Genomic DNA, 55,643 nt, shown 5'->3' with positions numbered 1-55,643 from the left:
CTGGCACCTCCAGCGGCGCCTCGACCACCTGTAGCGCGCTGCTGCCGCGCACCAGCCGTTCGGGAAGCATGGCCACCAGATCGGTGCTCTCCAGCACCGATCGCAAGAACAGAAAATGCGGTACCGACAATACGACCCGCCGCTGCATGCCTCGCTGCGCGAGGGCCTCGTCGGTTGCACCCTGAAACCCACCGCCGTCCGGCGAGACAATGACCTGCTCGAGCGTGCAGAACCGTTCGAGCGTCGGCCGCCGCTTCAGCTGGGGATGGCCGACGCGACCGGCGAGTACGTAGCGCTCGGTGAACAGCGTACGCCGGCGAAGGCCGGGCGGCGAACCCTCTGCGGTATGAAAGGCGAGGTCGATATCGCCCTGTTCCGCCTGACGAGCGATGCGTGCCGGCACCATTTCGACCACTGCCAGGCGAGTGCCGGGCGCCATACTGCGTAGCCGGCTCAGCACCGGCAACACGATGGCCGATTCACCGTAATCGGTCGCAGCGACCCGCCAGACATCCTGCGCCGCGGCCGGGTCGAACGGGCTGGCCGGCGCGACCGCGCGTTCCAGCGCCTGCAAGGCCTGGCGCAGCGGCTCGCGCAACTCCTCGGCACGTGCCGTCGGGCGCATGCCGCGGGGACCGGGTAGCAGCAGGGGGTCGCCGAATATCTCGCGCAGTTTGGCCAGGTGGACGCTCACCGAAGGCTGGGAGAAGTTCAGCCGCTCGGCAGCGCGGGTAACGTTGTGCTCGGCCAGCAGCACATCGAGGGTCACCAGCAGGTTCAGGTCCAGACGTCTGAGATTATTCATGCACATACCAGGAATCTTGGTTATTCATTTCCAATATACCTGGTGCGCTCGGCATCCTGCGCGTGTCCTGCAACCGGAGACCTGCCATGAATGTTCTGATCGTCTATGCCCATCCCGAACCGCGTTCCCTGAACGGCGCCCTGAAGGATTTCACTGTCCAGCGGCTACGCACTGCTGGCCACGCCGTGCAGCTGTCCGATCTGTACGCCATGGGCTGGAAAGCCCCCGTCGACGCCCGAGACAGCCTGGATCACGACCTGGAAAGCCGCTTCGACCCCTCGCAGGATTCGCGCCGTGCGTTCGCCAGCGGCCGGCAGAGCCCGGACATCGCCGCCGAACAGGACAAACTGCGCTGGGCCGATGCGCTGATCCTGCAGTTCCCGCTCTGGTGGTTCTCGATGCCGGCCATCCTCAAGGGCTGGGTCGATCGGGTGTATGCCTACGGCTTCGCCTACGGTGTAGGCGAGCACTCGGATGCGCGCTGGGGTGATCGTTACGGCGAAGGCACGATGGTCGGCAAGCGGGCCATGCTTATCGTTACCACCGGTGGTTGGGCATCGCACTACAGCCCGCGCGGTATCAACGGGCCGATTGACGATCTGCTGTTTCCGATCCAGCACGGCATCCTGCATTACCCCGGCTTCGATGTACTGCCGCCGTTCGTGGTGTACCGTACCAGCCGCATCGATGAGGCGCGCTTTGCCGACATCCGCGAACAACTGGGTGAGCGCCTCGACAACCTGTGGCGCACTGAGCCGATTGGGTACCGCAAGCAGAACGGTGGGGATTACGAGATTCCGGCGCTGACGCTGCGGCCCGAAGTGGCGCCGGGCGCTGAGGGGCTCTGCATTCACGTGATCGGCTCCGATGGTTGAGGGTGGTCGAACCCTGTTCCCATCGGAGCGCGGAGCTGCGCGCAGAGCAGACGGTTGGCCCCGCGCGTCGCCGGCGGGGCCAACCGGTCAGATCAGGTTCTTCTGCGCCGCTGCTTCAAGGTTGCTCTTGGCCAATTCACCGAGGATCTCCTCGCCCGAACCGTTGAAGGGCAGAGCGAAGACGAGGAACAGGTGCATCCAGGTTGTCAGGGTCTCCTGCTTTTGTACCTGGCCGACTTTCCTGCCTTCGCCGTCGCGGAATGTCATGTCCATGATCAGCGTGTTGTCGAAGGTGCCCGGGATCAGAAAGAACGTCGCGCCGGTGATCACCGCCAGACCGAGATTGCCGGTTTCCTGGTTGCGCAAGGTTACGGTCACGTAGACATCCGAGGCTTCTTGTTCGGTGCTCACACGGGAGAAGCGACCACTGTCGACGAACTCCTTTCTGATCAGCTCTTCAAGCCGGGCGATGTTGGGATTGCTCGCCTTCGGTGTGCCGTTAAACGAATACTCGGTTTGTACTTTGATGTAGGCGCTCGGTTTCTTCTGTACCGATTCGAGTGGCCATTGACTCACTTCGGGCAGTGACTTGTGGGAGTAGGTCATGCATCCCGTGAGCGTCAGGCACGCCAGGGCGGCAACGATGGTCATCAGTTTTTTCATGTTTGGCATCCCTGTCAGTGAGCGAGCTGCTGCGTGCCGTCTTTAAGCAACTGCTCAACCAGCTGAGTCAGTTGCTGCGAGCCGGACGCATTGAAGTAATCGGCATCCCATAGTCCCGTGTTCTGATTCAGCACCAGGACCTTCTCTACATGTGCCACTTGCTTACCGGCGGCATCGTCGATCGTCAGCTCGCCGCGAAGATCGTACTTGTCGACGTAGATGGGGCCGTTCACCCAGATCCACATGGTCAGCGTCAGCAGCGCACCCGGGAAATATCCCGGGTGCGGTGTGCGCTTGCCCTTGAGGGAGGTGAAGTTGAAGCGCAGCTCAACGTCTCGCTCGTCCAGCTTGGCGGGGAAGCTGATCATGCGTTCGAAGTACTCGCCACGATCGATATGTTGCGCAATCTGGGTGGTCAGCACATTGCTGATGTTGCGGCGTTGGGTCTCGTTCAGCTGCGGGTCGCTAACCTCGACGTCCTTTAGCAAAGCGCCAACCGGGACGGATTGCGCCATCGCCTGGGAGGGCAGCCCAATGGGGCCAGTGGGGGTGAACGAGACGCAACCGGTCAGCGCCAGGCTCAACAGGCCGGCGACCAGATATTTGAAGGGGGTCATGGTACTTCCTTGATGTTCTACGGGTTGGCAGGCCGCGAACGACGTGCAGCTACTCTCTGAAGTTGGAGTCTTTCCGCCGTCCTTGGCAGCCGAGATGATACGGGCTAAATGCCATTACGCTGGCGATATTTTTGTGAGCTGTTTCGTACGGATCGGTATTCGCGTGTCGCTACGACCGCTCGGATCAGGATGAAGATGCCGAGAACCCTGAACCGGTTCTGTTGAAGGCGAGCTGGACCGTACGCGGCGCGGGTTCTTCCAGCCGGGGCTGGTCAGTGCACCGGCGCCGGCCGGGAGTTTCGGTCGTGTAGCCGTCTCGTTGGTGCCCGTCTGTTATCGCAAGGCCGCGTGGAAGCGCGACTAGTAACGCATCTTCAGCTCGATCCGCGCGGGCTCGTCGGCGGTCACCTCGAAGGCGCTGTCCTCGTAGGACGGTGGGCCCATCACCTTGGGGTTGTTCGATAGCCCGTAGCCTTCGACCGGAATCATGCCGAAGCGCAGGTCCAGTCGGCCGTTATCGTTCTCGTCGTGGTAGGCCAGCACCGCGTAGCGGCCGGGCGGCACATCGTCGAACGTCACGGTTACCGTACCGGCTTCGGCTTTGGCCTTCTGCGCGGCGAAGGCCTGGTCATCCTTGCGGAAGCTCTTGGCATCGGCAAACACCGCCACGGCCACCTGGCCGCGGTCATGCTGCAGCCCGCTGAGCGTGACCTGCAGCTCCTGAGCCTGGGCTGCGGGAATCAGAAGGGCGAGGGCCAGGCCCGTAATCGAAAGTGCTTTCATGCTGTGCTCTTGATAACGAGGGTGCGCGCACTACCGGCGGTTCGACGACGGACGCGCCAGTGCCGTGCGACATCTTCGGCGAACAAGCGAAGCGTTGTCCACGCTCAGCTGTGGGCGCGTTTACACGCGGAAAAACTTCTATCGGAGCGATAGGGATTATTCATGGCCGCTCGCAAGCGCTGCTTCGCCTCAAGGCAGCCGCTCTAGCCAGGGTCTTTCAGCGTCTTTAGCGATTGTCGGCACGGCAGATCGGCCCCGCTGGCAGCGTGCGGTGCCCTACGCCGAGCGGACCGGGTGCTAGGGTTTCCTGAGCGGTGCCTGGCCGCTAACGACAACCACGTGAGGAATGCAACATGAACGCCGAATCTGGAGAAAATGCCGGGGGCGGCTGCCCACTCGGTCATGGCGCCGGCGCACCGCGCAAACGCCCTAGCAATCGCGATTGGTGGCCTGAAGCACTGAGCCTGACATCGCTCAACCAGCACTCGCCACGCTCCAATCCCTACGGTGGCGATTTCGACTACGCCGCCGAATTCAACTCCCTCGATCTCGATGCGGTGATCGCCGACCTGCACAAGGTGATGACCGATTCGCAGGACTGGTGGCCGGCCGATTTCGGCCATTACGGCGGCCTCTTCATCCGCATGGCCTGGCACAGCGCCGGGACCTACCGCATCACCGACGGCCGCGGCGGCGCGGGCGGCGGGCAGCAACGCTTCGCTCCGCTCAACAGCTGGCCGGACAACGCCTCGCTGGACAAGGCGCGACGCCTGCTCTGGCCGATCAAGCAGAAATACGGACGCAAGTTGTCCTGGGCAGACCTGTTCGTGCTCACCGGCAACGTCGCGCTCGAATCCATGGGCTTCAAGACCTTCGGCTTCGGCGGCGGCCGTGCCGACACCTGGGAGCCGGAAGAACTCTTCTGGGGGCCTGAGGGCACCTGGCTGGGTGACGAGCGCTACAGCGGCGAACGCCAGCTGCACCCGGGCCTGGGTGCGGTGCAGATGGGCCTGATCTATGTGAACCCGGAAGGTCCAAACGGCAACCCGGACCCGAAGGCCGCGGCCGTCGACATCCGCGAAACCTTCGCCCGCATGGCCATGAACGACTACGAGACCGTGGCGCTGATCGCCGGCGGCCACACCTTTGGCAAGACCCACGGTGCGGGCGATCCCTCATTCATCGGGCCGGAGCCGGAAGGCGCGCTGATCGAAGACCAGGGCCTGGGCTGGCGCAGCAAGTTCCAGACCGGCATCGGGCCGGACGCCATCACATCGGGGCTGGAAGTCATCTGGAGCCAGACGCCGGTCAAATGGTCGAACTACTTCTTCGAGAACCTGTTCAATTTCGAATGGGAACTGACCAAGAGCCCGGCCGGTGCGCACCAGTGGGTGGCCAAGGATGCCCCGGAAATCATCCCCGATCCCTTCGACCCGAACAAGAAACGCAAGCCGACGATGCTGACGACCGATCTGTCGTTGCGTTTCGACCCGATCTACGAGCCGATCTCACGCCACTTCCTCGAGAACCCGGACGAATTCGCGGACGCGTTCGCCCGCGCCTGGTTCAAACTGACCCACCGCGACATGGGCCCCATCGCGCGCTATCTCGGCCCGCTAGTGCCGAAGGAGCAGCTGATCTGGCAGGACCCGATTCCCGAGCGCGACCACCCGGTGATCGACGACGCCGACATCGCGTCGCTCAAGCAGAAGATCCTCGGCCTGGGCTTTTCCGTATCGGACCTGGTGTCGGTGGCCTGGGCCTCGGCGGCGACCTACCGCGGTTCGGACAAGCGCGGCGGAGCCAATGGCGCGCGCATTCGCTTCGCTCCGCAGAAAGACTGGGAGATCAACAACCCGCCGCTGCTGGCGCAGGTGCTGCAGAAGCTCGGCGAGATACAGAGTGACTTCAACGGCTCGGCGACCGGTGGCAAGAAGGTTTCCATGGCCGACCTGATCGTGCTGGCCGGCTGTGCGGCCATCGAGAAGGCCGCGCAGGATGGCGGCGTGAATGTCGCCGTACCTTTCACCCCGGGGCGGATGGATGCGCTGGAGGAGTGGACCGACGCGCAGTCGTTCGAGGCGCTGCGCCCGGTGGCCGACGGCTTCCGCAACTACTACCACGAGTCCCACTTCATGGCGCCCGAGGAAGCGCTGGTGGACAAGGCGCACCTGTTGCGCCTGAGCGCACCGGAGATGACCGTGCTGGTCGGTGGCATGCGCGTGCTGGGCGCCAATGCCGGCGGCAGTCAGGACGGTGTGTTCACCCACCGCGTCGGCGTGTTGTCCAACGACTTCTTCGTCAACCTGCTGGACATGAAGAACGAGTGGACGGCCACCGAGCACAAGAACCGCTTCCAGGGCCTGGACCGCAAGACCCGCCAGCCCACCTGGACGGCGACCCGTGTGGACCTCATCTTCGGCTCGCAATCGGAGCTGCGCGCCCAGGCCGAGGTGTACGGCATGGCCGATGGCAACGAGAAGTTCGTGCGCGACTTCGCCAAGGCGTGGGACAAGGTGATGAACGCCGACCGGATGGACATCGGCAAACCCGCCGATCAGTTCAGCCAGAAACTGTCGGCCTAGGTGCCGCGGCGGCGTCCTGCGGGGCGCCGCCGTTGCTTTCAAGCCTGACCGGCAAGTACCTGCGCCACAGGTTTGCCGCGCGATTTTCCTGCGGCCCGGCTATGATGCGCGCCCCCAGCGCCTCGCTCAGCAGAGACCAGCATGCCCGGCACCGCCATCTATACCGACCTGTCGGGTTACTACGACCTCATGTGCGCCGATATCGACTACGACGCCCAGAGCAGTGCCGTCCAGCGGCTGCAGCACTTGTTCGGCAATGGTGGAAGACGGCACCTGGATCTCGCCTGCGGAACCGGGCCGCACGTGCGCCATTTCATCGATGCGGGCTACGACAGCAGCGGGCTGGACATCAATCAGCCGATGCTGGACCGGGCCACGCTGCGTTGCCCGGAGGCGCGCTTCTCGCTGCAGGACATGTGCAGCTTCAGCCTGGATCGGCCGGTCGACCTGATCACCTGCTTCCTGTACTCGATCCATTACAGCGCCGGGCTCGAGCGGCTCGCCGCCTGTATCGCCCATGTGCACGCCGCGCTGGCCGACCAGGGGCTGTTCTGCTTCAACGCCGTGGACAAGCAGCGGATCGACAACCGCTCATACGTGTCTCACACCGCTCACCATGCCGATGGCCTGTTCGGCTTCAGTTCCGGCTGGTACTACAGCGGTCAGGGCGAGCGGCAATTGCTGCGGTTGCGCATCGAAAAGACGCTGGCCGGAGCCAGTCAGGTCTGGCAGGACGAGCATCCGATGGTGGCGGTGAGCTTCGCTGAACTGATCGCGCTGCTGGAGCCGTATTTCGAGGTGCATGTGCTCGAGCACGACTACCAGAAGATCGCTCCGTGGGACACGGCGTCCGGCAACGCCATCTTCGCCTGCGTGAAGCGCTGATCGGCGTGCACGCAGCTAGCGCGATCAGTGCAACCGCTTGGCCGAGGTGCGCAGGCCGATCAGCTGATCGGCCTGTCGGGCCAGCTCGTCGAGCAGCAGGTCGCGCTGTTTCTCGGCTGCCTTCATGGCGCTCTGGCCGTGCTGCTTGACCAGGTAGCTGTAGATTTGCCGGACCTCCTTGGACTGGAAGATGGGCTGCAGATCCTGCACCGCCACCGCACCGTCTGAAGCCTGGCTCCGCGTGTTCATCAGCACCTGCGGGCCGCGCGCTACCAGCGGCATGAAGCCCTGCGCCTCGAAGTACCCGGCCTTGCCCGCCACGCACGCCACCTCCGCGTGGGGATAGCGCGACAGCATCTGTTCGACCATCGCCCGGCCGATGCCCTGCCGGCGCTGCTCCGCGGTCACGGCCAGGTAGACCAGGGCACAGGCTTCGGGGTCGTCCACATACGGCAGGTAAAGCGCGAAGCCGAGCAGCGTCGCCGGATCTTCCGCATCCAGCGCCATGATCAACTCCGGTTTGCCGGGCTGCGCACCGTCCATGCTGTCGAGATAGCGATGCACCTCGAGCCCCACCACGTACTGATACAGCGGGTACAGCAGGTTGCTCGGCGTGAGCGAGACGGCGCTGATGTCGCCGAGGTAGTCCACCACCATCTGCAGCAGCTGGCCTTTCAGCGCTTCCGGCGGCGGGGTTTCCAGATGGGCGAGGGTGAACATGGGGGCTCCGGGCTGTGCGGCAAAGGCGGCATTGTAAGGCCCAGGGGCAGGCAGGGGAGAGGGAAGTCGGTTCCGTATCGCCCCAATGAGCGGGATGCTCCGCCCAGTCGCGGCGACCGAACGCCGCTTCGCTCGCGTCGTCCGGCCGCCATACAGGCTCGCTAGCTCGCTTCTGCCTGGCGCTGGCTGACGCGGGGGCTTGGCGCGGCGACGGTGCTCTGCAGCTGCGCCACCAGCGCATCCACCTGACGCAGCGCCTCAGCCACCGAATTGGCCAGCAGCTCGCCCCCCACCTCCTGGCCCTCGATGGCGATCTGGTGGATGCGGGTGATGCCGATGAACCCCAGCGCGGTCGCCAGGTTCGGCTCCAGATGGTTCATATGCGCCATCGCCCCTCCGGGGCCGAAGCCTACGCCGCCCCGGGCGGTGAGGATGACCGCGTGCCGCTCCCGATCCGCCAACATGGGCACGTAGGGATCAAGCGGGTTGCTCTCGTCCAGCCCGACCGTGCGGTTCAGGCGCACCACCTGATCGATCCAGGCCTTGAGCGCCGCCGGCATGCCGAAGTTGTAAAGCGGCGTGCCGATGACCAGCACATCGGCGGCCAGCAGTTCGTCCACCAGCCTGTCGCTTTCGGCCAGGGCATCCTTCATCCAGGGTTGTTGACGCTCCTCTGGCGTGAAGGCCGACGCGATCCAGTCGTGGCTGACGAAAGAGGGCGGGTTCTGGCCGATGTCCCGGTAGCTCACGCCATCCTGCGGACGACGCGCCAACCATTGACTGATGAAGCGCTGGCTGAGGTTGCGGCTGTGGGAACCGTGTTCGTCCTTGCCGGCAAGGCCGGGGCGGGCGCTGGCGTCGAGGTGCAGAAGATGTGTCATGGCGATTCTCCTCTGTGATTGAATTCATCTGTCGTTCGCGGTAGATCCAGCCTAGGGCTAGGCTGTACGAGCGACAAACGACCATTTCTTCCAACTACAGATGAGTGAAACTCAGCCATGGCGCACCGCCGCTTACCTTCGCTTTCTGCGCTGCGAGCCTTCGAAGCCGCCGCTCGCCACGAGAGCGCCAAACAGGCTGCGGAGGAGCTGTCCGTCACGGCCACGGCGATCAGCCACCAGATTCGCTCGCTGGAGGAGTCGCTCGGCGTGGCGCTGTTCCTGCGTAAACCGCGAAAGCTGAGATTGACCGATCCGGGGCGCGAGCTGCAACAGACGCTGGAAACGGCCTTCGACAGCATCAGCGCCACGGTCGAACGCCTGAGCGCGAAGCCCTGCCGCCAGGCAATCACCCTCAGCACCACACCGGCCATCGCGGTGCGCTGGCTAGTGCCCTGGGTCTGCCTGCTGCGCGATTCCCATCCTGATATCGACCTGCGTTTCCACACCTCCCATGAACCGGTTGCGCTGGATGGCGTCACGGCGGATATCGCCATTCGCTACGGCGATGGCCGCTGGCCGGGACTGGTGGCGGAGAAGCTGTTCGACAACACCTTCGTCCCGGTCTGCAGCCCGCACCTCGGCTTGCGGGGTGTAGCCGAGCTGCCCAAACACCCGTTGATCCACTTCCGTGCGCAAGCCGCCTTGTCCGCGCCGATTCATTGGGCGTCGTGGCAGAAGCTCGCCAACGTGCCGGGGCTGGATGTGAGTGCCGGGCTGGTGTTCTCCGACGAGACCCACGCCATCTCCGCCGCCATCGGCGCGCAGGGTGTGGCGCTGATGAGTCGGCAGCTGATCGAAGATGAACTGAGGGAAGGGCGGCTGGTGCAGCCGTTCGGGCCGGAGATGGAGGGCAAGCCGTTTCACCTCGTGTATCCCGAGAGCCGTCGGGATGACCCGACGGTTCGGGCGGTGAGGGAGTGGGTGATGGCTGTGCCGGGTGGGTTGTGTGAGCTGATGGGCTAGTTCGCCGCAGCGTAGCGTGGAAAATGGCGAAGCCTTTTCCACGCTACCTCGCTAGGGAAAGTGATGGATCAAGCGAGCTTTTCATGGATTTTTCGTGCCGCTGATAATTTTGCGGAGCGCTTTATTGCTGCGAAGAAGAAATATAGCAGCATGACAGCAAAAAGGCTCATTGCAATTCGCTGCTTAGATATTTCATTGTGTAAGTGTTCCTGATCTTTTTCGTTGGAAAAGGCTAGGCAAATAATCTCAATCTGTTCATCAGTAATATTGTATGTGTTTTCAACTGTTTCTCTGATTTTGAGGTCTAGGCAATTTTCTATATTTAGTGTTGGCGAGCCTATGAAGAAACCGAATCTGGCTTCTTTGGTAGACATGTAAAAAGTATCTGATCTTGCCGGGTCGCCGAAGTGTAAGAAAAGGTATGGACTAAGAATGAGAGAAACAAGTAATGCAAATGTTGCGTAAAGTGTTATAGCCCAGGTAAGGGTTATTTTTGATCTGATATTGTAATTAAAGTCCTTGGTTTTTAAGTCGGAAAAGTCGCTCCAGTCAATATATTCTCTAGCCTTCTTTATGCTGGTAAGAGATATCTCTTTTTCTGAAACCCATCTTTCGAATAGTCGCGCATCTTTTATGGATTGAGCTGGAGCGTTGAATTCAAATCGAAAATGTTCCAGTTCGCGAGCGTCTTTTCTCAATTGTTCTAGCTCAGAAGTATAGAAGCTTTCTTTTCCGCCCAGGTAGTGCCAGAGCTTATCTCTGATGAATAATAGAGATCCTGCGCGGAAGTAGAAGTGAATAAATAGCGCTGAGATGAATAGCGCATTTAATATGGGCACGATTAAAGTTAACTTGTTGTTTGTCCATTGAAAAAGATCAGTCATTTTCGTTTGCCTTATTTTCCCTGAGGGCTTTCGAGGTTCGCCCCGTTGTTTGGCCTACTGCCGCGGAGGACGAGCCGCATGGATACAGCGAGATAGGCGCCCCCTTGTAAGCCCCGGTTCCGGATCCAGACTACCTCGCTGTCCCTTTCTGTCTGGCTATTCGTCATCTGAGTCTTTTTTTGTTTATCCAGAAATAGTTGTTATCAAGCTCGGTTTGAAACACTTTTGCGTGTGGGATGAGCATGGAAGCTGCTTGGATTAATGATTCTTTATTTTTCGGTGTTGTCCGGGCTCCAAGAAATATGCTTCGGATTGCGCTTTTGTCGAAGCTGTAGGTGCCAGGTCCTCCGTTTTGCTCAATAGTTTCTGCTATCTCGTCTAGTCGATCTGGATTGGTTTTGAACGTTTCATGATAAAAATTCAATTCGTCGGGTTCTATTGTTCTTTTTAGAATTCTCCATTCTTTTTCGTATTGCCAGTGCTGTGATTTTGTAAGTAGTACTCTGTCAATTAGCATTTCTGGCTCCGAGTTGAACTCTGCTTTTGGTCTTTCCCCGTTGTAGGTGACTTTTTTGGTGCTGTTGAATGGCGAAACCTCTGTGTCGAAGCCGATGCATATTCCAGTGTGGTTATTGGCATAGTGTGACCACATAAGTATGTTTAGCGGGTCTTCTGTTAAACAGAGAATGCCGATTTTTTCTCGCCATTCGGCGGATACGGCCTCAGGGGGCCTGAGGCGAAATATTCGCTCCACTGCTTCTTTTTCCTTCAGGCTGAGGGATTTTACGAGCGGTGATGTGGATATATTTACTTTTGCGGATAGCTCGAAGGGGTCGTTGAATTTTGATGGTGCGGAAAAATATATTCTTCCGCTAAGTGTCTCTATAGCTCTGGAGAGTTGGGTTGCTGTCGCTGTTGAGTAGTATTTGTATAGTGTCTGTTTCAAGGCGTAACCCTAGCCCAATAAAAAAGCCCCGCACAAGGCGGGGCTTCTGTTCTTACTCGCCACCCCAAAATCCAGTTCAGGTAAAGCGCTCTTAATCTCTTCAGTGAGTGCTTGGAATCAATCCCAGCTCAACGCCCCACCAGTCTGATATTCGATAACACGAGTCTCAAAGAAGTTCTTCTCCTTCTTCAGGTCCATGATCTCGCTCATCCACGGGAACGGGTTGGTGGTACCCGGATACTCTTCCTTCAACCCAATCTGCGTCAGACGGCGGTTGGCGATGAACTTGAGGTAGTCCTCCATCATCGCGGCGTTCATGCCCAGCACGCCACGGGGCATGGTGTCGCGGGCGTATTCGATTTCCAGTTGGGTGCCCTGGAGGATCATCTGGGTCGCTTCGTCCTTCATCTCGGCGTCCCACAGGTGTGGGTTCTCGATCTTGATCTGGTTGATCATGTCGATGCCGAAGTTCAGGTGCATGGACTCGTCACGCAGGATGTACTGGAACTGCTCGGCGGTGCCGGTCATCTTGTTGCGGCGGCCCATGGAGAGGATCTGGGTGAAACCGCAGTAGAAGAAGATGCCTTCGAGTACGCAGTAGTAGGCGATGAGGTTCTTCAGGAACTGCTTGTCGGTCTCCGGGGTGCCGGTCTGGAAGGTCGGGTCGGAGATGGAGCGGGTGTACTTGAGGCCCCAGCTGGCCTTTTTCGCGACGCTCGGGATCTCGTGGTACATGTTGAAGATCTCGCCTTCATCCATGCCCAGCGATTCGATGCAGTACTGGTAGGCGTGAGTGTGGATCGCCTCTTCGAAGGCCTGGCGCAGGATGTACTGGCGGCACTCGGGGTTGGTGATCAGGCGGTAGGTGGCCAGCACGAGGTTGTTGGCGACCAGGCTGTCGGCGGTGGAGAAGAAGCCGAGGTTGCGCTTGACGATGCGGCGCTCGTCTTCGCTGAGGCCGTCCTTGCTCTTCCACAGGGCAATGTCGGCGTTCATGTTCACTTCCTGCGGCATCCAGTGGTTGGCGCAACCATCCAGATACTTCTGCCAGGCCCAGTCGTACTTGAAGGGTACGAGCTGGTTGAGGTCGGCGCGGGCGTTGATCATGCGCTTCTCGTCGACGCGCACGCGGGCGGCTTCGCCTTCCAGTTCGTTGAGGCCTTCGCGCACGTCCAGTTCGTCCAGCGCGCGCTTGGCGCGGGCGATGGCGTCGGAGTCGTCAGCGGCAACGGCGCGGGCTTCTTCCACGGAGCCTGCGGCTTCGTTGTCCAGCTTGGCGGCGGTCTGGCTTGCCGGCTGCGCGGCAGCGGTGGCCGGCGCGGCGGTGGTGGTTTCTTCTTCGTCGAATTCGTCCCAGCTCAGCATGTGCGATTGCTCCTGATCGGGGACCGGGGCTTGGCCGGTCGGATGTATTTGGGTGGCTTTTGGTTTGCACGCAAAAGCGCGGAATTGTTGGTCATTCCTGACCGTCGGAGTGGGCGACGAATCAGCACCACTCGGTGCGAGGGCGGAGCTGGGCGAGTGAGCGCAAGGCGCCTGTCGAGTCGGAACCCCTGAGCGTACAGTTGTACGTGATGGGGTCCGGCTCGGCAGGCAACGCGGCGATCGCCGTCCAGATGCGTCCGCCTCCCTTTGTTACTGGCAGGCTTCGCAGTCGGGGTTATCGATACTGCAAGCCAGCGGCACCGGAGCCGGCTTCGGCTCTGCAGCAGCCGGCGCGGCGCTGGCGGAGTTCGCCGCCTCGCTGCCACCACTGGACACGGCATTCAGCTTGCCGGTGTTGATGGTGGACTTCTCGGTGCTGGTCGCGGCCAGGGCACGGAGGTAGTAGGTGGTCTTCAGGCCACGGTACCAGGCCATGCGGTAGGTCACGTCGAGCTTCTTGCCCGAGGCGCCGGCGATGTACAGGTTCAGCGACTGCGCCTGGTCGATCCACTTCTGGCGGCGGCTGGCGGCGTCGACGATCCACTTGGTCTCGACTTCGAAGGCGGTGGCGTACAGGTCCTTCAGATCCTGCGGGATGCGCTCGATCTGCTGTACGGAGCCGTCGTAGTACTTGAGGTCGTTGACCATCACCGGGTCCCACAGGCCGCGGGCCTTGAGGTCGTGGACCAGGTACGGGTTGATCACGGTGAACTCGCCGGACAGGTTCGATTTGACGTACAGGTTCTGGTACGTCGGCTCGATGGACTGCGACACGCCAACGATGTTGGAGATGGTCGCGGTCGGGGCGATGGCCATGATGTTGGAGTTGCGGATGCCTTTCTTGACGCGCTCGCGGATCGGCGCCCAGTCCAGGGATTCGCTCAGGTCGACGTCGATGTACTTCTGGCCACGGGCCTCGATGAGGATCTGCTGGGAATCCAGCGGCAGGATGCCCTTGGACCACAGCGAGCCTTCGAAGCTGGAGTAGGCGCCACGCTCGTCGGCCAGGTCACAGGAGGCCTGGATGGCGAAGTAGCTGATGGCTTCCATGGACTTGTCGGCGAAGTCGATGGCGGCATCGGAGCCGTAGGCGATGTGCTGCAGGTACAGGGCGTCCTGGAAGCCCATGATGCCCAGGCCCACCGGACGGTGCTTGAAGTTGGCGTTCTGCGCCTGCGGCACGCTGTAGTAGTTGATGTCGATGACGTTGTCGAGCATGCGCACGGCGGTGCGCACGGTGCGCTCCAGCTTGGCCGCGTCCAGCTTGCCGTCGACGATGTGGTTGACCAGGTTGATCGAGCCCAGGTTGCAGACGGCGATCTCGTCCTTGTTGGTGTTCAGGGTGATCTCGGTGCACAGGTTGGAGCTGTGCACTACGCCCACGTGCTGCTGCGGGCTGCGCAGGTTGCACGGGTCCTTGAAGGTCAGCCACGGGTGGCCGGTCTCGAACAGCATCGAGAGCATCTTGCGCCACAGGTCCTTGGCCGGCAGGGTCTTGAACAGCTTGATCTTGCCGTACTTGGTCAGTTCCTCGTAGTACTCGTAACGCTCCTCGAAGGCGCGGCCGGTGAGGTCGTGCAGGTCGGGTACGTCGGACGGGGAGAACAGGGTCCAGGGGCCGTCATCGAACACGCGCTTCATGAACAGGTCCGGAATCCAGTTAGCGGTGTTCATGTCGTGGGTACGGCGACGGTCGTCACCGGTGTTCTTGCGCAGCTCGAGGAATTCCTCGATGTCCAGGTGCCAGGTTTCCAGGTAGGCGCAGACTGCGCCCTTGCGCTTGCCGCCCTGGTTGACCGCCACGGCGGTGTCGTTGACCACTTTAAGGAACGGCACGACGCCCTGGCTCTTGCCGTTGGTGCCCTTGATATAGGCGCCCAGTGCGCGTACCGGGGTCCAGTCGTTGCCCAGGCCGCCGGCGAATTTGGACAGTAGGGCGTTGTCGCGGATGGAGTCGTAGATGCCGCCCAGGTCGTCCGGCACGGTGGTCAGGTAGCACGAGGACAGCTGCGGACGCAGGGTGCCGGCGTTGAACAGGGTCGGCGTCGAGGCCATGTAGTCGAAGGACGACAACAGGTTGTAGAACTCGATGGCGCGGGCTTCTTTCTGCTCTTCCTCGATGGCCAGGCCCATGGCGACGCGCATGAAGAAGATCTGCGGCAGCTCGAAGCGGACGTTGTCCTTGTGGATGAAGTAGCGGTCGTACAGGGTCTGCAGGCCGAGGTAAGTGAACTGCTGGTCACGCTCATGGTTGAGCGCGGCGCCCAGCTTGGCCAGGTCGTAGCTCTTGAGCTTGGAATCGAGCAGTTCGAACTCGACGCCTTTCTCGATGTAGGCCGGCAGGGCCTTGGCGTAGAGATCGGCCATCTCGTGGTGAGTGGCGGACTCGGCTACGCCGAGGAAGCCCAGGGCTTCGGCACGCAGGGTGTCCATCAGCAGACGCGCGGTGACCTGGCTGTAGTTCGGCTCACGCTCGACCAGGGTGCGGGCGGTCATCACCAGCGCGGTGTTGACGTCCTTCTCGGCCACGCCGTCGTAGAGGTTCTTCAGGGTCTCGCGCTCGATCAGCGCACCGTCGACTTCGGCCAGGCCTTCACAGGCCTCGGTGATGATGGTCTGCAGGCGGCCCATGTCCAGCGGCTGCTGGCTGCCATCGGCGCGGGTTACGCGGATGCTCGGGTGCGGCTGGGCGATGTCGCTGCTGCCGCTGGCGCTCTTGCGCTTGACGGCCTGGGCTTCGCGGTAGATCACGTAGTCACGGGCAACCTTCTGCTCGCCGGCACGCATCAGGGCCAGTTCGACCTGGTCCTGGATTTCCTCGATATGGATGGTTCCACCGGAGGGCATGCGACGGCGGAAGGTGGCGGTGACCTGCTCGGTCAGACGCGCGACGGTGTCATGGATGCGCGAGGAAGCGGCAGCGTTACCGCCTTCCACTGCGAGAAAGGCCTTGGTGATGGCGACGGTGATCTTGTCGTCGGTGTAGGGGACGACGGTACCGTTGCGCTTGATCACGCGCAGCTGGCCCGGGGCGGTAGCCGCCAGATCCGGTGCATCGGCTGATAGCGGGTTCTCGCGAGTGGATTGGTTTTGCATGGGGGCTCCGGATTCTCTTCTGGTCGCGGTTCTATCTGTCTGCGGGCTCGATTGAGCACGGCGTTGTCTGTTGCATAAGCCATGCCCCGCATGGCGGGCGCATGTGTGTCGCAAGGAAAACGTGACCCTGGCCATTCGCTGGCGGAGTCGGTGTCCGGAAGGATAGTCAGGCTGGAGGAACTGTCAACACAATATGTTGTGTTTTGTCGTGGCTCCGAGCACAGCTGCTAGATCCGGGCTTGAAGTCGTCATGGCGGCCTTGCGGTCTTGCTGTTGCGCTTGACCTGAGGCGCCGAACAATGTTGCAGAACTGATCGGGAGGAGGGCTGCGCGCCCGGCTCGATATTTCTTCACTTGTGTCCTTTCGCGTGCCAGAACCCAACATCTAGGGGCTGGGACGCGCAGAGGCGACAAGATAATGCTGGCTCGGGGCCAATGCAAGACCGCCTCCGGGGATAAGCTGTGGATAAGGTGTGAGCCCTTTGTGGGTTAAAGCACAGCGCCCGGCCACAGCCCGCATGGCTTCGGCGCCTGCGCGAAAGCCGACGAAATACGCACCGCCGGGCGTATTTCCACGGATTGGGCCGACACTAGATGTTGTGTTTGCCCCTGCACGTTTTTTGTGCATCGTGCGCGGGCAGGCGTTGGGTACAATGCGCGCTGTTCGGTTTGTGGCCTGACGCGTAGACAGGGGGCGGGGATGGAACAAGAGACGTGGCGTATTCTCATCGTCGAGGACGATCGGCGACTGGCCGAGCTGACGCAGGAGTATCTGCACGGCAATGGCGGCTTCGAGGTGTCGATCGAGTCGGACGGCGCCTGTGCGGTCGAGCGCATCATCGAGGAGCGTCCGGACCTGGTGGTGCTCGATCTGATGCTGCCCGGCGAAGACGGCCTGTCTATCTGCCGACGGGTGCGCGACCGCTACGATGGGCCGATCCTCATGCTCACCGCGCGGGCCGATGATCTCGATCAGGTGCTGGGGCTGGAAACCGGCGCCGACGATTACGTCTGCAAGCCGGTGCGGCCGCGGCTGCTGCTGGCGCGCATCCGCGCCCTGTTGCGGCGCCGAGAGGCGGAAGTGCCGGCCAGCGCCAAGCGCCTGCAGTTCGGCCCGCTGGTGATCGACAGCGCCCTGCGCGAGGCCTGGTTGCGCGAACACCAGATCGAGCTGACCGGCGCCGAGTTCGATCTGCTCTGGCTGCTCACGTCCAACCCGGGGCGCATCCTCTCCCGTGAAGAAATCTTCGCCCAGTTGCGTGGCATCGAATACGACGGCCAGGACCGCTCCATCGATGTGCGCATTTCGCGTATCCGCCCGAAGATCGGCGATGACCCGGATCACCCCAGGCTGATCAAGACGGTGCGCGGCAAGGGCTATCTGTTCGTTTCCGAAGCGGCTGCGGCGCTGGTGTAGCGCCGTTCTCCATGAATTCGATCTTCCTGCGCATCTACGGCGGCATGCTCGGCGTGCTGGTGCTGGTCGCGCTGCTCGGCGCCGGCGGGCTGCATCTGCTCAACCAGTTTCGCGCCGACGATCACCGCGAGCGCCTGGCCAGCGGCACCTTCCGCCTGATGGCGCACAACATGAGCAGCATGACGCCCGTCGAGCGGCGCCAGGCCGCCAATCTCTGGGGGCGGCTGCTGGGCATTCCGCTGCGGGTGCGGACGCTGGACGATGTCAGCCTGGATAGCCGGCTGGAGGCGCGCCTTCTACGCGGGCAGGTGCTGGTCGAGCAGATCCGGCCGCGCAGCACCACGGTATTCAGCCTGGTCAGCGCCCGCGATCGGCTGGTGCTCACCGGCGAGGTCGAGCAGCTGAGCGAGCAGCTGGCGCGCGCCACCATCTATCTGCTGATCGACGAGCTGATCCGCTATCCCGAAGCGGAGCAGCCCAGGCGGCTCGCCGAGCTGAAGCAGGCGCGCGGCTTCGGCTTCGATCTGGAGCTGCTGACCCGCGACAATGCCAACCTCGACGACGATCAGCGCAGACGCCTGGACGAAGGCGACACCGTCATGGCCCTGGCCCGCGGCGGTGATGCCGTGCGCGTGTTCGCCGCCATCGCCGGTACGCGCTGGATCATGCAGCTCGGCCCGCTGCATCAGATGAATCCCTATCCGCCGCAGCTGCTGGTACTGATCGGTGTGCTCGGGCTGTCGCTGATTGGCCTGACGGTCTACCTGCTGGTGCGCCAGCTCGAGCAGCGCCTGAGCGTGCTGGAAAGCGCAGCCACGCGCATCGCCGCGGGCAATCTGGAAACCCGCGTGCCGGATGTCGGCACCGACTCGGTGGGCCGACTGGCGGCGGCCTTCAATGGCATGGCCAAGCATCTGCAGCGCTTGCTGGCAGTACAGCGGGAGATGGTCAGCGCCGTCGCCCACGAGCTGCGCACTCCTGTCGCGCGCCTGCGCTTCGGCTTGGAGATGACCGCCGAGGCCCAGACCGACGAGGCGCGGCAGAAATACCTGGCCGGCATGGATGGCGACATCGACGACCTCGACGCACTAGTGGACGAGATGCTGGTGTATTCACGGCTGGAGCGCGGTTCGCCGAACCTGAGTTTCCAGCGGGTGGAACTGGGGGCGCTGGTCGATCAGGTGATCGGCGAACTGGCGCCCTTGCGCCCTGATGTCAGCGTCGATCGCGGCGAGTGCGTGGTCGCTGAAGACGGCAGCGGTTGGGCCGATGCCGAGCCGCAGTACCTGCGCCGCGCGCTGAGCAACCTGATCACCAATGCCATGCGCCATGCCGAGCGACAGGTACGGGTCAGCTTCGTCATCAACGGGCAAACGGCGCGGCTGGATGTGGACGACGACGGCCCCGGTGTGCCGGAAGCGGACTGGGAAAAGGTCTTCACGCCATTCCTGCGTCTGGACGACAGCCGCACCCGTGCGTCGGGCGGGCATGGGCTGGGCCTGTCCATCGTGCGACGCATCATCTACTGGCATGGCGGCCGTTCCCAGGTCGGGCACAGCGAGCTCGGTGGCGCGCGTTTCAGTCTGGTCTGGCCGCGACAGCACGTGGATTGAGCTGACGTTCCCACAGCTGCGGTAGGGCGGGCTTCAGCCCGCTGGAAGCTGTGGCGAGGGCGAGGGCTGGTGGGCTGAGCCCACCCTACGCGAATGCTACGTAGTGCCCGCGCCCCAATCTCCATCAACGAATCCGGCCTTCATCCAGCGTCAGCTCTTCCTTGGCGAAGTCATCCACGTCGATCACCTTGCGGCGCGCCAGCTCGGCCATGCGCAGCTGTTCGGCTTCGGCCGGATCGAGCGCGCCGGCGGTCAGCGCTGCATCGATCGGATGTTCGCCGGGCAACGGCCGCAGCGTGCCGCCTTTCATCGCCCTGGCCAGCTTCTTCGCCGCACCCTGGCTGGCGGCCAGGGCATCGAAGGCATGCTTCAGCGCGCCCAGAGGCTGCTCGGGGTCCTGCGGGCGATACATGCCGTCGAGGATGCGTTCCAGCGCCGGATCGCCCTCGGGGCGGCCGAGCAGAGCGGCGACTTCGGCATCCAGCGCGTCGGACGGCCCCTTGTGCCGTGCCCCGAAGGGGAACACCAGGGCATGCAGCAGGTGCCCGAGAATGCGGTTGGGGAAGTTGGCCAGCACTTCCTGCAGCGCGTTTTCGGCTTTCTCCAGGCTGTCCTCCAGCGCCCAGCGCAGCAGCGGCTCCTGTTCGGCCGGGTGGCCGAGGTCGTGGAACTGCTTGAGCGCAGCCGAGGCGAGGTAGAGATGACTGAGCACGTCGCCCAGGCGCGCTGACAGCCGTTCGCGACGCTTGAGCTCGCCACCCAGCAGCATCATCGACAGATCGGCCAGCATGGCGAAGGCTGCGGCGATGCGGTTGAGCGCGCGGAAGTAGGGCTGCGTCACGGCGGTGCCGGGCACTCGCCCCATCAGGCCGAAGCTCAGACCCAGCAGCAGGGTGCTGGCCGTGTTGCTGACGGCGAAGCCGATGTGCTGCATCAGCAGGTCGTCGAACTTGTTCACCGCGGCGTCGCGGTCCGGCTCATGGACCAGCTCCATTTCCCGCAGCACGAACGGATGGCAGCGGATCGCGCCCTGGCCGAAGATCATCAGGTTGCGCGAGAGGATATTGGCACCTTCCACGGTGATGGAGATCGGCGCCGACAGCCACATCCGGCCGAGGTAGTTGTTCGGGCCGAGGATGATGCCCTTGCCGCCGTGGATATCCATGGCGTCGGTGATGCAGGCGCGGCCGCGTTCGGTGAGGTGGTACTTGAGAATGGCCGACAGCACCGAGGGCTTTTCGCCCAGGTCGACGGCGTTGGCGGTGAGGATACGTGCCGCGTCCATCAGCCAGGCGTTGCCGCCGATGCGCGCCAGCGGTTCCTGGATGCCTTCGAAGGCGGCGAGCGGAACGTTGAACTGCTCGCGGACCTGCGCATAGCGACCGCTCACGTAGCTGCAGACCTTGGCGGCGCTGGTGCCGGTCGCCGGCAGGGAGATCGAGCGGCCGACCGACAGGCAGTTCATCAGCATCATCCAGCCTTTGCCGATCATGTCGCGGCCGCCGATGATGGCTTCCAGTGGCACGAAGACGTCCTTGCCCCAGTTCGGCCCATTCATGAAGGCTGCGCCCAGTGGCAGATGGCGACGGCCGATCTCAACGCCGGGCGTGTCGGTGGGGATCAGTGCCAGGCTGATGCCGAGCTCTTCTTCATCGCCCAGCAGGTGGTCCGGGTCGTAGGTCTTGAAGGCCACGCCGAGCAGCGTCGCCACCGGGCCGAGGGTGATGTAGCGCTTCTCCCAGTTCAGGCGCAGGCCGAGCACTTCCTCGCCTTGCCATTGGCCGCGGCAGATCACGCCGCTGTCGTTCATGGCGCCCGCATCGCTCCCGGCGTAGGGGCCGGTGAGGGCGAAGCAGGGGATGTCGGTGCCGTTGGCCAGGCGCGGCAGATAGTGATTGCGTTGCTCCTCGGTGCCGTAGTGCATCAGCAGCTCGGCCGGGCCGAGGGAGTTGGGCACCATCACGGTGCTGGCAAGGTCGCCGCTGCGGGTGGCGAGCTTCATCACGATCTGCGAATGGGCATAGGCGGAGAAGCCCTTGCCGCCATATTCCTTGGGGATGATCAGGGCAAAGAAGCCTTCGGCCTTGATGTAGTCCCAGGCGGCGGGCGGCAGGTCCATCCGTTGGGCGATGTCCCATTCGCTGGCCAGCGCACAGAGGGTTTCGGTTGGGCCGTCGAGGAAGGCCTGTTCTTCATTCGTGAGACGCGCCTTCGGATAGCCGAGCAGGGTGTCCCAATCCGGGCGGCCGCTGAACAGCTCGCCATCCCACCAGACGGTGCCGGCGTCGATGGCGTCGCGCTCGGTGGCGGAAATCGGCGGTAGGACTTTCTTGAACCAGTCGAACATAGGGCCGCTGAAATAGCGCAGGCGCACATCGGCGACGAGCAGTGGCACGGCCACGGCGATCAGCACCAGCCAGAGCAGGAACACCACCACCCCGGAGGTTTCCGCCGCGGTCATGAAGATCAGGTAGGTGGCGACGATCGCCAGTGCCAGCCGGGGCGCTACGCGCAGGTGGGCGAGCACGGCGATGCCGAGCAGGAGTACCAACAGCCAGAGCAGCGTCATGAGTCTTGTCCTTTATGGGTGAAATGCTTCCGTCTTCAGCATAGGCGCTCGCGGCCGAGCGGGCGTGGGACGCGGTGTCGCCGCAGGCCGTCGGCCTGCGGCGGGTGATTCATCAGGTGCTGGGCTGGATCCCGCGCGGTTGGCTTTCGGCATCGCCGGCGGGCTGGTTGGCCGCTTTCTCCTGCGGCACGCCGGCCACGCTGACCTCGGGCAGTCGCCCGCCAATGAACTCGACGCTGCGGGTCGGGAAGGCAAACTGTACGTCCATTTCGCGCAGGCCTTCGAGCAGAGCCAGGTTGATCGCCTGCTGGGTGTCCATGTACCGGTTGTAGTCCGATACCTGCATGATGTAGACGACTTCGAAGGTCAGCTGGCTGTCGTCGAACCCCAGGAAATGCGCGCGATCGAACTTGGCCACCTCGATGCCCTCGATGATGCGTTTCACCAGGGCAGCGACTTCCTTCACCTTCTCGGTCGGCGTGTTGTAGGTGATGCCGAACTTGAAGACGATCCGCCGCGTGTTCATGCGCTTGTAGTTGTGCACGATCTGGCGCAGCAGGTCGGCGTTGGCGATCACCACCTGCTCGCCGCTCAGGGCGCGGATGCGGGTGGTCTTCAGGCCGATATGCTCGATGTTGCCGGCCACCGCGCCGAACACCACGAAGTCGCCGATCTCGAAGGGCTTGTCCACGCCGATGGACAGCGAGGCGAAGATGTCGCTGAGCAGCGTCTGCACGGCCAGCGCGATGGCGATACCGCCGACGCCGAGGCTGGCGATCATGGCGGTGATGTCGACGCCCAGGTTGGCCAGGATCGACAGCAGCATCATGGTCCAGACCACGATGCGGATCATGATGCCGATGATGGTCGTGGTCACCGGATTACGCGCCTTGCCGTCGCGGGTCAGGCTCTCCATCCACAGGCGCACGCCGGTATCCATCCACAGGGCGATCTGGAACGCCAGGGCGATGAACCAGCCATGGGACATGGTCGATTCCCAGCGTGGCGACAATTCGACCGTCTTCAGGGCGATGAGCAGTGAGAAAGCCAGGATCAGCAGGTTGCTGGTGCGCGAAAGCAGTTCAGCTGCGATGCCGAGAAACTTGGTCTTCGCTCCGGTCGCCAGCTTGCTCAGGCGTCGGGTCACGATGCCTAGAATGGTGCGCAGGACCAGAAAGCTGACGATGGTGATGCCCAGCACGATGGCCAGGTTGATCCAGAAAGTCTCGTTTAGCAGGGCGTCCCAGTTCATCCAATCCTCCGGTAAGGGTGCGCATGAATGCGGCGAAGACCACGTTTTTCAGTGGTCCTCGCTGCGCAGAAGTTCCCTTGTCGGTGGTCTGCCGAAGGTGGGGCGCCTAGTGCGGCGTGAGGGCAGGATCAGTCGGGACTGAACGCCGGGGCGAGCGTTTCGTAAGCGCCGGCGTTGACGACGCGGCTGTAGCCGAGCCCCTCGAGAACGTCCTGGGCGGCCGAAGAGCGTCGGCCGCTACGGCAATAGACGACGATGGGCGTGTCTTTGGCGGGCGCCAGGGCGCCGATGTGTCGGGCCAGGTCCGGCGTCTCGATGCGAACCGCGCCGGGCAGGGCGCCTTCGGCGAACTCGTCCGCGGTTCGAACATCGATCAGCACGGTTTCCGGTTGCTGCAGGAGCTTGAGGGCGGCGGCCTGGTCAATCTCGCCGGCGTTGGCGCCGAAGCCGAGAGCGCCGAGCAGCAGTAGGGTGAGAGCGCGCATTTTCGGACTCCTCGCGGCGCGCTGTGGGGCGCGCTCAGCTGAATATGCGGGACAGGTTTGGCAGGATCAGGATCACTGCCGTGGCGATCACGATCAGTGTCGCCTGACGAAATTTCTTCTGCTTGAGCATGACATGGCCTTTTATTCTTTTGTGTAGCGGATTGTCGCCTTGTCGCGATGGCTGAGACGGCACGCGGCCCGCGGTTTCCAGAAAGCTCTCTGCGAAAACGAGACGCGCTGATCATTCGGCCCTGGCGGAAAGATGCAAGCAAGTTCCACACCAGCAATCGGGCTGAAGAAGGGAGCCAAGCGCATCTTCAGGTTGTCTTCCATGAGTAGACAGAACTGGAGGGCTACCGATGAACAAGCCAATGCTATCGCTGTTGGTGCTGCTCAGTGCCGCATCCACCGCCGCCTTCGCCCAGCAGCAGGACATGACGCTGCAGCAGGAGCGTGATCAGATGGGCGCCGATTTGGAGGACAATCGCCAGCAGATCGGCCGGGATATCAACCGAATCCGCGAGTCGGATGCCTCGCAGAATCAGACGCAGGGTATCAATCGCGGCGGCGTGCAGAGCGATGCGGTCAATCCGCAGCCGAACGTTCCAGGTACCGCCAACCCCCCGGCCGGAGCCGGCTTGCCCAGCACCCAGGACAATATGCAGCAGCCCAGTGGTGGTGCCGGGACTGCCCCTGCACCCGGCGCAACCCAGACTCCGGGCACGCCAGGTGGTGCCAATGGAAACGCCAGCCCGGGCGGCGTCACCCCGCCGGGTGGATTGGGAACAGATGACGGTAACGGTGCCGCCGGATCCAGCAGTGGCGGTGCGGCGACCGGTGGCCCGACTGGCGGTGCGGCCGGGCAGCCTTGATCGGCGCTGACGCTTTCCTGATCAGCAGCCGTCCAGGCGTTCCAGCGTCGCCCTGTCCGGCTGACCGTCGAAAAAGGCCTGCAGGGCGTCTTCGAACAAGGCTGGCTGCTGCGCGGTACGGGCGAACAAGGTCATGCAGGAGTGGAACTTGAGATCGTCCGGGCTGCCCAGAATCCGGTGCGCGCTGGTGGCCCGGTGTTCGAGCATTGCCTGGGTGCAGGCCTGCAGGCGGGGCCCGAGCAAAGGGTGTTGCAGATAGGCGAGGGCTTCGTCCCGCCCGGAAATGGCGTAGCGCTGCGCCATGGCGCTACGGCCCAGCCCATGCAGTTGCGGGAATACGTACCACATCCAGTGCGTCCGTTTTCGCCCGGCGCGCAGCTCCTGCAGCGCCTGTTCGTAGTGGTCGCGCTGGGCATCGATAAAGCGCTGCAGGTCGAATGGGTCGTTCATGGGCAAGGCATCCCGTCGTGAAGCAACGCCTTGAACATGCTACAGGTGGCGGGGACTGGCAACGGCTCCTGGACATGCGGCGTGGTGGTCGCCAGTCATCGGGGTGCGAGGCAGCCATGACATATAGGCACCCGAAACGAAAAAGCCCCTGACTTCTTGGAAGTCAGGGGCTTTTCTTCGATCTGGCGGTGAGGGAGGGATTCGAACCCTCGATACGATTTCTCGTATACACACTTTCCAGGCGTGCTCCTTCAACCGCTCGGACACCTCACCGGATCGACGGAGGTTCATGTCCGTCGAGGCGCGCTAATGTAATCGAACGAATGGCCTTTGGCAAAAACTTTTTTAACTTATTCATGCGCTTAACAAATCCGCTTCGCTCGGGTGATGGGCTGCACGTTCCGCTAGACTGAGTTGCAACCTCGGCGTTCGCTTGGGTTATGTTGAAGGCAAGCGAATGGAGCGCGGCTGTCCCATGAGACTGACAAGCGAGTCAGACAACCATCCCGATACCTTGGTGGTGCCTACCCGACGTCGGGTGGCGGTGGCCAACTTGGAACTGGGCATGTTCGTCTGTGAGCTGGACCGTCCATGGAGCGAAACGAATTTCGCCTTTCAGGGATTTCCACTGCTCACGCCCGACGAGATGCGTGCCGTGCGCGAGTGCTGCCTGTATGTGTATGTCGACGATACGCGGCGGGTCCGGTTACAGCACGGTGCACCCGCCGCCGTGGCGCCGCGCGAACGCAAGACCCCGCAGCGGCCGCAGCAGCCACTGGCCAGCGAGATAGAAGAGGCTCGCGCGGCTTATCGGGACGGCTCTGAGCTGATCGAACAGGTTCTCGCCGACGTGCAGCATGGCCGAGTGATCGACACGCGGGCCTGCCATGGCGTGGTCAAGCGCAACCTGGCGAGCATGCTGCGCAATGAAAGCGCGATGCTCTGGCTGATCCGGCTGAAGAGCAAGGACCTGTATACCAGCCTGCACTGCCTGTCCGTTTCGATCATGGCGATGGGATTCGGCAATCACCTCGGCCTGGCGGATGACAAGCTGCAGCTGCTGGGCATGGCCGGACTGCTGCATGACGTTGGCAAGATGCGCATCGATCCCGAGATTCTCAACAAGCCGGGCAAACTCACCGCCGAGGAATTCGATCTGATCAAGCGCCATCCGGCGTTCGGGCTGGAGGCGCTACAGGCGCAGCCGGGCATACCCCAGGTGGCGCTGCAGGCCGCCTACGGTCATCACGAACGGCTCGATGGCACTGGCTATCCGCTTGGCTCCGGGCCGTCACAGATTCCCTACATGACGCGCATCATCACCATCGTCGATGCGTTCGATGCCATCACCAGTCATCGCGCCTACGATTACGCGCGACCGGTGCAGTCGGCGTTCGAGATCCTGCGCAGCGCCAGTGGCCGGCAATTCGACGAGGAGCTGGTGCGCGAATTCATCCGTTGGCTCGGCGCCTTCCCGGTCGGCACGCTGGTCGAACTGCACACCGGCGAAGTGGCGGTGGTGGTCGAAAAGCACGAGCAGCTGCAGCTGCGCCCGCGGGTCGTGGTGCTGCGCGATGCGGCAAAGCAGCGCTGCACGCCGCGTTATCTGGACCTGGCGCGGATCACCGTGGACGAGGAGGGCACGCCTTATCGCATCTGCGGTGGGCTGCCCGATGGCTCCTTCGGTTTGCATATCGCCGATCCGGAGTTGCAGTCGATTCTGCATCCGCAGGCCCTGGCCGACTTCGAACTGGACGCCTGAGCCCTGGCATCCGACCGCCTGCGCCGCCGTTTCCAGGCGCAAAGCGTGACCGGCCGGTCGGTCATCGTGCTTTACCTGAACCCGGGTGCTGGGTAACGTCTGCGCACTTCAAGAACAAGGAATCTCGTCATGACTGAGCTGGTCTCCTACCAATTCGAAGACGGCGTCGCCACGCTGACGCTCTGCAACGGCAAGGTCAACGCGCTCTCGCCTGCGGTATTCGAGGCGCTCAATGCGGCGCTGGATCGCGCCGAGCAGGACCGGGCCATCGTCATCCTCACCGGCCAGCCCGGCATCCTTTCCGGTGGCTACGACCTCAAGGTCATGACCTCTAGCCCGCAGAATGCCATGGCACTGGTCGCCACCGGCTCGACCTTCTCCCGCCGCATGCTGGCGCATCCATTCCCGATCATCGTCGCCTGCCCGGGGCACGCCATCGCGAAGGGCGCCTTCCTGCTCTTGTCGTCGGATTACCGCATCGGGGTCGAGGGCCCTTTCCATATCGGCCTCAACGAGGTGCAGATCGGCATGACCATGCACCACGCTGGTATCGAGCTGGCACGTGATCGCCTGCGCAAGTCGGCATTCCATCGCTCGGTGATCAATGGCGAGATGTTCGACCCGGCAGGCGCAGTGGATGCCGGCTTCCTCGACAAGGTAGTGCCAGCCGGTGAGCTGCTGGCGGTGGCTAAGGCGGCTGCCGAGCAGCTGAAAAAGATCAACATGGTGGCGCACAAGAACACCAAGCTGAAAGTGCGCAAGGCGCTGCTGGAGACGCTGGACCAGGCGATCGCCCTGGATCAGCAGCACTTCGGCTGACCCGGCAGGCCCACTGCGCGAGAGAATTTCCGTTCGAGTGCGCACGAGGGCCGGCCCTGCGTTTACACTGCGCAAGTGACGCCCCGCCGATGGCGGGGCGTTTTCATTTCTCATTCAGTGTCGCCTCGCAGGAGAGCCCCGATGTCCGCCCCGCACACCCCGGTAGAACGCGCCGATTTCGACCAGGTCATTGTTCCCACTTTCGCCCCCGCCGCCTTCGTGCCGGTGCGTGGTCTGGGCTCGCGAGTATGGGATCAGAGCGGTCGAGAACTGGTGGACTTCGCTGGCGGCATCGCGGTCAACGCCCTGGGCCATGCCCATCCGGCCATGATCGCGGCACTGACGGAGCAGGCTGGCAAGCTCTGGCACATCTCCAACATCTATACCAACGAGCCGGCGCTGCGCCTGGCCAAGAAGCTGGTGGCGGCGACCTTCGCCGACCGCGCCTTCTTCTGCAATTCCGGTGCAGAGGCCAACGAGGCGGCGTTCAAACTGGCCCGTCGCTACGCCCATGATGTGTACGGCCCGCAGAAATTCGAGATCATCTCGGCGTTCAACAGCTTTCACGGCCGCACCCTGTTCACCGTCACGGTGGGCGGGCAGTCGAAGTACTCCGATGGCTTCGGGCCGAAGATCGAAGGCATTACTCACGTGCCTTACAACGACCTCAAAGCGCTGAAGGCGGCGATCTCCGACAAGACCTGTGCCGTGGTGCTCGAACCGATCCAGGGCGAGAGCGGCATCCTGCCGGGCGAACAGGCGTACCTGGAAGGCGCACGCCAGCTGTGCAACGAGCACAACGCGCTGCTGATCTTCGATGAGGTGCAGACCGGTCTGGGCCGTACCGGTGAGCTGTTCGCCTACATGCACTATGGCGTCACGCCGGACATTCTGACCAACGCCAAGAGCCTTGGTGGCGGCTTCCCGATCGGTGCGATGCTGACCACCAACGAGATCGCCGCCCATTTCAGCGTCGGTACCCACGGCACCACGTACGGCGGCAATCCGCTGGCCTGCGCGGTGGCCGAGACGGTGCTGGATATCGTCAACACCCCGGAGGTGCTGGAGGGCGTCAAGGCCCGCCACGAGCGCTTCAAGGCCAGGCTGTTGCAGATCGGTGAGCGCTACGGCGTGTTCAGCCAGGTCCGCGGCCGCGGCCTGTTGATCGGCTGCGTGCTCTCGGATGCCTGGAAAGGCAAGGCCGGTGCATTCTGGGCCGCGGCGGAGAAGGAGGCGCTGATGGTGCTGCAGGCAGGGCCGGACGTGGTTCGCCTGGCGCCGAGTCTGATCATCGACGAAGCTGACATAGACGAGGGGCTGGATCGTTTCGAGCGCGCCATCGCGACGCTGACCCAGGCCTGATCAATCCTGCGCGGTGCCGAAGGGCATCGCGCCTCTACCAAACGAGAGCACACTCAATGAGCGATAGCCTGCAACTGGTTCTGGAAGACGTCGACGGAACCCAACTGGAAACCTCCTGCACCCGCTTCGCGGTCGTCTGGCAGGGGCGCGAGGTATGGATTCAACAGGTCGGCAACGGCCAGCTGATGATCGGGGTGGATGTCGAGGATGGCGATACCGAATACGCCAATCTGGTGCTGCGCCCGCTGGCGACCAACCTGGTCAGCCTGCAGCTGGAAATGGAGCCGGTCGAGGCCGATGACGACGAGCACGTCCACGGCCCCGACTGCAACCACTGACCGCGGCCCGGCATGCTCGCCCTCGGCAAGCTGCTGGAGCTGACCCTCGCCGGCCGTGAGCCCTGCGAGAAGATCCAGCTCACCCCGCATGGGGTGAAGCTGCACTGGCTGGCCGAGGGCGCGCTGCTCGTTTCTCCGCCCGCCAGCACCGACCTCGGCCTCGACCTGCTGATCTCTGCAGGCGTTCATGGCAACGAACTCGTCCCCATCCATGTGCTGGATCACCTGATCCGAGCGCTCGCCCGTGGCGAGATCAGGACCCGTGCACGCCTGTTGCTGCTGTTCGCCAACCCGGCGGCGATGCGGCGGACGCTGCGGCAGGTCGACCATGACCTCAATCGCCTGTTCCGGGGCGCGCATGCCGATGTCTGGGGCAGCGAGGCCATTCGTGCGGCGGAGCTGGAAGCATTGGTCAGCAGCTTCTTCGGTGGTTCCGGGCGCCAGCGCCGGCACTATGATCTGCACTCGGCGATGCGTCCGTCGCGCCTGCCCCAGTTCGCCATCTGTCCCTGGCGCGAAGACCAACAGGCGCCCGCCGAGGCGCTGGCCCGGCTGCAGGGGCTGGCCATCAATGGCGTCCTGTTGCAGCGTCAGGCCACGTCCACCTTCACCGCGCTGACTGCCATGCGACATGGCGCCGAGGCCTTCACCCTCGAACTCGCCGAAAGCGGGGTGGAGGCCGTGCACCCTGCCGTGCTGGCGTTCGAAACCGGATTGATCGCAATGATCGAGGGGCGAACGCTGCCGGTCGGTTCCGGGGCCGAGCTGCAGCTGCTGCAGATTTCTCGCGAGATCATCAAGCGCAGCCCGCGGTTCCGGCTGTGTCTGCCGCCGGATATCGAGAACTTCACACCGCTGCCGCTCGGCAGCTTGCTGGCCGAGGATGAGGCGGCGCGCTGGGTGGTCGACGAACCGGGCGCCCGCATTCTGTTTCCCATGGCCGACGTCGCCGAAGGCCAGCGTGCCGCGCTGATCGTCGTGCCGCTGGAGCGGCTCGAGGCAGGGCAGTGATACCCGCGCCGGGAAATGCGCGGTTGCAATTGGCTGCTCGCGCCCTTATCTAGCTTCACTCCTCCTGCGTTGTGTGCACCTTCTTATGAGTACTGCTCTGTCCATCCGGCAGTTGACCAAGACCTACGGCAACGGCTTCCAGGCCCTCAAGGGCATCGATCTCGATGTCGCCGAAGGCGACTTTTTCGCGTTGCTCGGCCCCAATGGCGCCGGCAAGTCCACCACCATCGGCATCCTCTCGACCCTGGTGAACAAGAGTGGCGGCACGGTCAACGTGTTCGGCCACGACCTGGATCGCGACCCGTCCGGGCTCAAGCGCTGCCTGGGCGTGGTGCCGCAGGAATTCAACTTCAACCAGTTCGAGAAGGCCTTCGACATCTTGGTCACCCAGGCCGGGTATTACGGCATTCCGGCGAAGATCGCCAAGGAGCGCGCGGAGCGCTACCTGAACCAGCTGGGCCTGTGGGACAAGCGTGACGTGTCCTCGCGCATGCTCTCCGGCGGCATGAAGCGTCGTCTGATGATCGCCCGGGCGCTGATCCATCAGCCGCGCCTGTTGATTCTCGATGAGCCCACCGCCGGCGTGGACATCGAGCTGCGCAGGTCGATGTGGTCGTTCCTCACCGAACTCAACCGCGAGGGGATCACCATCATCCTCACCACTCACTACCTGGAAGAGGCCGAGCAGCTGTGCCGCAACATCGGCATCATCGATCACGGCCAGATCGTCAAGAACACCAGCATGCGCGAGTTGCTCAAGCAGCTGCACGTGGAAACCTTCCTGCTCGATCTCAAAGAGTCGCAACTGGTGGCGCCTGAACTGGGCAACTATCCGTCGCGGCTGATCGACCATCACACCCTCGAAGTGCAGGTGGAGAAAAGCCAGGGTGTCACCGAGCTGTTCCGTCTGCTCGGCGCCCAGGGCATCGAGGTGCTGAGCCTGCGCAACAAGACCAACCGGCTGGAGGAGCTGTTCGTGTCGCTGGTGGAGAACAACCTGAAGGTGAAGTCATGAGCGGCGAACTGCGTCCCAACCTGGTTGCGCTGCAGACCATAGTGCAGCGAGAGATCCGTCGCTATACGCGCATCTGGCCCCAGACGCTGCTGCCCCCGGCGATCACCATGGTGCTGTACTTCGTCATCTTCGGCAGCCTGATCGGCGCGCGGATCGGTGACATGGATGGCTTCAGCTACATGGACTACATCGTGCCGGGGCTGATCATGATGTCGGTGATCACAAACTCCTACAGCAATGTCGTATCGAGCTTCTTCAGCACCAAGTTTCAGCGCTCCATCGAGGAACTGCTGGTCTCGCCGGTGTCGCCGCACGTCATTGTCATCGGCTTCGCTCTGGGCGGGATCACCCGCGGGCTGGCGGTGGCGGTGATCGTCACGCTGCTGTCGATGTTCTTCACATCGCTGCAGGTGCACCATCTCGGCGTGACGGTGCTGGTCATCACCCTGACCGCGAGCATCTTCGCCCTGGGCGGCTTCATCAACGCCGTGTTCGCGCGCAACTTCGACGATATCTCGATCATCCCGACGTTCGTGCTGACGCCGCTGACCTACCTGGGCGGTGTGTTCTACTCGATCAACCTGCTGTCGCCGTTCTGGCAGACGCTGTCGCTGGCCAACCCGGTGCTGCACATGGTCAATGCCTTCCGCTACGGCATTCTCGGCGTTTCGGATATCCGCATCGGGGTTGCGATCAGCTTCATGCTGGTAGCGGTGGCGGTGCTCTATTTGGTATCCGTGCACCTGCTCAAGAGTGGGCGAGGCATGAGGCAATAACAGTCGCTTCGTCCGCCCGCAGCGTCGATGGCGCTGAAAAGAACGCCGCGAAGCGCTAAACTTCGCGGCGTTTTCCGTTCAGGTTCCCTTCCGATGCAGCATCCCGCCGAACATTCTCCGCTGGGCAAGTCCAGCGACTACGTCGCCACCTACAGCCCGGGGCTGCTGTTCCCGATTCCGCGTGCGCCGAAGTGGGCCGAGCTCGGGCTGACCGCAGAAACGCTGCCCTATCAGGGCGTGGATCTGTGGAATTGCTACGAGCTGTCCTGGCTGCTGCCGTCCGGCAAGCCGGTGGTGGCGATCGGCGAATTCGAGATTCCGGCGGACTCGCCGAACATCATCGAGTCCAAGTCGTTCAAGCTCTACCTCAATTCGCTGAACCAATCGGTGTTCGAATCACGGGACGCGCTGCTGGAAGTGATGATCGGCGATCTGTCGGCCGCTGCCGGCAAGCCGGTCAGGGTGCGCCTGCGCACGCTGGACGAAGTCACCGCCGATGGCGTCGCGACGCTGCCAGGGCGTTGCATCGACGAACTGGATGTCGCCATTCAGGACTATGACCATCCGCGGCCCGAGCTGCTGACCTGCGATGCCGGTCGGGTGGTCGAGGAATCACTGCACAGCCACCTGCTCAAATCCAACTGCCCGGTCACCGGCCAGCCGGACTGGGGCAGTGTGGTGGTGGAGTATCGCGGTGCGGCGCTGCTGCCGGAGAGTCTGCTGGCCTATCTGGTGAGCTTTCGCCAGCACGCCGATTTCCACGAGCAGTGCGTGGAGCGCATCTTCCTCGACCTGCAGCGTCTGCTGCAGCCCGAGAAGCTCACCGTCTACGCGCGCTATGTGCGCCGTGGCGGGCTGGATATCAACCCGTACCGCAGCACCGAGGCGCTGGTGGTGGACAACCGCCGTCTGGTGCGCCAGTGACGCAGCGGGTCGCATGGCGCGACCCGCGAGCGGCTTTCAGATGCCCATATTGGCCAGGGTCTGCATGATGTTGCGCAGGGTCATGGCCATGCCCGGGTGGCTGACCTCGAAGCGTTCGACCGCGAGGTTTACGCCATCCACCAGCGAGTCGTTGTATTCGGTCGTGCCCTCGGTCGCCAGTCGCGCTTCGATATCCTGAGCGATCGCCTGTAACGAAGCGCGCTCCTCATCGGTCAGCGGCGTGTCCTGGGCCAGTTGACTACGCAGTTCTTCGAGCTGCGACTGCAGATCATGTTCCGGCATTTTGCTTCCCTCTCATGGGTTTACGGGCGACGGGTAAAAGCCTCGATACCCGAAGGTTAAACCAGCGGCCTGGCGTTGTCGTGCCTTTGCATCGGTGGGCGGGGGCAGGGCAGGCCGCGTGTCCGGCTGACTGCCGCAAAACGGGTGTTCGCTCTATACTGCGCGGTCTGCGTCGGTGCGCCGCATGCACCAAAAACCTAGGGAGATAAAAGCAATGCCCAAGATCGCAACGGCCTGGATCGCCGTGCTCAAGGCCAGTTTCGTCGCTGCCGCCGCCATGCTTGCGGCAGCCCCTGCGCTGGCCGCCGAAGAAGATCCGTGGGAAGGCGTCAACCGCGCGGTGTTCCGCTTCAACGATACCGTCGACACCTACACGCTCAAGCCTTTGGCCAAGGGCTATCAGAAGGTGACCCCGGAGTTCGTCGAAGACGGCATCGGTAACGTGTTCAGCAATCTCGGCGATGTGATCGTGCTGACCAACGATCTGTTGCAGGGCAAGGTCCGCGATGCCGGTATCGACACCAGTCGCATTCTGTTCAACACCACGTTCGGCGTGCTCGGCTTCTTCGATGTGGCGACCCGCATGGGGCTGCACAAGAACGACGAGGATTTCGGCCAGACCCTGGGCGCCTGGGGGGTGGACAGTGGGCCATATGTGGTGCTGCCGTTGCTGGGGCCGAGCACCGTGCGCGATGCGATCGGCCGCGTGCCCGATGCCTTCCTCGAGCCCTATCCGCACATGAGTCACGTGCCTACGCGCAACGTGACGCGCGGCGTGGATCTGGTGGATACGCGTGCCAGCCTGCTGTCGGCGGAAAAGATGATTCGTGGCGATCGCTACATCTTCGTGCGCAACGCCTACCTGCAGAACCGCGAGTTCCGGGTGAAGGACGGCGAGGTCGAGGACGATTTCTGATATTGGCCGCAGTTGCTGCGGCCAATGCCGGAGCGGGGCAGTGGGGTCAGGACATGGAAAGAATGGCCAGGCCCAGGCTCTGACGGCCATCGTCGAGCTGGCTGATGCGCACTACTTCGGTCTGCGCATCCAGCCCCTTGAGCTCGCTGTGCTCGGAAGGGATCAGCACACGCAGCTTGTCGCCCATGCTCAGGTTCGTCCTGGCCAGGATCTGCATGCCGGTGCTGGAAAGGTCGATGCAGACGCCGCTCAGTTTTGTGTCGCCATGTTCCAGCGCGACGGTGGTTTCGATCTGCATCCGGATGAAATCGCGTTTTTCGCTGTAATCGCGGTCTTTCTGGCTCATGGTTCTACCTTTTATATATGGCTAGCGGGATTCTTATAGCGCCCCTCAATTCGACCTGTAAAGGCGCCTGCCGGTCGGCTTGAAACCCCGATCGTATGGGAGTACCGTCTGCGCCTTGAATCGAACCTATGCCCCGCATCACGCCGGGCCAATGTATTCGCCAACCATCCTGGCGACACCGCCTGGTAGGAACATGCATAAACCAAGCGCGACGCTGCTGATCATAGACGACGACGATGTGGTTCGAGCCAGCCTGGCTGCCTATCTGGATGACAGTGGTTTCCGTGTGCTGCAGGCCGCCAATGGGCCGCAGGGTATGGAGCTCTTCGAATCCGAGCAGCCCGACCTCGTGATCTGCGACCTGCGCATGCCGCAGATGGACGGCCTGGAACTGATCCGCCAGATCAGTGAGCGCCAGATCGACCTGCCGGTCATCGTGGTCTCGGGTGCCGGTGTTATGAGCGATGCCGTGGAGGCGTTGCGTTTGGGCGCCGCCGACTATCTGATCAAGCCGCTCGAAGATCTGGCGATGCTCGAACACTCGGTTCGCCGCGCGCTGGATCGCTCTCGTCTGCGCCTGGAGAATCGTCGCTATCGGGAGCAACTAGAGACCGCCAACCGCGACCTGCAGGCCAGCCTGCATCTCTTGCAGGAAGATCAGGACGCCGGGCGCCAGGTTCAGATGAACATGCTGCCGGTAACGCCCTGGAGCGTTGATGGCTTCGATTTTGCCCACCAGATCATCCCCTCGCTGTACCTGTCCGGCGACTTCGTCGACTACTTCCGCGTGGACGAGCGCCGCATCGGCTTCTATCTGGCCGACGTGTCCGGCCACGGTGCGTCGTCGGCATTCGTCACCGTGCTGCTCAAGTTCATGACCACCCGCCTGCTGTACGAGTCGCGCCGTGGCGGTACGCTGCGCGAGTTCAAGCCCTCGGAAGTGCTCGACCATATCAACCGCGGGCTGATCAACTGCAAGCTGGGCAAGCACGTGACCATGCTGGGTGGGGTGATCGACCAGGAGCGTGACGTGCTGCACTACAGCATCGGTGGCCATCTGCCGATGCCGGTGCTCTATACGGGCGAGGGCGCCCACTACCTGGAAGGACGCGGTCTGCCGGTCGGCCTGTTCGTCGAAGCGACCTATCAGGATTTCGAGCTGAAGCTGCCGGAGACCTTCAGCCTGACCTTGCTCTCCGATGGCATTCTGGACCTTTTGCCTGGCGAGACACTCAAAGAAAAAGAGTCTGCGTTGCCCGGTCTGATCTCGGACGCTGGTGGCACGCTGGACGGTTTACGTCGAGTCTTCGGGTTGGCCGAACTGGCTGACATGCCCGACGATATCGCCTTGCTGGTGTTGAGCAGGAACCTTGCATGAGTACTGGTAGAATCCAGTTCGCCGAGATGGATGGCACCTTTGTTCTGAAGTTCATTGGTGAAATCCGTTTGACGCTCTGTTCGGCGCTGGATGCGACGATCGAGAAGATCTTCTCGTCGCTGAATTTCTCTTCCATCGTCATCGATCTGACCGAGAGCCGAAGCATCGACAGCACCACGCTGGGCCTGCTGGCCAAGCTGTCGATCCTGTCGCGGCAGAAGGTCGGCATGTTGCCGACCCTGGTCACCACCCATCCGGACATCACTCGACTGTTGCAATCGATGGGCTTCGATCAGGTGTTCAACATCGTCGACACGCCGCTGCCGTGCCCGGAGTGTCTGGCCGACCTGCCTTCGCAGGACCAGTCCGAGGACGTGGTGAAGGCCAAGGTGCTGGAGGCTCACCGTATCCTGATGAGCCTCAACGAATCCAACCGCGAGGCCTTCCATGACCTCGTCACCGCGCTGGAGCGCTCCTAAGCGGAGCTCAGGCCAGTTCCGCCAGTAGCGCCTCGAGCTTCTCCTGATCCCTTGCGAACTGACGGATGCCTTCGGCGAGTTTTTCGGTCGCCATCGCATCCTCGTTCAGCCCCCAGCGGAAGCTCTTCTCATCCAGGCTGATGCGCGGCTCGGATGCGCGGCCCGGCTCCAGCTTGCGCTCCAGCGTGCCGCTGGCTTCGGCGAGCTGGCCGAGCAGATCCGGGCTGATGGTCAGCCGGTCGCAGCCAGCCAGCGCCTCGATCTGGCCAATGTTGCGGAAGCTCGCGCCCATCACCACCGTCTTGTAGCCGTGCGTCTTGTAGTAGTCGTAGATGCGGCTGACCGACTGCACGCCCGGATCTTCCGCGCCCTGATAGTCGCGGCCTTCATGCTTCTTGTACCAGTCGTAGATGCGGCCGACAAAGGGGGAGATCAGAAACACGCCGGCCTCGGCACAGGCCACCGCCTGGGTGAACGAGAACAGCAGAGTGAGGTTGGTCTGGATGCCGGCCTTTTCGAGTTGCTCGGCGGCGCGGATGCCTTCCCAGGTGGACGCGATCTTGATCAGCACGCGCTCGCGGCTGATGCCGGCCTGCTCGTACAGACCGATCAGGCGCTCGCCGCGCTGGACCATGGCCTGGGTGTCGAAGGAAAGGCGCGCGTCGACCTCGGTGGAAATGCGTCCGGGGATGAGTTCGAGGATCTGCTTGCCGACAGCGACCGCGAACAGGTCGCAGGCCAGGCCGATATCGCCCTGGCATTGCTTCATCGCGTTGCCGAGATGCTCGGCGTAGCGCGGCATGGCCGCGGCCTTGAGCAGCAGCGACGGATTGGTGGTCGCATCCACGGGCTTCAGGCGGGCAATGGCGTCGATATCGCCGGTATCGGCGACAACGGTGGTGAACTGCTTGAGTTGTTCCAGCTTGGAAGTCATATAAAGGAGGGCTCCGTCCTGTGAGTGGCATGACCTTACCCGAGCCCGTCTGCCCGCTCAACGAGCGCATGGACCCGGATGCGCCTGGCCTTTGATCCGATAGTCTCGGTAGCGTTCCTTGCCGCGGGACTTCAGTGGCCCTCGAGCAATGCCGTCGCCTGATCGAGCAGCGCCAGCGGCTCGTCGGTCTTGTGAATGTCCACCGAAAGCAGCTGACGGAAGCGCCGCGCGCCGGGGAAACCCTGGCCCAGGCCGAGCACGTGGCGGGTGACATGGTGCATGGCGCCACCCTCGGCCAGATGCCGTTCTATGTACGGGCGCATGTTGCGTAGCGCCTGCGCACGGCTGATCACCGGTGCGTTGCTGCCGAACAGGCTGCTGTCGACCTGCGCCAGCAGATAGGGGTTGTGGTAGGCCTCGCGGCCGAGCATCACCCCATCGAAGGTCTGCAGATGCTCGCGGCATTCTTCCAGCGTCTTGATGCCGCCGTTGAGGATGATCTCGAGGTCCGGGAAATCCCGTTTGAGCTGCGCGGCGACGTCGTAGCGCAGCGGTGGCACTTCACGGTTCTGCTTGGGTGACAGCCCTTCGAGGATAGCGATGCGAGCATGCACCGTGAAGCTGCGGCAGCCGGCCTCGCGCACCTGACCGACGAAGTCGCACAACTGGGAATAGCTGTCGCGCCCGTTGATGCCGATGCGGTGCTTGACGGTGACCTCGACGCCCACCGCGTCGCGCATGGCCTTCACGCAGTCGGCGACCAGCTGCGGATGGCCCATCAGGCAGGCGCCGATCATGTTGTTCTGCACCCGATCGCTGGGGCAGCCGACGTTGAGATTCACCTCGTCGTAACCCGCGACCTCGGCGAGCTTCGCGCACGCCGCCAGATCGCCCGGCACACTGCCACCCAGCTGCAGCGCCAGCGGATGTTCGCTCTCGTCGTAACGCAGAAACCGCGCCGTATCGCCATGCAGCAGCGCGCCGGTCGTCACCATTTCGGTGTAGAGCAGGGCGTGCTTGGAAAGCTGGCGCAGGAAGAACCGGCAGTGGCGGTCGGTCCAGTCCATCATCGGTGCGACGGAGAAGCGGCGGGACAGCACCGGTTTTGTGGCAGAGGGCGTTTGGTCGAGAGTCATACGGACGGGGTCGGGTCTGGATCGCGGCCGCGCATTCTATCAGGCGCACCCTGGCCTGAGCATGGTGGTGGCTGCTGTCCCGATAAGCGAATTCGATGGCGGACGCCGAGCGGTGGGTAACGGGTTGGCGCACAAGCACGCAACCCGGAAAAAATGCCCCGTTAGCTGGCGGGCGAAAGTGGAGCATCGAGGAGAGGGAGGCGCGGCAATCGGATCAGTTGGACGCGGCAGTCATGTCAGCCACCGCACCAGGCACAGCGTGATCGAGGGGAAGAGCACCAGTACCACGACGCGCACGACGTCGGAGATCAGGAAGGGCACCACGCCGCGGAAGGCGTCGCGTAGGGGTACGTCACGGGCCATGCTGCTGATCACGTAGACGTTCATGCCCACCGGCGGGGTGATCATGCCGATCTCCACCACCATCAGTGCGAGGATGCCGAACCAGATGGCCTTCTCGGTCTGATCCAGGCCGTAGAAGTCCAGCCCCATGATCAGCGGGAAGAAGATCGGGATGGTCAGCAGGATCATCGACATGGTGTCCATCACGCAGCCGAGGATCAGGTACAGGATCAGGATACCGGCGAGCACCACGAAGGGCCCCACGCCTGCATTGTTGATCGCCTCGGCCAACGCCACCGGGAGCTGCGACACGGCGAGGAAGGCGTTCATGACATCGGCGCCGAGCAGGATCATGAAGATCATCCCGGTGGTGACCGCGGTGCCGAACAGCACTTCCTTGAACTGGGCCCAGCGCATGCCGCCGAGCACGACGGCGAAGAGGCCGGTGCCCACGGTTCCAATGGCCGCCGCTTCGGTCGGTGTGAACCAGCCGGCATAGATACCACCAAGTACCAGCAGGAAGATCAGGAACACCGGCCAGACGCCACGCTGCGCGGCCAGCCGCTCGCGCCAGGTCAGCTTCGGTTGCGCCGGGCCGGCGTCCGGGTTCATCCGCACGTAAATGGCGATCGCGATCATGTAGCCGATTGCCGCCAGCACGCCGGGGATGAATGCGGCCATGAACAGCGTGGAGATGTTTTCCTGGGCGAGGATGGCATAGATCACCAGCACCACCGACGGCGGAATCAGGATGCCCAGGGTGCCCCCGGCGGCCAGGCTGCCCACCGCAAGCGGGCCCGAGTAGTTGTATTTCTTCAGCTCCGGCAGCGCGACCTGGCCCATGGTCGCCGCGGTGGCGATGGATGAGCCGCAGACGGCGCCAAAGGCAGCACAGGAGCCAACGGCCGACATCGCCAGACCGCCGCGCCAGTGCCCGATCATGGCCGCGGCGGCTCGGAACAGGCCGGTCGCCAGGCCACCGCGGGAGGCGAACTGCCCCATCAGCAGGAAAAGCGGAATGACCGAGAGGTCGTATACCGTATAGCGCGCATAGGCGACGGTCTTCAGATAGCTGAGTAGCGGCGACCAACCGGAAATCGCCACGTAGCCGCCGACACCGGTGAGCAGCATGGCGATGGCGATCGGGATGCGCACCACCAGCAAAACGAGGAGGACGGCCAGGAACAGCCCGCCGATTTCGACACTGCTCATGCGGGCTTGCCCTCACCACGAAAGTCCTGCCAGGCGGTGTACAACGCCACCACCGCCAATAGCGCGAAGCCCGGTGCGAAGGCGCTCATCGACCACCAGATCGGCACGCCCAGGATGATCGATTCCTCGCCGGTGCCGTAGGCGTCCAGCGTGCCCACCAGTGAACGCCAGGCCAGCAGCGCAGCAGCCAACCCCATAAGCACGCTGCCCAGGCCATCCAGCGCGCTGCGCACGCGAGGCGAGGCGCGCAAGGTGAATACATCGACGATGACGTTGCCGCGGCGGAGCTGGCACAGCGGCAGAAAGAACACGATGGCGATGCCACAACCCATCTGCACCAGTTCGACGTCGCCGAGCAGCGGTTCGTCGAAGAGGGTGCGCATGGCGATGCTGTAGGTCGCCATCAGCGTCATGGCCACCAGCAGCAGGCCGCCGACGAAGGCCAGCAGCCGTGACAGCCGATCGAGCACGCGGCCCATCGGATCGGCAGGCACGGTCGCGGCCCGAACGTCAGATTCGCTCATGAACGTCTCCGGAGCAGGGCGCCGGGTGAACTGGCGCCGGGGTCGATCAGCGGGTAGCGGTGTCGCTGTGCTGCTGGATCAGCTGGCGTGCGTCCTCGAGCAGGGCGGCACCATTCGCATAGCCTTTGCCCTCGACTTCCTTGATCCAGTCCTGGTCAAGGCGCTCGGCCACCTTCATCCACTTCTGCTGTTCGTCTTCGGACAGCTGGTGAATCTTGTTGCCGCGGCTTTCGGCCAGACGATGGCCATTCTGCACGGCGATCTCGTCGAACAGCTGGCCCGCTCGACGCGAGAGCACCGCGCCGCTCTGCTCGTCGATGATCTTGCGCAGGTCTTCGGGCAACCCCTCATAGGTAGCCGGGTTCATGGCGAGGATCATCACCGTGTACATCAGTGCCGGCTTCCCCTCGGCCATTTCCGTGTGGTGGCCGATCAGCTCGTGCAGCTTGAGCGCTGGTACCACGTCCCAGGGCACGATCGCACCGTCGACCACGCCCTTGGACAGGGCCTCGGGAATCTGCGGGACCGGCATGGCGACGGGAGTCCCGCCGAGCAGGGAGATCAGTTTGGTGGAGGTGCGGTTGGCGGCACGGATTTTCTTGCCGCGGAAGTCGGCCATCCTGTTGATGGGTTTCTTGCCGGTATGGATCAGCGCACCGTCCGTGGTATGGGTCGCAAGCAGGTGCATGCCGGTGAATTCCTTTTCGCCGTGCTTGGCGACGAACTCCCACATCGCCTGGCTGGTCGCCTCGGCGGAGCGACTCATGAATGGCTGCTCGAAGACCGAGATGAGCGGGAAGCGCCCGCTGTTGTAACCCGGCAGCGTCCAGACGATATCGGCAACTCCGTCACGCACCTGGTCTACCAGCTGCGGTGGTGTGCCGCCCAGCTGCATCGAGGGATAGAACTGGAACTGGATACGGCCGTCGGAGGCTTCGGTGATCTCGTCCGCCCACGGCTTGAGCAGGTTCGCCTGGGTCAACGAATGGGCGGGAAGAAAATGATGAACCTTGAGCGTCACGACCGCTTCCTGAGCGTAGGCGGACAGGCTCAGACAACTGACGCAGGCAAGTGCCAGCAGGGCCTTGGGCAATTTCGACATGGGGTATTCCCTTTTGTTGTTGTAATTGCGCGTGCAACCGGCTGTCCCGCGGATGTTCCGCTCCGGCAGCCCCCGCTACACGCGAGTCGCCGAGACGGTGAACGCCTCCGTATAGAAGCAACCTCGCCGGTTGCATCGCAACCGAGTGGCGCAGTAAACGAGCGAATCTGTTCGATAATCGCCCTTGGTTTGTGTTCCGCTCCGTCGGCACCGTACGGCGCGCGAGCAATCTCAGGCCTACGTCGGTGAGGGCGCCATGAAGCCCATTCGTGCGACCTTGAACCGCCGAAGCCAGCTCCAGAAAGCGCAGCCTGAACGTCAGCCATAACGGGAAATAGTCGGCCATCACTCAGCGCTCGCGCGGGCGGTAGGGCTGGTAGAAGTCCGCGCCTCGCCAGGCTGGCGTCGGCGTATCGGTCAGGGGTTCGCCGCGGGTATAGCGTTCTCCTTGGCCATCACTGACGAGGCGCGCCACGGCCGGGTAGGGGTAGACCGGCCGGTACTCCGGGGTTCGCCCGGTCTTGGCACGCCTGCTCTTCGGCGAGAGCGGCAGGCCGGATCGGCTCGCCTGATACACCTTGATCTCGTCAGCGGCCTGGCCGGATTCGACCCAGCGCATCAGCGGCGTCAGCAGGTCCAGTTCGCTCGGCCCCTGTCCGCCGTGGCAGTGGTACATGCCCGGCACCAGGTACATGCGCACGAAGCGCTCGACTTCTGGCTTGCCCAGGTGGCGCTGCAGGGCCTCGTGGTAGGCGATGGTATTGATCGGCGAGATATGATGATCGGACCAGCCATGCCAGAGAATCAGCTTGCCGCCTTTGTCGGCGAAGGCGGAGAGGTCGGGGTCGGTCGCATCGAACAGAGGATGGCGGGCGCGCAGGCGATCGAAGGTCTCGGCGTCGAAGCGCAGCTGCTCCAGCCGATAGCCAGGCTGCGGTGCCTGTTCGAAGACCAGATAGCGCAGTGCCTCGAGCGCGATGGTTTCGCTGAACAGCGGGCCATGCGCGCGTTCGGGCACGAACACGCCGCCCCATGCGAGCTCCGAGCCGGGCTGCGGACCGCCGACGGCCAATCGCTCACCGGTACGCTCGTCGCGCGGCCCGTCATATATGCGCCTTGCCGCTTGCACCTGTGCGGCAGTCAGGCACTGGTCGCTGTCCTGGCCAGCGGGGCACTGGATCGTTGCCGGGTCGAATCGACAGATTCGTGGGTCGCTGAGCAGCCCGTCGAGCTGGCCATCCAGGCCGTCACACTGTTCAAGCACGGCTCGGTGCAGAAGCGGCAGCTGTGAGGCGACCAGCACGCTGCGACCATCCGGGGCGCGGTTCACCCGCGCCTGCCAGGCGTGCAGCAGCGAGTTCTGCACCTGGAAATTCATTGCCGGCGCGCCGGCGACGATGCCGTCGAAGTCGTCCGGATAGCGTTGCGCCTCGATCAGGGCTTCGCGCCCGCCATCCGAGCACCCACTGAAATAGGAATACGCCGGAGCCCGGTCGTAGAAGGTTTTGATCAATGCCTTCGCGGCCCGTGCGGTGAGATGCACACCGCGATGGGCGAAATCGGCGCGCTGCTGCGGATTGGCACCGAAGGTCCCGCCATTGCCCTGATGACCCATGTCGGTACTGGCTACGACGAAGCGGCCGCTTTCGAACGGTACGCAGCCTGCGACTGCGTCCGGTCTAAGAGAAATGCGGCCGCACAACCCGCCGCAGCCGACCTGCAGGTAGCGCTGGGTCCAGCCATCCAGCGGCAGTTGCACGCGAAAGCCGATGCTCGGTGCCAGCGTACCTTCGACATTGCATACGGTGGCGCCCTGATCAGTGTCCTGTACCGATGCGGACGTGACGCGACTACCGCTTCCGCCGATCGATGCGAGGTCGAGCGTGAGCAACGACGAGCAGGTGCGGCTCGGGCGTACGACTTCCAGCGCAGCCAACCCGTCGTGAGCCGGTTCTGTGACCGCGGATGCGGCGCTGGTGCCGCTGCAGAGCAGTGCCAGCAGGGGGATGGGGAAGAGGGAAATCTTCATGCAGGGCACACCTTCTTGTGCTGGGTCGTAGGGCCGCCGATGGTCGGCGTCGCCCAACGACCTATCCGTTTTGTGCGATCTGCACTCAGAGTGCGAAGAGGCGCCGAGCGTTCCGCCGCAATCGTGCCCATATGTGAACGATGGCGCGCTTGTGCAAAAACTGTTCGGTCACCGAACGGCGGGGTGTCCGCCGTTGGTCGAATCTCCTATGCTTCGATCAGTCGATATTCTTGACGCAGATCAATATTCTCGATCTGCGCAATACCGACCAAGCCGGCCACCAAGCGCCGGCCAACTATAAAAACAACCGAGTGCCGGGTGATGGAACGACTGCTGAATGAAAAAAGCAGGATCTTCGAGCGTGCTGATCCGCATGCGGTGTCGGACTACGTCAATCAGCATGTAGGCGTGCACTGCATTCGTCTGCCTCGTACCGGCACGCCTCAGGCCAGCCTCAGCCACTGCAAGTTCGGCAAGCTCGACCTTTGCCAGATCAGTTATGGCGGCAGCGTTCATGTCACCTCGCCAGCCCTGGAAACCATCTATCACCTGCAGCTGCTGCAGCGTGGCCATTGCCTGTGGCGCGGACGGGGCCAGGAGCACTATTTCACCCCCGGTGAGCTGCTGCTGATCAACCCGGACGATCCGGTTGACCTGACCTACTCGGACGACTGCGAAAAGCTGATCGTCAAGCTGCCGGCGTCCTTCCTCGAACAGGCCTGCAGCGAGAACCAATGGCGTGCCCCCTCCGGTGGCATCCGGTTCAGTGCCAATCGCCATGCGCTCGGCGAAATGGACGGCTTCGACAGCCTGCTCGGGCTGGTCTGCCGCGAGGCGGGCTCCGAGCAGAGCATCCCGCAGATTCAGGAGCAGTACAGCCGGATCATCGCCAGCAAGCTGCTCTGCAGCCTGGCCAGCAATATCCAGCGCGATCCGTTCGGTGACAGCTGCCCGTCGTTCGGTCGGCTGACCGACTACATCGACGAGCATCTGAAACAGGATATCTCCGTCGAGCAGTTGGCCGAACTGGCCAACATGAGCCTGCGCTCGCTGTACCTGCTGTTCGAGCGCAAGGTCGGCACCACGCCCAAGTCCTACATCCGTCAGCGCAAGCTGGAGCAGATCCATGGCCGGCTGAGCGACCCTTCGGCCAGGGTACGCAACATCACCGAGATCGCCATGGACTACGGCTTCATGCATCTGGGGCGCTTCTCGGAAAGCTACAAGAGCACCTTCGGCGAGCTGCCGTCGGACACCCTGCGCCGCCATCACTGATCCGCTTCGGCGGCCGCCAACCTGATGGCGGCCGCATCCGCTACGTCCATTCCTCCCTTCGCTGATCGCCCTCAGCGCGTCGCTGCGGGCGCGGCATCCGTCTGCCTGCGTTTTGCAGAAAACGGATAGAGATGCTGCAGAAAACGGATATTGATGCCGTTCCCCCCGCCGTAGCCTTCATCACGTGGAAACAATAACAATGGAGGCCCCGGCCATGTCCCTGGGAATCGACTACCTTGATTCGCTGCTCGAAGACGACAAAGAGAAGGGCATCTTTCGCTGCAAGCGGGAGATGTTCACCGACCCTCGGTTGTTCGATCTGGAGATGAAGCACATCTTCGAGGGCAACTGGATCTACCTCGCTCACGAGAGCCAGATCCCCGAGAAGAACGACTACTACACCACCCAGATGGGGCGTCAGCCGATCTTCATCGCGCGCAACAAGGAGGGTGAACTCAACGCCTTCATCAACGCCTGCAGCCACCGCGGTGCCATGCTCTGCCGCTTCAAGAGCGGCAACAAGGCGACCTACACCTGTCCGTTCCATGGCTGGACCTTCAACAACTCGGGCAAGCTGCTCAAGGTCAAGGACCCCAAGGAAGCCGGCTACCCCGACAGCTTCAACTGCGACGGCTCCCATGACCTGAAGAAGGTCGCCCGCTTCGAGTCCTACCGCGGCTTCCTCTTCGGCAGCCTGCGCGAGGACGTCGCCCCGCTTGAGGAATTCCTTGGCGAGTCACGCAAGATCATCGACATGGTGGTCGATCAATCGCCGGATGGCATCGAAGTGCTGCGCGGCTCGTCCACCTATGTCTATGAAGGCAACTGGAAGCTGCAGGCCGAGAACGGCGCCGATGGCTACCACGTCACCGCCGTGCACTGGAACTACGCCGCCACCCAGCAGCAGCGCAAGCTCAAGGAAGCCGGCGACGACATCCGTGCGATGAGCGCCGGCGGCTGGGGCAAGAAGGGCGGTGGTTTCTATTCCTTCGAGAACGGCCATCTACTGCTCTGGACTCGCTGGGACAACCCGGAAGATCGCCCGCTGTATGCCCGTCGCGAGGAGATGGTCGCCGAGTTCGGCCAGGCCCGTACCGACTGGATGATCGAGAACTCGCGCAACCTGTGCCTCTACCCGAACCTGTACCTGATGGATCAGTTCGGCTCGCAGCTGCGCATCGCCAAGCCGCTGTCGGTGGACAAGACCGAAGTCACCATCTACTGCATCGCACCCAAGGGCGAGAGTGCCGAAGCGCGGGCGCGGCGCATTCGTCAGTACGAAGACTTCTTCAATGTCAGCGGCATGGCCACGCCGGATGACCTTGAAGAGTTCCGCGCCTGCCAGCAGGGCTTTGCCGGTCGCGCCATGGAATGGAACGACATGTCCCGCGGTGCCAAGCACTGGATCGAGGGAGCGGACGATGGCGCCCGCAGCATCGACCTGCAGCCGATGATGAGCGGTGCGCGCACCGAGGATGAGGGCCTGTTCGTGCTGCAGCACCACTACTGGCAACAGCAGATGATCAAGGCCGTGAAGGCCGAGCAGGAACAGCTGATTCACGTGGAGGGTGCATAAAAATGAGCATCGCCTACGAAACCGCGCGTGACTTCCTTTACCGCGAAGCGCGCTACCTCGACGACAAGGACTGGGACAGCTGGCTGGAACTGTATGCCGCCGACGCCACCTTCTGGATGCCGGCCTGGGACGACGCCGACCAGCTCACCGAAGATCCGCAGCGGGAAATCTCGCTGATCTGGTACGGCAACCGTGGCGGCCTGGAAGACCGTGTGTTCCGCATCCGCACCGAGCGCTCCAGCGCCACGATCCCGGATACACGCACCTCGCACAACATCAGCAACCTGGAGCTGATCGAGCAGGGCGAGGGCTTCTGCAAGCTGCGCTTCAACTGGCACACGATGAGCTTTCGCTACAAGACCGTCGATCACTTCTACGGCACCAGCTTCTACACGCTCGACACCCGTGGCGAGAGCCCGCTGATCAAGCACAAGAAGGTCGTGCTGAAGAACGACTACATCCGCCAGCTGATCGACGTCTATCACCTGTGAGGGCAACGCCATGACTCACCAGATCGCATTGAATTTCGAGGACGGGGTGACCCGCTTCATCGAAGCCAATCTTGGCGAAACCGTCGCTGACGCGGCCTACCGCCAGGGCATCAACATCCCGCTGGACTGCCGCGACGGTGCCTGCGGGGCCTGCAAGTGCCTCGCCGAAGCCGGGAGCTATGACCTCGGCGAGGAATACATCGAGGACGCGCTGAGCGAGGACGAAGCTGCGCAAGGCTATGTGCTGACCTGCCAGATGCGTGCCGAGAGCGACTGCGTGATCCGCGTGCCGGCCTCCTCGGATGTCTGCAAGACCACGCAGGCCAGTTACCAGGCGACCATCAGCAACGTGCGTCAGCTGTCGCAGAGCACCATTGCGCTGTCGATCAAGGGCGAGTCGCTGAGCCAGCTGGCCTTCCTGCCTGGGCAGTACGTCAACCTGCAGGTGCCGGGCACCGACCAGACCCGCGCCTACTCGTTCAGCTCGCTGCAGAAGGGCGGTGAGGTCAGCTTCCTGATCCGCAACGTGCCGGGCGGGCTGATGAGCAGCTTCTTGAGCGGCATGGCCAAGGCCGGCGACAGCCTCACCCTGGCCGGCCCGTTGGGCAGCTTCTATCTGCGCGAGATCAAGCGGCCGCTGCTCTTGCTGGCCGGCGGCACGGGCCTGGCGCCTTTCACTGCGATGCTGGAGAAGATCGCCGAGCAGGGCAGCGCGCATCCGCTGCACCTGATTTACGGCGTCTCCAACGATTTCGATCTGGTAGAGATGGACCGACTCGAAGACTTCGCTGCGCGCATTCCGAACTTCACCTACAGCGCCTGCGTGTCCAGCTCCGACAGCCAGTACCCGCACAAGGGCTACGTGACCCAGCACATCGAACCCAAACACCTCAACGATGGCGAGGTGGACATCTACCTGTGCGGTCCGCCGCCCATGGTCGAGTCGGTCAACCAGTTCGTTCGTGAGCAAGGCCTGCAGCCGGCCAACTTCTACTACGAGAAGTTCGCCGCCAGCGCCTGATCCACCGGTCGCAGGGTGGGCAACTGCGCCGCATTGCCCACCGAATCCTCGCCATTCCAGAGGTTTGGGTAGATGAACACACGATTTCAGAACAAGGTCGCGGTGATCACCGGCGCGGCCCAAGGCATCGGTCGCCGTGTCGCCGAGCGATTCGTCGAGGAAGGTGGCCGGCTGGTGGCCGTGGACCGTTCCGAACTGGTCCATGAACTGGCCGATCAACTGGGGCAGGGCGCCGAAGTACTGACCCTGACCGCCGATCTCGAGCAGTTTGACGACTGCCATCGGGTGATGGATGCCGCGAAAGAGCGTTTCGGCCGTCTCGACATCCTCGTCAACAACGTCGGTGGAACCATCTGGGCCAAGCCCTTCGAGCATTACCAGGAACATGAGATCGAGGCCGAGGTGCGTCGCTCGCTGTTCCCCACGCTGTGGTGCTGCCACGCCGCGCTGCCGCACATGCTGGAGCAGGGCGGCGGGGCCATCGTCAACGTCTCATCGATCGCCACGCGCAGCCTGAACCGCGTGCCCTACGGCGCGGCCAAGGGTGGCATCAATGCGCTGACCGCGTGCCTGGCCTTCGAGAACGCCCAGCGGGGCATCCGCGTCAACGCCACCGCACCCGGCGGTACCGAGGCGCCACCACGACGTATTCCACGCAACGCAGCCGAGCAGAGCGAGCAGGAAAAGATCTGGTACCAGCAGATCGTCGATCAGACGGTGGAATCCTCGTTGATGAAGCGCTACGGAACCATCGACGAGCAGGCCGGCGCGATTCTTTTTCTCGCGTCCGATGAGGCCTCCTACATCACCGGCGTGACCCTGCCGGTGGGTGGTGGCGATCTCGGTTGAGCAGTACCCGGGCCGGCTCGACCGGTCAAGGCCAAGGCACATCGGCGGCGCGGTGACCCACCGCTGCAGCCGATCCGCGACTAACAAAAACAATAGAGAGTCTTGCCATGCGAAAAGTAGACGTTCACGACATCATCGATAACGCACGCTTCAACCGCTTCCACTGGCTGGTGGTGTGCCTCTGCGCACTGCTGCTGATCTTCGACGGCTACGACCTGTTCATCTACGGCGTGGTGCTGCCGGTGATCATGAAGGAGTGGGGGCTGACCCCGCTGGAAGCGGGCGCGCTGGGCAGCTATGCGCTGTTCGGCATGATGTTCGGAGCACTGGCGTTCGGCACCCTGGCCGACCGCATCGGCCGCAAGAAGGGCATCGCCATCTGTTTCGTGCTGTTCAGCAGCGCCACCGTGCTCAACGGCTTCGCCAGCACTCCTACCGAGTTCGGCATTTTCCGCTTCCTCGCCGGGCTCGGCTGCGGCGGGCTGATGCCCAACGTGGTGGCGCTGATGAACGAGTACGCGCCCAAGCGGCTACGCAGCACGCTGGTGGCCGTCATGTTCAGCGGCTATTCGCTGGGCGGCATGCTGTCGGCCGGCCTCGGGATCTACATGCTGCCTCGCTTCGGCTGGGAAGCGATGTTCTTCGCCGCCGCCGTGCCGCTGCTGCTGTTGCCGGTGATTCTCTGGTACCTGCCCGAGTCGGTCGGCTTCCTGGTGCGCCAGGGCCGAGGTGAGCAGGCGCGGGCGTTGCTGGCCAAGGTCGACCCGGGCCGCCAGCTGAGCGCTGCCGACGAGCTGGTGATGACCGATGTGAAGGGCAAGAGTGCCTCGTTGCTGGAGCTGTTCCGCGAAGGCCGTGGCGTGCGCACCTTCTCCCTGTGGCTGGCGTTCTTCTGTTGCCTACTGATGGTTTACGCGCTGGGTTCCTGGTTGCCGAAGCTGATGGCCAACGCCGGATACAGCCTCGGTTCGAGCCTGTCGTTCCTGCTCGCGCTGAACTTCGGCGGCATGGCCGGCGCCATCCTCGGCGGCTGGTTGGGCGATCGCTTCAACCTGTCGAAAGTGGTGGTGGTGTTCTTCGCCGTGTCGGTGGCCTCCATCAGCCTGCTGGGCTTCAAGACGCCGATGCCAGTGCTTTACACGCTGATCTTCATCGCCGGTGCCACCGTAATCGGCACACAGATCCTGCTCTACGCGACCGCCGCGCAGTTCTATGGCCTGTCGATCCGCTCCACCGGTCTTGGCTGGGCCTCGGGCATCGGCCGCAACGGCGCCATCGTCGGCCCGCTGCTTGGCGGTGCGTTGCTGGGCATCAACCTGCCGCTGCAACTGAACTTCATCGCCTTCGCCGTGCCGGGTGTCATCGCCGCCCTGGCCATGGCCGTCTTCGCCATCTCCAGCAAGCGCAGCGGCACGCCCGCGCCGGTGGTGATGACGGCAGCGGCCAAGGCCTGATCACTGAACCTTCAACACGGATATCGCCATGAGCCCCATCCTGATCGAACGCATCCAGACGATCATCGTCGACCTGCCGACCATCCGCCCGCACAAGCTGGCGATGCACACCATGCAGCAACAGACGCTGGCGATCATCCGTGTGCAATGCAGCGACGGCATCGAAGGCATCGGCGAGGCCACCACCATCGGTGGCCTGGCCTACGGCAACGAGAGCCCGGAAAGCATCAAGCAGAACATCGACAGCCACCTCGGCCCGCTGCTGGTGGGCCAGGAGGCCGCCAACATCAACGCCGCCATGCTGCGCCTGGACAAGGCGGCCAAGGGCAACACCTTCGCCAAGTCCGGCATCGAGAGCGCATTGCTCGATGCCCAGGGCAAGCGTCTTGGTCTACCGGTCAGCGAGCTGCTCGGCGGCCGGGTACGCGACAGTCTGGAAGTGGCCTGGACCCTGGCTAGCGGCAATACCGCCAAGGACATCGAAGAGGCCGAGCGCATGCTCGATATCCGCCGCCATCGCATCTTCAAGCTGAAGATCGGCGCCGGCGAGGTGAATGCCGACCTCAACCATGTCATCGCCATCAAGCAGGCCCTCGGCGAGCGCGCCAGCGTGCGCGTCGACGTCAATCAGGCCTGGGACGAGTCGGTGGCGCTGCGCGCCTGTCGCGTCCTCGGCGACAACGGCATCGACCTGATCGAACAGCCGATCTCGCGGATCAACCGCGGCGGGCAGGTGCGCCTGAATCAGCGCAGCCCGGCACCGATCATGGCCGACGAGTCCATCGAGAGCGTCGAGGATGCCTTCAGCCTGGCGGCCGACGGTGCGGCCAGCATCTTCGCGTTGAAGATCGCCAAGAACGGCGGCCCGCGTGCCGTGCTGCGCACCGCGCAGATCGCCGAAGCGGCAGGTGTCGCGCTGTATGGCGGCACCATGCTCGAAGGCGCCATCGGCACCCTGGCCTCGGCGCACGCCTTCGTCACCCTCAACAGGTTGACCTGGGGCACCGAGCTGTTCGGCCCGCTGCTGCTCACCGAGGAAATCGTCACTCAGGCGCCGGTCTACCGCGACTTCCAGCTGGAAGTCCCGCGCACGCCCGGTCTTGGCCTGACCCTGGATGAAGAGCGCCTGGCGTTCTTCGCCCGTAAGTAAGAGGAGGACCCGAGATGCTCTTCCACGTGAAGATGATCGTGAAACTGCCGGTCGACATGGATCCGGCCCAGGCCGCCAAGCTCAAGGCCGACGAGAAGGAACTGGCGCAGAGCCTGATGCGCGAAGGCAAGTGGCGCCACCTCTGGCGCATCGCCGGACAGTACGCCAACTACAGCGTGTTCGACGTCGCCAGCGTGCAGGAACTGCACGACACCCTGATGCAGCTGCCGCTATTCCCCTACATGGAGATCGAGGTCAACGCGCTGTGCCGCCACCCATCCTCGATTCGTGACGACGACCGCTGATCCCGTCCGAACTGGGGTCCGCACCGATCGCTGAACCCGTGCAACGACAATTACAAAACGAGGCCTGAGCCATGACTGTGAAAATCTCCCACACCAACGACGTGCAGCAGTTCTTCAAGGAAGCCAGCGGCTTCAACAACGACGCGGGTAGCAGCCGCCTGAAGACGGTGATCAACCGCGTCCTGACGGACACCGCAAGGATCATCGAAGACCTGGAAATCACCCAGGACGAGTTCTGGAAGGCGGTGGACTACATCAACCGTCTCGGCGGTCGCCACGAAGCCGGCTTGCTGGTCGCCGGACTCGGACTGGAGCATTACCTCGACCTGCTGCAGGACGCCAAGGACGAACAGGAAGGACTGGGCGGCGGCACCCCGCGCACCATCGAAGGTCCGCTGTACGTCGCCGGCGCGCCAATCGCTCAGGGCATCGCGCGCATGGATGACGGTAGCGAAGACGATGTCGCCACTGTGATGTTCCTGCAAGGCCGTGTTCTCGATCCGACCGGCGAGCCGCTGGCCGGTGCGGTGGTCGATCTCTGGCACGCCAACACCAAGGGCAACTATTCCTACTTCGACAAGAGCCAGTCCGAATACAACCTGCGCCGGCGGATCGTCACCGACGAGAACGGCTATTACCGGGCGCGCAGCATCGTGCCGTCCGGCTATGGCTGCTCGCCCGACGGGCCGACCCAGGAGGTGCTCGACATGCTCGGTCGTCACGGCCAGCGGCCGGCGCACATTCATTTCTTCATCTCCGCGCCCGGCCATCGTCACCTGACCACGCAGATCAACCTGGCTGGCGACAAATACCTCTGGGACGACTTCGCTTACGCCACGCGCGATGGTCTGGTCGGCGACATCCGCTTCATCGATGATGCCGAAGCCGCACAAGCACGGGGCGTGCAGGGGCGTTTTGCCGAAGTGGATTTCGACTTCCAACTGCAGAAGGCGCCGGCCCCGCAAGCCGAGCAGCGCAGCAAGCGGCCACGGGCGCTGCAGCAGACCTGACGGTCCCTGCGGTGTCCGGGCTCCCGGGCACCGCAGCGGCGCTGCACCGGTAATGCAGCCGCTTCATTCATAACAAGAGTGATCCGGGCTTCCGCCACGGATCGCCAGGCCTGTCTTGCGAGGCGACATGAAAGCTCTGATGAAAGACTTCTCGCTCTCCGCCGTGGTCGCCGGCTTTATCGCGACCGTGATTTCCTACGCCGGTCCGCTGGTGATCATCTTCCAGGCGGCCAAGGCCGCGAATTTGCCGCATGACGTGCTCTCGTCCTGGGTATGGACCATCTCCATCGGTAGCGGCGTGCTCGGCATTCTGCTCAGCGTGCGCTACCGGGTTCCCATCATCATCGCCTGGTCGGCACCGGGCTCGGCGCTGCTGGTAACCATGTTGCCGGATATCACGCTGAACGAGGCGGTCGGCGCCTATATCGTCAGCAGCGTGGTGGTGCTGCTGGTTGGGCTGTCCGGCGCGTTCGACCGGATCATCAATCGCCTGCCGGCCGCCATCGCGGCGGGCATGCTGGCCGGCATCCTGTTCCGTTTCGGCACCGGGCTGTTCGTCTCGGTCAAGGAACAACCCTGGCTGGTGCTGGCGATGTTCGGCACCTATCTGTTGTTCAAGCGTGCCTTGCCCCGTTACGCCGTGCTCGCCGTGCTGGTGGTCGGTGTGACGATCACCATCGCCTCGGGTGAGTTGCGCAGTGATGCACTGGTCATCGGGCTGGCTACGCCGGTATGGATCGCCCCGGAGTTCAGCTGGCAGGTCATCCTCAATATCGCCTTCCCGCTGGTGATGGTGGCGCTGACTGGACAGTTCGTGCCTGGCATGGCGGTGCTGCGCAACGACGGCTACGAGACGCCGGCCAGCCCGCTGATCAGCAGCAGCGCACTGGGTTCGCTGCTGCTGGCACCGTTCGGCTGTCACGGATTGAACCTGGCGGCGATCACGGCGGCGATCTGCACGGGTCGGGAGTCGCACGAGAATCCGTCCAAGCGTTACGTCGCAGGAGTGTCGGGTGGCGTCTTCTACCTGGTGCTGGGCATCTTCGGGGCGACGCTGGTTTCGATCTTCAGCGCATTCCCCGCCGCATTGATCGCCGCGCTGGCCGGCCTGGCGCTGCTCGCGGCCATCGGTGGGGCATTGAGCGCGGCAATGGCCGTGCCCTCCGACCGTGAGGCGGCCTTGATCACCTTTCTGGTTACCGCATCGGGCATGTCCTTCCTCGGGCTGTCGGCGGCGTTCTGGGGCCTGATCTTCGGTATCGCCGCGCATCTGTTGCTGGGCCTGCGCAAACCAATCCCAGCGGTCGCATCACCCCCGGCTGTTGGCCGCAAGGAACAGCCGGCGCGGTGACCGCCCCGGCAATCGTAACCACTCACCCATGACGAGCTCGTTGCACTCCCCGCCTGCTGCCGGGGGAGCGGCTGCGTGCACCCTGAAAACAACAACAAGCGAGTTAGATGATGCAGAAGGTATCCATTTCCCGACTCACCCTGGCTGCCGGCATGACGTCCATGATTCCTCCTGCGTTTGCCGCAGACGCCGGCTTCATCACGGACGCCACGGCAACATTGCAGGCGCGTAACTACTATTTCAGCCGGGACTTCTCCGACATTGTCGGCCCCAATCAGCAATCGAAGGCGGAGGAGTGGGGGCAGGGGTTTATTCTCAACTTCAGGTCGGGCTACACCCCTGGAGCTGTCGGCTTCGGCGCCGACGCCATCGGCCAGCTGGGAATCAAGCTCGACAGCAGCCGTGATCGCAGTGGTACCGGCCTGCTCCCGGTTGGGAGCGATGGCCGCGCGCCGGATGAGTACAGCCGCATGGGGGTGGCACTCAAGGCAAAGGTGTCGAAGACTGAACTGAAGGTAGGTGAGCTGCAACCCAATCTGCCAGTGCTGACCTTCAGTGATATTCGGCTGCTCCCGCCCACCTATCAGGGCGCCAGCATCGTCTCCAGTGAAGTCGATGGGTTGACCCTGCAGGGCGGTCGTTTGCGCTCGACCAGCCTGCGTAACGAGGCCGGCGATGACCGGATGCGGGCCATGCTGGGCCGAACGCCTCAGGCAGCACTCAGCGATGCGTTCAACTACGCCGGCGGCGATTACGCATTCAATGGCAAGCGCACGTCTTTCGGCCTCTGGTATGCGCAGCTCGAGGACATCTATAACCAGAGCTACATCGGCCTGAAGCATAGCGAACCGCTCGGCGACTGGATTCTGGGCGCCAACCTCGGCTACTACGATTCGCAGGCCGACGGCGGCAAGCTGGCCGGCAATGTGGACAACCAGGCTTTCTACTCGCTGCTGTCGGCAAAGCGAGGCGGTCATACCTTCTATATCGGCTATCAGGCCATGTATGGCGACAGCGCTTTTCCCCGCGTCTTCGCGAACGTCTCGCCTCTGGGCAATGAGGTGCCCACCTATGAGTTCGCCGAGCGGGACGAGCGCTCCTGGCAGGCTCGCTACGACTATGATTTTGCCGCGATGGGCTGGCCTGGTCTTATCGCGACGGTGCGTTATATCACCAGCGATAATGTGAGCACGGGAATGGGGTTCGAAGGTACGGCGCAGGAGCGCGATCTGGACATCGGCTACACAGTGCAGAGCGGTCCGCTCAAGAATGTGGGTATCCGCCTGCGCAACGTGGCGGCGCGCTCGAATTACCGCAGCGATATCGACGAGAACCGTCTGATTCTCAGCTACACGCTCACCTTGTTTTGAGTAGGTTGCCTCGCATCCAGCTGCTCGCTCGGTGCGAGGTAACGTGGGCTACACTAATTCCCGCATAACCGAAATAAACGGTTGACGGCTGTTTTCAGGTGCCTATAATGCGCACCACTTCCGGCGCAGTCCTCAAGCAAAACCTTTTGTAAATCAAAAGGTTAGCTAAATAAAAGGGTTGCACTGGTGGCGGATTCGAGTAGAATGCGCCGCGCTGACAGGGTGGTGGTTGAGTCC

51 protein-coding genes and 1 tRNA gene (1 of these 52 running past the window's edge) are annotated in these 55,643 nt (G+C 63.1%); 29 read left to right on the top strand and 23 right to left on the bottom strand.

Translation table 11 applies throughout. The annotated features are described in order from the left end of the window. A protein-coding gene (locus ACVRRC_RS11025; protein ID WP_181091736.1) for a LysR family transcriptional regulator crosses the window boundary here: on the bottom strand, window positions 1–805 show its 5' portion. The gene continues 89 nt to the left of window position 1, outside the view; the window shows 805 of its 894 coding nt (coding positions 1–805); it begins with the start codon at window positions 803–805; its stop codon lies beyond the left edge, outside the window. Window positions 806–891: 86 nt separating this feature from the next. Here ACVRRC_RS11025 and ACVRRC_RS11020 point away from each other — a divergent pair, with 86 nt between their 5' ends. Further along, window positions 892–1,680, top strand: a complete 789-nt coding sequence (locus ACVRRC_RS11020) for an NAD(P)H-dependent oxidoreductase (RefSeq protein WP_472997015.1) — start codon at window positions 892–894, stop codon at window positions 1,678–1,680. 87 nt (window positions 1,681–1,767) lie between these two features. On the opposite strand, the gene ACVRRC_RS11015 is transcribed toward ACVRRC_RS11020, so the two are convergent. The 3 genes from ACVRRC_RS11015 to ACVRRC_RS11005 all read right to left on the bottom strand — a co-directional run bounded on the left by ACVRRC_RS11015 (window position 1,768) and on the right by ACVRRC_RS11005 (window position 3,743). Then, a complete protein-coding gene (locus ACVRRC_RS11015) occupies window positions 1,768–2,343 on the bottom strand; it encodes a hypothetical protein (protein ID WP_013982402.1) in 576 nt (191 codons plus the stop codon). A 14-nt stretch (window positions 2,344–2,357) separates the two neighbouring features. After that, on the bottom strand, window positions 2,358–2,960 hold the full coding sequence (locus ACVRRC_RS11010; protein ID WP_017245746.1) for a hypothetical protein: 603 nt from the start codon (window positions 2,958–2,960) through the stop codon (window positions 2,358–2,360). 360 nt (window positions 2,961–3,320) lie between these two features. Further along, window positions 3,321–3,743: a DUF2141 domain-containing protein gene (locus ACVRRC_RS11005; RefSeq protein ID WP_017245745.1), complete on the bottom strand. Its 423-nt coding sequence runs from the start codon at window positions 3,741–3,743 to the stop codon at window positions 3,321–3,323. A gap of 353 nt (window positions 3,744–4,096) precedes the next feature. Here ACVRRC_RS11005 and katG point away from each other — a divergent pair, with 353 nt between their 5' ends. Then, the gene (gene katG, locus ACVRRC_RS11000) at window positions 4,097–6,328 is read left to right on the top strand and encodes a catalase/peroxidase HPI (RefSeq protein ID WP_011912791.1); all 2,232 of its coding nucleotides are present in this window, start codon (window positions 4,097–4,099) and stop codon (window positions 6,326–6,328) included. A gap of 141 nt (window positions 6,329–6,469) precedes the next feature. Continuing rightward, on the top strand, window positions 6,470–7,213 hold the full coding sequence (locus tag ACVRRC_RS10995) for a class I SAM-dependent DNA methyltransferase (RefSeq protein ID WP_472997014.1): 744 nt from the start codon (window positions 6,470–6,472) through the stop codon (window positions 7,211–7,213). A 24-nt stretch (window positions 7,214–7,237) separates the two neighbouring features. Here the strand turns inward: ACVRRC_RS10995 and ACVRRC_RS10990 are convergent, their stop codons facing one another. Together ACVRRC_RS10990 and ACVRRC_RS10985 are read right to left on the bottom strand one after the other, a co-directional pair. Continuing rightward, the gene (locus ACVRRC_RS10990) at window positions 7,238–7,933 is read right to left on the bottom strand and encodes a GNAT family N-acetyltransferase (protein WP_472997013.1); all 696 of its coding nucleotides are present in this window, start codon (window positions 7,931–7,933) and stop codon (window positions 7,238–7,240) included. A 161-nt stretch (window positions 7,934–8,094) separates the two neighbouring features. Then, window positions 8,095–8,814 carry an FMN-dependent NADH-azoreductase gene (locus ACVRRC_RS10985; RefSeq protein WP_472997012.1) on the bottom strand — a complete coding sequence of 240 codons (720 nt, stop codon included), beginning with the start codon at window positions 8,812–8,814 and terminating at the stop codon, window positions 8,095–8,097. A gap of 117 nt (window positions 8,815–8,931) precedes the next feature. Between ACVRRC_RS10985 and gcvA the strand changes: the two genes are divergently transcribed. After that, on the top strand, window positions 8,932–9,837 hold the full coding sequence (gcvA, locus tag ACVRRC_RS10980; RefSeq protein ID WP_472997011.1) for a transcriptional regulator GcvA: 906 nt from the start codon (window positions 8,932–8,934) through the stop codon (window positions 9,835–9,837). Window positions 9,838–9,905: 68 nt separating this feature from the next. Here the strand turns inward: gcvA and ACVRRC_RS10975 are convergent, their stop codons facing one another. From ACVRRC_RS10975 to ACVRRC_RS10960, 4 genes are all read right to left on the bottom strand, one after another. Beyond that, window positions 9,906–10,721: a DUF6216 family protein gene (locus ACVRRC_RS10975; protein WP_472997010.1), complete on the bottom strand. Its 816-nt coding sequence runs from the start codon at window positions 10,719–10,721 to the stop codon at window positions 9,906–9,908. A gap of 163 nt (window positions 10,722–10,884) precedes the next feature. Continuing rightward, on the bottom strand, window positions 10,885–11,667 hold the full coding sequence (locus tag ACVRRC_RS10970) for a DUF2971 domain-containing protein (protein WP_472997009.1): 783 nt from the start codon (window positions 11,665–11,667) through the stop codon (window positions 10,885–10,887). A gap of 117 nt (window positions 11,668–11,784) precedes the next feature. Further along, window positions 11,785–13,032 (bottom strand): ribonucleotide-diphosphate reductase subunit beta, encoded by a 1,248-nt coding sequence (locus ACVRRC_RS10965; RefSeq protein WP_061374396.1) that lies wholly within the window; start codon window positions 13,030–13,032, stop codon window positions 11,785–11,787. A gap of 270 nt (window positions 13,033–13,302) precedes the next feature. Further along, window positions 13,303–16,188: a ribonucleoside-diphosphate reductase subunit alpha gene (locus tag ACVRRC_RS10960; RefSeq protein ID WP_084904126.1), complete on the bottom strand. Its 2,886-nt coding sequence runs from the start codon at window positions 16,186–16,188 to the stop codon at window positions 13,303–13,305. Window positions 16,189–16,888: 700 nt separating this feature from the next. Between ACVRRC_RS10960 and ACVRRC_RS10955 the strand changes: the two genes are divergently transcribed. Both ACVRRC_RS10955 and ACVRRC_RS10950 read left to right on the top strand, forming a co-directional pair. Further along, on the top strand, window positions 16,889–17,605 hold the full coding sequence (locus ACVRRC_RS10955; protein WP_011912800.1) for a winged helix-turn-helix domain-containing protein: 717 nt from the start codon (window positions 16,889–16,891) through the stop codon (window positions 17,603–17,605). Window positions 17,606–17,616: 11 nt separating this feature from the next. Then, window positions 17,617–19,218: an ATP-binding protein gene (locus tag ACVRRC_RS10950; RefSeq protein WP_472997008.1), complete on the top strand. Its 1,602-nt coding sequence runs from the start codon at window positions 17,617–17,619 to the stop codon at window positions 19,216–19,218. A 124-nt stretch (window positions 19,219–19,342) separates the two neighbouring features. Here the strand turns inward: ACVRRC_RS10950 and ACVRRC_RS10945 are convergent, their stop codons facing one another. From ACVRRC_RS10945 to ACVRRC_RS10935, 3 genes are all read right to left on the bottom strand, one after another. Beyond that, window positions 19,343–21,787, bottom strand: coding sequence for an acyl-CoA dehydrogenase (locus ACVRRC_RS10945; RefSeq protein ID WP_472997007.1), 2,445 nt, complete (start codon window positions 21,785–21,787; stop codon window positions 19,343–19,345). 112 nt (window positions 21,788–21,899) lie between these two features. Then, window positions 21,900–23,039, bottom strand: coding sequence for a mechanosensitive ion channel family protein (locus tag ACVRRC_RS10940; protein ID WP_045632477.1), 1,140 nt, complete (start codon window positions 23,037–23,039; stop codon window positions 21,900–21,902). 128 nt (window positions 23,040–23,167) lie between these two features. Next, the gene (locus ACVRRC_RS10935; protein WP_019405836.1) at window positions 23,168–23,524 is read right to left on the bottom strand and encodes a rhodanese-like domain-containing protein; all 357 of its coding nucleotides are present in this window, start codon (window positions 23,522–23,524) and stop codon (window positions 23,168–23,170) included. Between the two features lie 359 nt (window positions 23,525–23,883). Between ACVRRC_RS10935 and ACVRRC_RS10930 the strand changes: the two genes are divergently transcribed. Beyond that, window positions 23,884–24,396, top strand: a complete 513-nt coding sequence (locus ACVRRC_RS10930) for a hypothetical protein (protein ID WP_019405837.1) — start codon at window positions 23,884–23,886, stop codon at window positions 24,394–24,396. Window positions 24,397–24,417: 21 nt separating this feature from the next. On the opposite strand, the gene ACVRRC_RS10925 is transcribed toward ACVRRC_RS10930, so the two are convergent. Together ACVRRC_RS10925 and ACVRRC_RS10920 are read right to left on the bottom strand one after the other, a co-directional pair. Next, entirely contained in the window at window positions 24,418–24,846 is a 429-nt protein-coding gene (locus tag ACVRRC_RS10925) for a DUF1810 domain-containing protein (RefSeq protein ID WP_017245730.1), read from the bottom strand. A 183-nt stretch (window positions 24,847–25,029) separates the two neighbouring features. Further along, window positions 25,030–25,119: transfer RNA gene (locus tag ACVRRC_RS10920), tRNA-Ser, on the bottom strand. Between the two features lie 202 nt (window positions 25,120–25,321). On the opposite strand from ACVRRC_RS10920, the gene ACVRRC_RS10915 reads away from it, so the two are divergent. The 8 genes from ACVRRC_RS10915 to queF all read left to right on the top strand — a co-directional run bounded on the left by ACVRRC_RS10915 (window position 25,322) and on the right by queF (window position 32,853). Beyond that, window positions 25,322–26,608, top strand: coding sequence for an HD-GYP domain-containing protein (locus tag ACVRRC_RS10915; RefSeq protein WP_017245729.1), 1,287 nt, complete (start codon window positions 25,322–25,324; stop codon window positions 26,606–26,608). Between the two features lie 129 nt (window positions 26,609–26,737). Beyond that, window positions 26,738–27,427 carry a crotonase/enoyl-CoA hydratase family protein gene (locus ACVRRC_RS10910; RefSeq protein WP_013982422.1) on the top strand — a complete coding sequence of 230 codons (690 nt, stop codon included), beginning with the start codon at window positions 26,738–26,740 and terminating at the stop codon, window positions 27,425–27,427. A gap of 141 nt (window positions 27,428–27,568) precedes the next feature. Further along, on the top strand, window positions 27,569–28,789 hold the full coding sequence (locus tag ACVRRC_RS10905; protein WP_472997006.1) for an aspartate aminotransferase family protein: 1,221 nt from the start codon (window positions 27,569–27,571) through the stop codon (window positions 28,787–28,789). 56 nt (window positions 28,790–28,845) lie between these two features. Further along, the gene (locus ACVRRC_RS10900) at window positions 28,846–29,127 is read left to right on the top strand and encodes a hypothetical protein (RefSeq protein WP_011912811.1); all 282 of its coding nucleotides are present in this window, start codon (window positions 28,846–28,848) and stop codon (window positions 29,125–29,127) included. 12 nt (window positions 29,128–29,139) lie between these two features. Next, window positions 29,140–30,138 (top strand): succinylglutamate desuccinylase, encoded by a 999-nt coding sequence (locus ACVRRC_RS10895; protein ID WP_049341448.1) that lies wholly within the window; start codon window positions 29,140–29,142, stop codon window positions 30,136–30,138. 85 nt (window positions 30,139–30,223) lie between these two features. Continuing rightward, a complete protein-coding gene (locus ACVRRC_RS10890) occupies window positions 30,224–31,153 on the top strand; it encodes an ABC transporter ATP-binding protein (RefSeq protein ID WP_013982425.1) in 930 nt (309 codons plus the stop codon). Beyond that, window positions 31,150–31,929: an ABC transporter permease gene (locus ACVRRC_RS10885; protein WP_011912814.1), complete on the top strand. Its 780-nt coding sequence runs from the start codon at window positions 31,150–31,152 to the stop codon at window positions 31,927–31,929. Before ACVRRC_RS10890 ends, ACVRRC_RS10885 begins: the two co-directional genes overlap by 4 nt. Before the next feature lie 93 nt (window positions 31,930–32,022). Beyond that, window positions 32,023–32,853, top strand: coding sequence for an NADPH-dependent 7-cyano-7-deazaguanine reductase QueF (queF, locus tag ACVRRC_RS10880; RefSeq protein WP_126526398.1), 831 nt, complete (start codon window positions 32,023–32,025; stop codon window positions 32,851–32,853). A 36-nt stretch (window positions 32,854–32,889) separates the two neighbouring features. Here the strand turns inward: queF and ACVRRC_RS10875 are convergent, their stop codons facing one another. Continuing rightward, on the bottom strand, window positions 32,890–33,156 hold the full coding sequence (locus ACVRRC_RS10875; protein ID WP_013982427.1) for a DUF4404 family protein: 267 nt from the start codon (window positions 33,154–33,156) through the stop codon (window positions 32,890–32,892). Between the two features lie 214 nt (window positions 33,157–33,370). Between ACVRRC_RS10875 and ACVRRC_RS10870 the strand changes: the two genes are divergently transcribed. Then, window positions 33,371–34,072 carry an MlaA family lipoprotein gene (locus ACVRRC_RS10870; protein ID WP_019405843.1) on the top strand — a complete coding sequence of 234 codons (702 nt, stop codon included), beginning with the start codon at window positions 33,371–33,373 and terminating at the stop codon, window positions 34,070–34,072. A 46-nt stretch (window positions 34,073–34,118) separates the two neighbouring features. On the opposite strand, the gene ACVRRC_RS10865 is transcribed toward ACVRRC_RS10870, so the two are convergent. Continuing rightward, window positions 34,119–34,418: a PilZ domain-containing protein gene (locus tag ACVRRC_RS10865; RefSeq protein ID WP_013982429.1), complete on the bottom strand. Its 300-nt coding sequence runs from the start codon at window positions 34,416–34,418 to the stop codon at window positions 34,119–34,121. Window positions 34,419–34,611: 193 nt separating this feature from the next. Here ACVRRC_RS10865 and rssB point away from each other — a divergent pair, with 193 nt between their 5' ends. Together rssB and rssC are read left to right on the top strand one after the other, a co-directional pair. Further along, window positions 34,612–35,796, top strand: coding sequence for a two-component system response regulator RssB (rssB, locus tag ACVRRC_RS10860; protein WP_013982430.1), 1,185 nt, complete (start codon window positions 34,612–34,614; stop codon window positions 35,794–35,796). Next, window positions 35,793–36,275 (top strand): anti-sigma factor antagonist RssC, encoded by a 483-nt coding sequence (gene rssC / locus ACVRRC_RS10855; protein ID WP_011912820.1) that lies wholly within the window; start codon window positions 35,793–35,795, stop codon window positions 36,273–36,275. Before rssB ends, rssC begins: the two co-directional genes overlap by 4 nt. Window positions 36,276–36,282: 7 nt before the next feature. On the opposite strand, the gene tal is transcribed toward rssC, so the two are convergent. The 6 genes from tal to ACVRRC_RS10825 all read right to left on the bottom strand — a co-directional run bounded on the left by tal (window position 36,283) and on the right by ACVRRC_RS10825 (window position 43,554). Continuing rightward, the gene (tal, locus tag ACVRRC_RS10850) at window positions 36,283–37,209 is read right to left on the bottom strand and encodes a transaldolase (protein WP_279641953.1); all 927 of its coding nucleotides are present in this window, start codon (window positions 37,207–37,209) and stop codon (window positions 36,283–36,285) included. A 131-nt stretch (window positions 37,210–37,340) separates the two neighbouring features. Beyond that, complete coding sequence (gene dusA, locus ACVRRC_RS10845) at window positions 37,341–38,345, bottom strand: tRNA dihydrouridine(20/20a) synthase DusA (protein ID WP_026012456.1); 1,005 nt, start codon at window positions 38,343–38,345, stop codon at window positions 37,341–37,343. A 231-nt stretch (window positions 38,346–38,576) separates the two neighbouring features. After that, complete coding sequence (locus ACVRRC_RS10840) at window positions 38,577–39,899, bottom strand: TRAP transporter large permease (protein WP_256517210.1); 1,323 nt, start codon at window positions 39,897–39,899, stop codon at window positions 38,577–38,579. Next, window positions 39,896–40,423, bottom strand: coding sequence for a TRAP transporter small permease (locus ACVRRC_RS10835; protein WP_108241684.1), 528 nt, complete (start codon window positions 40,421–40,423; stop codon window positions 39,896–39,898). The genes ACVRRC_RS10840 and ACVRRC_RS10835 overlap by 4 nt, the downstream gene beginning before the upstream one ends. 46 nt (window positions 40,424–40,469) lie before the next feature. Beyond that, window positions 40,470–41,525, bottom strand: a complete 1,056-nt coding sequence (locus ACVRRC_RS10830; RefSeq protein ID WP_125882692.1) for a TRAP transporter substrate-binding protein — start codon at window positions 41,523–41,525, stop codon at window positions 40,470–40,472. A gap of 349 nt (window positions 41,526–41,874) precedes the next feature. Beyond that, window positions 41,875–43,554, bottom strand: a complete 1,680-nt coding sequence (locus ACVRRC_RS10825; RefSeq protein WP_239331191.1) for a tannase/feruloyl esterase family alpha/beta hydrolase — start codon at window positions 43,552–43,554, stop codon at window positions 41,875–41,877. A gap of 321 nt (window positions 43,555–43,875) precedes the next feature. Between ACVRRC_RS10825 and ACVRRC_RS10820 the strand changes: the two genes are divergently transcribed. The 11 genes from ACVRRC_RS10820 to ACVRRC_RS10770 all read left to right on the top strand — a co-directional run bounded on the left by ACVRRC_RS10820 (window position 43,876) and on the right by ACVRRC_RS10770 (window position 55,406). Continuing rightward, window positions 43,876–44,829: an AraC family transcriptional regulator gene (locus ACVRRC_RS10820; RefSeq protein ID WP_011912827.1), complete on the top strand. Its 954-nt coding sequence runs from the start codon at window positions 43,876–43,878 to the stop codon at window positions 44,827–44,829. A gap of 214 nt (window positions 44,830–45,043) precedes the next feature. Continuing rightward, complete coding sequence (gene benA, locus ACVRRC_RS10815) at window positions 45,044–46,405, top strand: benzoate 1,2-dioxygenase large subunit (RefSeq protein WP_026012457.1); 1,362 nt, start codon at window positions 45,044–45,046, stop codon at window positions 46,403–46,405. A 2-nt stretch (window positions 46,406–46,407) separates the two neighbouring features. Then, entirely contained in the window at window positions 46,408–46,896 is a 489-nt protein-coding gene (gene benB / locus ACVRRC_RS10810) for a benzoate 1,2-dioxygenase small subunit (RefSeq protein ID WP_011912829.1), read from the top strand. A gap of 10 nt (window positions 46,897–46,906) precedes the next feature. Next, window positions 46,907–47,917, top strand: coding sequence for a benzoate 1,2-dioxygenase electron transfer component BenC (benC, locus tag ACVRRC_RS10805; RefSeq protein WP_151320623.1), 1,011 nt, complete (start codon window positions 46,907–46,909; stop codon window positions 47,915–47,917). Between the two features lie 72 nt (window positions 47,918–47,989). Continuing rightward, window positions 47,990–48,766: a 1,6-dihydroxycyclohexa-2,4-diene-1-carboxylate dehydrogenase gene (locus tag ACVRRC_RS10800; protein ID WP_472997005.1), complete on the top strand. Its 777-nt coding sequence runs from the start codon at window positions 47,990–47,992 to the stop codon at window positions 48,764–48,766. A gap of 107 nt (window positions 48,767–48,873) precedes the next feature. Further along, window positions 48,874–50,220: an MFS transporter gene (locus ACVRRC_RS10795; RefSeq protein WP_472997004.1), complete on the top strand. Its 1,347-nt coding sequence runs from the start codon at window positions 48,874–48,876 to the stop codon at window positions 50,218–50,220. A 28-nt stretch (window positions 50,221–50,248) separates the two neighbouring features. Beyond that, a complete protein-coding gene (locus ACVRRC_RS10790) occupies window positions 50,249–51,370 on the top strand; it encodes a muconate cycloisomerase family protein (RefSeq protein ID WP_472997003.1) in 1,122 nt (373 codons plus the stop codon). Window positions 51,371–51,384: 14 nt separating this feature from the next. Further along, window positions 51,385–51,675 carry a muconolactone Delta-isomerase gene (catC, locus tag ACVRRC_RS10785; protein ID WP_013982442.1) on the top strand — a complete coding sequence of 97 codons (291 nt, stop codon included), beginning with the start codon at window positions 51,385–51,387 and terminating at the stop codon, window positions 51,673–51,675. Between the two features lie 71 nt (window positions 51,676–51,746). Next, window positions 51,747–52,685, top strand: coding sequence for a catechol 1,2-dioxygenase (gene catA, locus ACVRRC_RS10780; protein ID WP_340067702.1), 939 nt, complete (start codon window positions 51,747–51,749; stop codon window positions 52,683–52,685). Window positions 52,686–52,812: 127 nt separating this feature from the next. Beyond that, window positions 52,813–54,036, top strand: a complete 1,224-nt coding sequence (locus ACVRRC_RS10775; RefSeq protein WP_011912836.1) for a benzoate/H(+) symporter BenE family transporter — start codon at window positions 52,813–52,815, stop codon at window positions 54,034–54,036. Between the two features lie 107 nt (window positions 54,037–54,143). After that, window positions 54,144–55,406, top strand: coding sequence for an OprD family porin (locus ACVRRC_RS10770; RefSeq protein ID WP_472997002.1), 1,263 nt, complete (start codon window positions 54,144–54,146; stop codon window positions 55,404–55,406). Window positions 55,407–55,643: the final 237 nt, after the last annotated feature.

This window comes from Stutzerimonas sp. LR2 (genome assembly GCF_055755175.1).
This window is presented reverse-complemented; position numbering and strand designations above follow the sequence as displayed.

What these genes read in the sequence shown, in the direction of transcription:
- ACVRRC_RS11020 (WP_472997015.1), top strand. Translation starts at nt 892, where the DNA reads ATGAATGTTCTGATCGTCTATGCCCATCCCGAACCGCGTTCCCTGAAC.
- ACVRRC_RS11015 (WP_013982402.1), bottom strand. Translation starts at nt 2,343, where the DNA reads ATGAAAAAACTGATGACCATCGTTGCCGCCCTGGCGTGCCTGACGCTC.
- ACVRRC_RS11010 (WP_017245746.1), bottom strand. Translation starts at nt 2,960, where the DNA reads ATGACCCCCTTCAAATATCTGGTCGCCGGCCTGTTGAGCCTGGCGCTG.
- ACVRRC_RS11005 (WP_017245745.1), bottom strand. Translation starts at nt 3,743, where the DNA reads ATGAAAGCACTTTCGATTACGGGCCTGGCCCTCGCCCTTCTGATTCCC.
- katG (WP_011912791.1), top strand. Translation starts at nt 4,097, where the DNA reads ATGAACGCCGAATCTGGAGAAAATGCCGGGGGCGGCTGCCCACTCGGT.
- ACVRRC_RS10995 (WP_472997014.1), top strand. Translation starts at nt 6,470, where the DNA reads ATGCCCGGCACCGCCATCTATACCGACCTGTCGGGTTACTACGACCTC.
- ACVRRC_RS10990 (WP_472997013.1), bottom strand. Translation starts at nt 7,933, where the DNA reads ATGTTCACCCTCGCCCATCTGGAAACCCCGCCGCCGGAAGCGCTGAAA.
- ACVRRC_RS10985 (WP_472997012.1), bottom strand. Translation starts at nt 8,814, where the DNA reads ATGACACATCTTCTGCACCTCGACGCCAGCGCCCGCCCCGGCCTTGCC.
- gcvA (WP_472997011.1), top strand. Translation starts at nt 8,932, where the DNA reads ATGGCGCACCGCCGCTTACCTTCGCTTTCTGCGCTGCGAGCCTTCGAA.
- ACVRRC_RS10975 (WP_472997010.1), bottom strand. Translation starts at nt 10,721, where the DNA reads ATGACTGATCTTTTTCAATGGACAAACAACAAGTTAACTTTAATCGTG.
- ACVRRC_RS10965 (WP_061374396.1), bottom strand. Translation starts at nt 13,032, where the DNA reads ATGCTGAGCTGGGACGAATTCGACGAAGAAGAAACCACCACCGCCGCG.
- ACVRRC_RS10960 (WP_084904126.1), bottom strand. Translation starts at nt 16,188, where the DNA reads ATGCAAAACCAATCCACTCGCGAGAACCCGCTATCAGCCGATGCACCG.
- ACVRRC_RS10955 (WP_011912800.1), top strand. Translation starts at nt 16,889, where the DNA reads ATGGAACAAGAGACGTGGCGTATTCTCATCGTCGAGGACGATCGGCGA.
- ACVRRC_RS10950 (WP_472997008.1), top strand. Translation starts at nt 17,617, where the DNA reads ATGAATTCGATCTTCCTGCGCATCTACGGCGGCATGCTCGGCGTGCTG.
- ACVRRC_RS10945 (WP_472997007.1), bottom strand. Translation starts at nt 21,787, where the DNA reads ATGACGCTGCTCTGGCTGTTGGTACTCCTGCTCGGCATCGCCGTGCTC.
- ACVRRC_RS10940 (WP_045632477.1), bottom strand. Translation starts at nt 23,039, where the DNA reads ATGAACTGGGACGCCCTGCTAAACGAGACTTTCTGGATCAACCTGGCC.
- ACVRRC_RS10935 (WP_019405836.1), bottom strand. Translation starts at nt 23,524, where the DNA reads ATGCGCGCTCTCACCCTACTGCTGCTCGGCGCTCTCGGCTTCGGCGCC.
- ACVRRC_RS10930 (WP_019405837.1), top strand. Translation starts at nt 23,884, where the DNA reads ATGAACAAGCCAATGCTATCGCTGTTGGTGCTGCTCAGTGCCGCATCC.
- ACVRRC_RS10925 (WP_017245730.1), bottom strand. Translation starts at nt 24,846, where the DNA reads ATGAACGACCCATTCGACCTGCAGCGCTTTATCGATGCCCAGCGCGAC.
- ACVRRC_RS10915 (WP_017245729.1), top strand. Translation starts at nt 25,322, where the DNA reads ATGAGACTGACAAGCGAGTCAGACAACCATCCCGATACCTTGGTGGTG.
- ACVRRC_RS10910 (WP_013982422.1), top strand. Translation starts at nt 26,738, where the DNA reads ATGACTGAGCTGGTCTCCTACCAATTCGAAGACGGCGTCGCCACGCTG.
- ACVRRC_RS10905 (WP_472997006.1), top strand. Translation starts at nt 27,569, where the DNA reads ATGTCCGCCCCGCACACCCCGGTAGAACGCGCCGATTTCGACCAGGTC.
- ACVRRC_RS10900 (WP_011912811.1), top strand. Translation starts at nt 28,846, where the DNA reads ATGAGCGATAGCCTGCAACTGGTTCTGGAAGACGTCGACGGAACCCAA.
- ACVRRC_RS10895 (WP_049341448.1), top strand. Translation starts at nt 29,140, where the DNA reads ATGCTCGCCCTCGGCAAGCTGCTGGAGCTGACCCTCGCCGGCCGTGAG.
- ACVRRC_RS10890 (WP_013982425.1), top strand. Translation starts at nt 30,224, where the DNA reads ATGAGTACTGCTCTGTCCATCCGGCAGTTGACCAAGACCTACGGCAAC.
- ACVRRC_RS10885 (WP_011912814.1), top strand. Translation starts at nt 31,150, where the DNA reads ATGAGCGGCGAACTGCGTCCCAACCTGGTTGCGCTGCAGACCATAGTG.
- queF (WP_126526398.1), top strand. Translation starts at nt 32,023, where the DNA reads ATGCAGCATCCCGCCGAACATTCTCCGCTGGGCAAGTCCAGCGACTAC.
- ACVRRC_RS10875 (WP_013982427.1), bottom strand. Translation starts at nt 33,156, where the DNA reads ATGCCGGAACATGATCTGCAGTCGCAGCTCGAAGAACTGCGTAGTCAA.
- ACVRRC_RS10870 (WP_019405843.1), top strand. Translation starts at nt 33,371, where the DNA reads ATGCCCAAGATCGCAACGGCCTGGATCGCCGTGCTCAAGGCCAGTTTC.
- ACVRRC_RS10865 (WP_013982429.1), bottom strand. Translation starts at nt 34,418, where the DNA reads ATGAGCCAGAAAGACCGCGATTACAGCGAAAAACGCGATTTCATCCGG.
- rssB (WP_013982430.1), top strand. Translation starts at nt 34,612, where the DNA reads ATGCATAAACCAAGCGCGACGCTGCTGATCATAGACGACGACGATGTG.
- rssC (WP_011912820.1), top strand. Translation starts at nt 35,793, where the DNA reads ATGAGTACTGGTAGAATCCAGTTCGCCGAGATGGATGGCACCTTTGTT.
- tal (WP_279641953.1), bottom strand. Translation starts at nt 37,209, where the DNA reads ATGACTTCCAAGCTGGAACAACTCAAGCAGTTCACCACCGTTGTCGCC.
- dusA (WP_026012456.1), bottom strand. Translation starts at nt 38,345, where the DNA reads ATGACTCTCGACCAAACGCCCTCTGCCACAAAACCGGTGCTGTCCCGC.
- ACVRRC_RS10840 (WP_256517210.1), bottom strand. Translation starts at nt 39,899, where the DNA reads ATGAGCAGTGTCGAAATCGGCGGGCTGTTCCTGGCCGTCCTCCTCGTT.
- ACVRRC_RS10835 (WP_108241684.1), bottom strand. Translation starts at nt 40,423, where the DNA reads ATGAGCGAATCTGACGTTCGGGCCGCGACCGTGCCTGCCGATCCGATG.
- ACVRRC_RS10830 (WP_125882692.1), bottom strand. Translation starts at nt 41,525, where the DNA reads ATGTCGAAATTGCCCAAGGCCCTGCTGGCACTTGCCTGCGTCAGTTGT.
- ACVRRC_RS10825 (WP_239331191.1), bottom strand. Translation starts at nt 43,554, where the DNA reads ATGAAGATTTCCCTCTTCCCCATCCCCCTGCTGGCACTGCTCTGCAGC.
- ACVRRC_RS10820 (WP_011912827.1), top strand. Translation starts at nt 43,876, where the DNA reads ATGGAACGACTGCTGAATGAAAAAAGCAGGATCTTCGAGCGTGCTGAT.
- benA (WP_026012457.1), top strand. Translation starts at nt 45,044, where the DNA reads ATGTCCCTGGGAATCGACTACCTTGATTCGCTGCTCGAAGACGACAAA.
- benB (WP_011912829.1), top strand. Translation starts at nt 46,408, where the DNA reads ATGAGCATCGCCTACGAAACCGCGCGTGACTTCCTTTACCGCGAAGCG.
- benC (WP_151320623.1), top strand. Translation starts at nt 46,907, where the DNA reads ATGACTCACCAGATCGCATTGAATTTCGAGGACGGGGTGACCCGCTTC.
- ACVRRC_RS10800 (WP_472997005.1), top strand. Translation starts at nt 47,990, where the DNA reads ATGAACACACGATTTCAGAACAAGGTCGCGGTGATCACCGGCGCGGCC.
- ACVRRC_RS10795 (WP_472997004.1), top strand. Translation starts at nt 48,874, where the DNA reads ATGCGAAAAGTAGACGTTCACGACATCATCGATAACGCACGCTTCAAC.
- ACVRRC_RS10790 (WP_472997003.1), top strand. Translation starts at nt 50,249, where the DNA reads ATGAGCCCCATCCTGATCGAACGCATCCAGACGATCATCGTCGACCTG.
- catC (WP_013982442.1), top strand. Translation starts at nt 51,385, where the DNA reads ATGCTCTTCCACGTGAAGATGATCGTGAAACTGCCGGTCGACATGGAT.
- catA (WP_340067702.1), top strand. Translation starts at nt 51,747, where the DNA reads ATGACTGTGAAAATCTCCCACACCAACGACGTGCAGCAGTTCTTCAAG.
- ACVRRC_RS10775 (WP_011912836.1), top strand. Translation starts at nt 52,813, where the DNA reads ATGAAAGCTCTGATGAAAGACTTCTCGCTCTCCGCCGTGGTCGCCGGC.
- ACVRRC_RS10770 (WP_472997002.1), top strand. Translation starts at nt 54,144, where the DNA reads ATGATGCAGAAGGTATCCATTTCCCGACTCACCCTGGCTGCCGGCATG.